Genomic DNA, 56346 nt, shown 5'->3' with positions numbered 1-56346 from the left:
ACCGTCGCTCGCGGCTTGCTGATCGACCACTTTCGCCGCAGCGATCTGGAGCGTATTTATCTGGACGAGCTGGCGCGGCTGCCAGAGAGAGTTCAGCCGAGTCCGGAAGAACAGGCGCTGGCGCTGGAAGCATTGCGCCAGGTGGAGCAGATGCTCGGCCACTTGCCCGGCAAGGCCCGCGCGGCCTTTTTATACAACCGGCTGGATGGACTGGGCCATGCCGAAATCGCCGAGCGCCTCGGCGTGTCGGTGTCGCGGGTGCGCCAGTACCTGGCCCAAGCGCTGCGCCAGTGTTACGTGGCGATTTACGGAGAGCCGCAATGAATGCGGTAACCCATCGGGTATTGGACGAAGCCATCGACTGGCAGCTTTGCCTCGACTCCGGCGACGCCACGGACCAGGAGCGCCAGGCCTTCACCGCTTGGTTGGCTGCCCATCCGGAGCATGCTCGGGCCTGGCAGCAACTGGGCGGCCTTGATCAGCAGCTTGCCGTGGCCGAGCCGGCGCCGGCACGGCGCGCATTGTTGCGCCGCCCCACACGCCGCCGGCTGGGCTCCAGCCTGTTGGTGTTGGTGCTGCTGGGTGGGCTGCTGGGGCTGAGCGCTCAACGCCCGCTGAGCGACTTTCTTGCCGACGAGATAACCGCACGCGGTGAGCAACGCAGCCTGTTATTGCCGGACCAGACCCGCGTGCACCTGAACAGCGCCAGTGCTTTGGATATCGACTTCACCGCGCAGCATCGCCACCTGACTCTGCGCAGCGGCGAGATTCTGGTGGAGACCGCCAAGGGTGACAGCCGCCCGTTGTGGGTGATGACCGAGCATGGGCGGCTGCGGCCGCTTGGCACGCGTTTTCTGGTGCGCCTGGAGGAGGGCGCCACGCGCCTGACTGTGCTGCAGTCGTCCGTCGCGGCCTATGCGCAAACGGCGGGCGAGGAACGCATCATCGAGGCCGGCGAACAGGTCATGATCGGCCTGAACGGGTTGGGTACGTCCCAAGCGGCGTCCTATGCCGCCGATGCCTGGAGCCGCGGCATGCTGGTGGTGGATGACGTACCTTTAGGCGAGTTCATCGCGCGCCTTGGCGAACAGCGGCGTGGGTACCTGGGGCTTGATCCGCGCTTGGCGCAGTTGCGTATCAGCGGCAGCTTTCCGTTACACGACACGGACCTGGCATTGGCCGCCTTGGTGCCCAGCGTGCCGGTGCGTATTCAGCGCTACACCGACTGGTGGGTGAAAGTGGTGCCGCAGTAAGGAGCGCTTGCTCGGTGCAGGGCAGAAAAATATTTTCGTCAGGCCCTGTCACTTTTGTTCTTTGTCACGGCATAGGCATTGAGACTGATTTCCATCTAGGAGCTGTTCGCAATGCACCGCACGTCGACGCTGTTCCAACCTCGTTTGCTGGTTGCCGCTGTGGCACTGGCCTGTTTGCCGCAGCTGGCCCTGGCCGAGCGCTACCAGCTCCCGGCCGGCCCGCTCGCCGGCACACTCAACCGTATTGCCAGCGAAGCCGGCATCGTGTTGAGCATCGACCCCCGTCTCACCGCCGGGCGCAGCTCGCAGCCGGTAGAAGGCGACTACGCGCCCTTGGCCGCACTCAGCGCCGCGCTGCGCGGCAGCGGGTTGCAACTGGTGCAGAGCAGGGCGGGCACCTACAGCCTGGAGCCGATCAAACAGGACGTCATGGTCTTGCCCGAGAGCAGCATCAGCGCCCAAGGGCTGGCTGAAGGCAGCGCCGAGAGCGGCTACCGCAGCGAATCGGTGCGCAATGTGGGTGCCCTGGGTGGCATGGCGCTGCAGGACACGCCGTTTTCCATGAGTGTGGTGTCTCGGGAGTTGCTGGAAAACACCCAAACCACCTCCAGCGACGATGTGTTCAAGCGCAACCCGTTTACCCAATTGTATTCACCCAAAAATGCCGGCTACGCCAGTGCCGTGGCGATTCGTGGCTTCACCGCAGCGGGCAATCTGAGTCTTGCCAACGACGGCCTGCGCTTCAGCAACGGCTATGACGGCGGCAACTTCATCGAAGAAATGGAGCAGCTGGAAATCCTCACCGGCCTCAGCGGCTTTCTCTATGGTCCGGCCAGCCCGGGCGGTCTGGTCAACTATGTGCTCAAACGCCCAACGGCCGCGCGCTACAGCAGCTTGACACTCGGCAATGCCGGGGGTGACAACTATTACCTGCACGGGGATTTTGGCGGGCCGATCGACAGTGCAGGGACCTTCGGGTATCGACTCAATGTGCTGGCGCAGGACGGCGAGACCGAGATCGACCTGCAGAAACGCCGGCGGGAAATGGTCAGCCTGGCGGTGGACTGGAACGTCAGTGATGACCTGCTGGTCCAGTTCGATGCGTCCCACAAGAAAAGCGAAACCCGTGGGCTCAACAGCTATTGGTACTTCTTCGACCAGGGTTTGCGCCCCTCTGCCAAAGACCTCGAGAACGACAGATTGTACAGCCAGCGCTGGGCGTTCGCCGACAGTGAACATGACCGCGTTGGCGGACGCTTCAATTGGCGCCTAAACGATCTCTTCAGCCTGCGCGGCGCCCTGGGCTACACCCAGTACACCGATGAATATGCCTATACCGGCCCCACCGTCGCCAACGCGGGGCTCTACACCCAGCCGCTGTATGCCTTTGCGCCGGTGGATACCGAAGAAACGTCCGGCAACCTGTTCCTCGATGCGGCTTTCGACACCGCCGGCATCGGCCATGCGATGACGTTCGGCTACCAGGGCAATGTCGCGCGGGTGAAGCATTACACCGACTACGTTCCGTTTCCCGGCCCGCAATATGTCTCTGTGACCCCAGAGGTGCCTTTTGACCAACAGCCGCAGGTGGCCAAGCCTGCCTATTCGGTCGGCAATGGTGATCAGCGGGTGGCCACGCGCAACCAGTCAGACAGTGTCTTGGTGGGGGATGTCATCACCTTCAACGAGCAGTGGTCGAGCATCCTTGGCCTGACCCACACCCGGATCAAGACGTTCAGCAGCGACTTCTACTGGATGGAGGCGTTCGGCACGCCGGAGACCCGTACCCATTACGATGAACGCGAAACCTCGCCCAGCGTTTCGCTGATCTACAAGCCACAACCCTGGCTGACCACCTATGCCACCTACATCGAGGGTCTGCAGGCGGGCGGCATCGCCCCTTCCACCGCGCTCAACGCCGGTGAGGCCCTGGCACCGGAAGTCAGCGAGCAGTACGAGCTGGGTCTGAAAGCCACCGTGGGCGAGACCCTGCTGACCCTGGCGCTGTTCGATATCGACAAGCCCAACAGCTACGTCAATGGGGCCAACCTCTATGTTCAGGAGGGTCGCCAACGGAGCCGGGGTGTCGAATTCGGTGTGACCGGCAAGGTCACGCCTGAGTTGACCCTGGTGGGCGGACTCACCGTGCTCGACCCGGAGGTGGACGATTCCGGCGTCGCCGCCAATGACGGCAACCTCCCGACCGACGTTGCCAGCCGGCTGGCCAAGCTGTATGCCGAGTATGACGTCAACGCCGTACCCGGTTTTGCCGTGACCGGCGGCGCCTATCACACCGGCAAGCAATACACCGATGCCGGCAATGCTCACAGTCTGCCGTCATTTACCACGTTCGACCTGGGCGCCCGCTACCGCGTGCGGGTGGCCGAAACCCACATGACCCTGCGTGCCAACCTGAGCAACCTGGCCGACAAGGAGTACTGGCTGAACAGCTATTACCTGGGCGATCCGCGCACGCTGACGTTCTCTGCCCAACTGGAGTTTTGATTCGTTTCCATCGCCAAGGAAGGCTGGCTGCAACCGTTCGATTCCCAGTTTTACATCGAGATGTGCAATGAACGCTTCCACTATCCGTCGCTGGTCCGCCGTGCATACCTGGACCAGCCTGATCTGCACGTTGTTCCTGCTGATGCTGGCGATCACCGGGCTGCCACTGATCTTTCACCATGAGCTGGAGCATTTGCTCGGCGAGGCGCCCGAGTTGCGCCAGATGCCGGCCGAAACACCGCAGCTCGATCTGCAACAGCTGGTGTTGGCCGCCGAGGCCCATCGGCCTGGCGAGGTGGTGCAATACCTAGGCTGGGATGAAGAGGACGCCAATGGCGTGGTGACGATCATGGCCGCCACCGCCGGCACCGAACCCAACAGCTCGCATACCTTCATGCTCGATGCGCGCACCGGCGAGGCCGTGGCCATGCCGGCGGCCAACGGCGGGCTGATGATGTTTTTCCTGCGCATGCATGTGGACATGTTCGCCGGGTTGGCGGGCAAGCTGTTGCTGGCCTTCATGGGGCTGTTGTTCGTGGTGGCGATCATCTCCGGAGCGGTGCTCTATGCGCCGTTCATGCGTCGTTTGCAATTCGGCGAAGTCCGTCGCCAGCGTTCGCCACGCACACGCTGGCTGGACCTGCACAACCTGATCGGCATCGTCATCCTGACCTGGGCGCTGGTGGTGGGCGTGACCGGTGTGATCAGCGCCTGCGCCGACCTGCTGATCAGCGCCTGGCGCACCGAAAGTCTGGCGGCCATGGTGGCGCCGTACCGCGATGTGCCGCCGCTGACTGAGCGGGCCCCGGTCAGCGATGTGCTGACGATTGCCGCCTCCGCTGCGCCGGGCATGCAGCCGGATTTCATTGCGTTCCCCGGTACGCGTTTTTCCAGCGAGCATCATTATTCGGTGTTTATGAAAGGCAGCACGCACCTGACCGCGCACCTGTGGAAGCCCGTGCTGATCGACGCGCGCACTCTGGAGATTACCGCCGTCAGCACGCCGCCCTGGTACATGAGCGCACTGTCGCTGTCGCAGCCGCTGCATTTTGGCGACTACGGCGGCCGGCCCATGCAGATTCTCTGGGCGCTGCTGGATGGGCTGACCATCGTGGTGCTCGGCAGCGGCTTGTATCTGTGGTGGGTGCGACGGCGCAGCGTGGCGCCGGTCAGCCGCGAGGTACGTGTATGACGCGCTGGCGTGATTCGACCTGGGGTATTCCGAGTGTGATTGCGGGGCTGGGTGCGGTCGGACTGTTCGCCGCGCTGCTCGGCGACGGGGTGTGGGACGCTCTCGCCTGGCTGGGGCTCGGTATACCCGGTGTGGTGAGCGTGATGGCGCTCTGGCTGGGGCGCGGTTGATGCCGCTTTGCCTGTTCTTTGGCCCGACTCGTAGACCAGGTTATGCAGCTGGAACGGCTTAAAAATTAATCTCAGCGTTTTAGTCAAGTAATTCAATTTTTGCCCGATAAAAGTCGGATGTGGGTCTGCTTGGCGTTTGACGCCAGAATGCTGCCTGTTTATCAGCTGCCCGAAAGAGGCAGAGACTTGTGTGCGAGAGGTTCGAGAACTGTGAATACAAAGACGTTAAGGGCGCGGCTGTGGCTGTTGGGGATAGCCAGTGTGTTGGGGGTGGCGCTGCTGGCCGCGACAACATTGTGGTACGCGCAGCGCAGCAAGGACCAATTGCAGGAGTTCGTCGAACGCTTCATCACCGTCAATAGCCTCGCCACAAAGTCTTATGCCAACGGCCTGCAAACAGGCCAGGCGTTGCGCAATATCCTGCTCGACCCGGGTAATCAGCGAGGCCATGACAACTACGCCAATGCGGTGAAGGCCTTTGGTGAGCAGGCGGCGGCATTGATTGAGCGAATGCGCCGGCATCCGGTATCGACGCCCAGGGCCGATGAGCTGGAGGTTAAAATCCGTGCCTGGCGTCCCAAGCAGGACAGGGTCATCGAGTTGGTCAAGGCGCAGCGCGTCAGCGAGGCGATGGTGTACCTGAATGCCGAAGAAACGCCCGCTTGGCGTGAAGTGCGCGCCATTCTGATGGCCGTGGTAGCGAACAGTGAAGAGCGGGCCGCGGCCCGGAATACCGATTTGATCGCATCGCTGGAAGCGTCCGAGCGGATGTCGATGATCATCAGTCTGTTGGCGTTATTACTGGTCGCTCTGGCCACGTTCTTCATCGGGCGCGGCGTATTGCGCCAAGTGGGCGGTGAGCCTACCGACGCAGCCCTTGCATTGCGGCGTATCGCCGGAGGCGATCTGACCCAGACGCTGAGCCTGGCGCACGGTGATCGCGACAGTATTCTCGCGGCGGCGGTGGAGATGCAGGCTCAGTTGGGCGACCTGATTGGCGCCATTCACCAGGATGCGCAGGCGGTACTGAGTGCCAGCGAAAAACTCCAGCACAACGCCGGCATCGTGTCGGCGGCAGCGCAGGAACAAAGCGACGCGACGTCCGCCATCGCTGCGGCGACCGAGGAGCTGACGGTGAGCATCGGGGCGATGTCAGATCATGCCGGGGAAGCCCTGAATCTGTCGCAAAACACCGAAAGCCAGGTGCGTCAGGGGCTTGAAGGCATCAGCTTGACGACGTCGACCATCAACAAGGTGGCCCACAGCATGGCCGAGTCGACGGTGACCATGGAGGAGCTGTCGAAAAAGGTTATCAACATCAACGGAATCGCCCGCACCATTCACGAAATCGCCGATCAGACCAACCTGCTGGCGCTCAACGCGGCCATCGAGGCCGCCCGAGCCGGCGAACAGGGACGAGGCTTTGCGGTGGTAGCCGATGAGGTACGCAACCTGGCCGCCCGCACTGCTAGCTCAACGGTCGAGATCAGCGAGATGCTCAGTGATATTCAGAACAGCTCGCAGATGGCCTTGAACACCCTGAGCCAGACCCAGGCGTTGGTGCAGGACAGCGCCGCGTCCACCCAGCAGGTGCAGAGCGCGGTGTCCGGCCTGGACGAGTCGGCAGCTGAACTGCGCAGTGCCATCAACTCGATCCAGCTGGGCCTGCACGAACAGAGCATGGCGGGTACGGATATCGCGCAACGGGTCGAAATGATCGCTCAGGGCATCGCCAATACCAATCAGGCCGCTGCCAGCTCCAGCAGCTACGCCCGGGAGTTGCTGGGTCTGTCGCAGACGTTGCGTACCCAGGTCAGCCGGTTTCGTACGCGTTCTTAAAAAAAACCAGCTCCCGCAACGGCGCCGTCTGGGCAGGGCGACGTTGCTCGTTGCAAGGAACTGAGATCGATCAATAGCTGAACGAGCAGCCCGCCGCGCAGTCGTGGATTCCCACGGTGGGCTGCCCGAACGAAGCGGCATTGCCAGTCCTGCAATGGGGCGCGAGGCCATCCTGCTCATTCGGTCTTTTCATTGGATTTGACGTGCCAGCCGGACAGTCCACTCGCGTCCAGCGCACTCTGTCGCTAGTCGTGAGTCCAACCGGGAGCTGTTTATCGGAGGCTGGCGAGGATGCCCAACAACACGCAAGGTGTGACCCGTGCCCATCTGGGCATGCTGCTCTGGGCCGTTCTGGTGGGGTTGTCTTTCCCGGCGGTGGGGCTGATGAGCGAGGGGCTGCCACCCCTGTTGCTGACGGCGGTGCGTTTTGCCATCGCGGCATTGGCGGTCTGGCCGTTGCTGTTGGGGCAACCGGAACGCTGGCCCAGCCTGCCGGGGTTGCTGCTGTACGCCGTCATGGGCCTGTGCCTGGCCGGCTTTTTCGGCGCAATGTTCTGGGCGGCGCATCGGGCCAGCGCGCTAAGCATGGCCACCTTGTACGTCAGTGTGCCGCTGATGGCCTACGGTCTGGGACGCCGGCTCGGCGTGGAGCAGCCGGCCGGTCGCATGCTGGCCCTGTTGCTACTGGGCGCACTCGGCGCGCTTGGCCTGGCGTGGGCGGAAAGCGGTGGCCAGCAGGGCGAACTGCAGTTGCGCCGCGGCGAACTGTTGTTTTTTCTGGGGTGTGTGGCTTCCGCACTGTTCCCGGTGTTGAGCAAGTGGGGCTTGAAAAACGGCTGGCTGGCACGCCAGGCCGTCCCACGTACGTTCTGGAGCCTGGTCGTCGGCGGCTTGCTGATTGCTGTGCTGGGGCTGTTCTGGGAGGCGCCACAGGCGCTGTCCCGCATGAGCCCATCGGATCTTCTGATCCTGGCTTATCTGGGCATCTTCTCGACGGCGGCCACCTTCTGGCTGCTGCAGCGTGCCACGGCGTTGCTTACCCCAGGGGCGATCACGGCCTACAGCTATCTGGTGCCATTCGTGTCGATGCTGGTGTTGTTTGGCGAACAGCCGCAGCGCATTGGTTGGCAGTGGCTGCCCGGCAGCGTGCTGGTGATCCTGTCGATCGGCTTGTTGCTGCGCCAGGAGAACGGAACGACGACCTGAGGCCGGCAAATGCCTTCGTTTCAACCAAGGAGAGTGAGATGGCGAGCGGACGGATACTGATGGATATCAAAGGGATGCTGCGGCAGCAGATGCGTCTGTTACTGACCATCACTCCCAGCGACCGGTTGTGGCAGATGCCCATCGCCGCAGCACTGGCTTCGGGGCTGCCGTTGTTCGTCGGCGCCTACTTCGGAGAATTGCAATACGGGCTGGTGTCGTCATTGGGTGGGCTGGTCTTTCTGTACCTGCCCAACACACCCATGTCCCACCGCATGGTGATGCTGATGGCCTGTGCCTTCGCGATGATCGCCTGTTATGCGCTGGGGGTGATCAGCCATTTCTTCCCGGTGTTGAAGGTGCCGGTGCTGGTGTTCGCCAGCATTCTGGTCACCATGGTCTGCCGCTTTTACGGGGTGGGCATGCCGGGCAGTCTGTTCTTCATCATGGCTGCGGCCATCGGCGCCTATACGCCGCTGGAGGTGCTCCAGGTGCCCCTGATGGTCGGGTTGATCAGCATGGGCGCGCTGCTGGCGTGCCTGATCGGTTTTTTCTACAGCCTTTATACCCTGCGTTTGCTGCCTCCCCAGCCGGTCTTGCAGCGGCTGCCGCCAACCTTCAATTTCGTCGTGTTCGACTCGGTGATTATTGGCGTGTTCGTAGGTATTTCGCTGCTGTTGGCGCAGGTGCTGCAGCTGGACAAACCCTATTGGGTTCCGGTGACCTGTCTGGCAGTCATCCAGGGTGCGTCGCTGCAGGCCGTCTGGAACAAACAACTGCAACGTGTGCTGGGCACTGTCATCGGTTTGCTGGTGGCCTGGGGAATGCTGTTGCTGCCGTTGAACAACTGGAGCATCGCGCTGACCATGATGCTGCTGTCGTTCGTGATCGAATATTCAGTGGTTCGGCACTATGCCTTCGCTACCATTTTCATCACGCCCTTGACGATTTTGCTCGCCGAAGCCGCGACCCTCGGGCAGGGCTCGCCAAATACGCTGATCGAGGCTCGGTTCTATGACACGGTGCTGGGCTGTTTAGTGGGGCTGGTGGGCGGAATTTGCCTGCACAACCCACGATTTCGCGACGTGATTGGCCGGCCTATGCGCCGTCTGATTCCGGCCCGCTTTGCGGGGTCGGCAAAAGAGTAGGGGATCTCCCGGCGGGTGCCGGGAGGCTGGATTTTAGTCCGTAGGTGGATGTCGTTGTTCCCACCATGGCTCTTTCAACGGGTGGATCGGTGAAGCGTGATCCACCCTACATCCCGATAACCGGGGTTCCCCGGCTGGGGTTTAGTGCTTGGCAACCTGCGGCTGCAGAACCAGATAGTCGAGCAGGATGTGTCCGCTTTCCGCCAGATAGGCATCTTCTTCAGGCGTAGGCTTGTCCGCTGCGGTGAGCAGGGCGTCTTCCTCGTCATCGTCCTTGAGCTTGCTCAGCAGTTCTTCACCCTTGGCCTCGCGGCGAGCATTTTCCAAGGCGAGCTGCTTGGCCTCGATGGCGGCCTGCTGGGCGCGGCGCTTGGTTTCGTTGAGGCTGACGGTGGTTTCGTTCATCAGTGTCTGGGACAGGCTCAGCCGGTCACGGGTGAAGACAAAGTCCGGGTGGGTGGCGGTGCGCTTTTCATGGCGCTTCTGCAGTTCGACGAGGAACGGCTTGAACGGGTCCGAATCGGTACGGATCGCCGGATTGATGCTATCCCACGGCATGGCTTCCGGCAGGGCGCTTTCGCCGATCTGCTGGGTGTCGACCACCGAGGGGTAGGCGATGTCCGGCAGCACGCCCTGGTGCTGGGTGCTCTGTCCGGAAACCCGGTAGAACTTGGCCAGGGTCAGCTTGAGTTCGCCATGATTGAGCGGCTGGATACTCTGCACCGTGCCTTTGCCAAAGGTCTGCCCGCCGAGGATCAGGGCACGGTGATAGTCCTGCATGGCCCCGGCGAAGATTTCCGAGGCGGACGCCGAGAGGCGATTGACCAGCACGGCCATGGGGCCGGAGTAATAAGCGCCAGGGTTTTCATCGGCGAGTACATCGACGCGACCGTCGCTGTTGCGCACCAGCACCGTGGGGCCTTGTTCGATGAACAGACCGGTCAGCTCAGTGGCTTCCTGCAGGGAACCGCCACCGTTGTTGCGCAGATCGATGACGATGCCGTCGACCTTCTCCTTCTGCAATTCGCCGAGCAGTTTCTTGACGTCGCGGGTGGTGCTCTTGTACTCGGGATCGCCGGCCCGGTAGGCCTTGAAATCCAGGTAGAAGGCGGGGATCTCGATGATGCCAAGCTTGTAGTCACGACCATCGTGGGCCAGCTTCAGTACCGATTTTTTCGCGGCCTGTTCTTCCAGCTTGACTGCCTCGCGGGTGATGGTCACCACTTTGCTGGTCTGGTCGTTCGGCGCGTTGCTGGCCGGGATTATTTCCAGGCGTACCTTGGAGCCTTTCGGGCCGCGGATCAGCTTGACCACTTCATCCAGGCGCCAGCCGATCACATCGACCATTTCGTCATTGCCCTGGGCAACGCCAACAATCTTGTCGGCCGGGGCGATCTGCTTGCTCTTCTCGGCGGGACCGGCCGGCACCAGACGCACCACCTTGACGTTTTCGTTATCGCTTTGCAGCACCGCGCCGATGCCTTCCAGCGACAGGCTCATGTTGATGTCGAAGTTTTCCGCATTGTCCGGCGACAGGTAGTTGGTGTGCGGGTCGTACGTCTGCGAAAAGGCGTTGATGTACGCCTGGAAGACGTCTTCAGTGCGGGTCTGCTTGAGGCGTGCGAGCTGGTTCTTGTAACGCTTGGTGAGCAGTTCCTGGATGGCCTTGGGCTCTTTTCCGGCGATCTTCAGGCGCAGCACTTCATCTTTAACGCGCTTGCGCCACAGCTCGTCGAGCTCGGCGCGGTCCTTGGCCCACGGCGCCTCCTCGCGATCGACCAGCAGGTCTTCGTCGAGGGTGAAGTCGATGCTTTCCACCCCCTTATCCAGCAACCCCAGGGTGTAATCCAGGCGCTCCGTCAGGCGTACCAGGTGGCGCTTGTAAATGGCGAAACCCGGTTCCAGATTGCCAGCTTTGAGGAAATCGTCGAACTGGGTGCGCCATTTATCGAATTCAGCGATGTCGGCAGCGGTGAAATAGCTGCGTGACGGATCGAGGAGCTTGAGGTAACCCTCGTAGATTTTCTGCGAGCGGGCATCGTCCAACGGGGGTTTGCTGTAGTGGTGCCGCTTGAGCAATTCGACCACGTTGAGGCTGGCGATCACCTGGTCGCGGTCGGGCTGCAGAGCGGACCAATCGCCCGCATTGGTGGGCTTGGCAGCCACTGGCAGGACGCTCCCGCCGAGGGCCAGGGCCAGGGCAGTGCCGCACAGCAGGCGCTTGATGTTGAGTCGACGCAGGGTCAGGTGATAACGCATAGTAGGCCGTCTGTCTGGGCGCCGGGCTCCGCGAGGGGGTCGGCGGCATAACGCAAAAGCCCGGTCAATCCGGGCTCGATTCAGAAACTCACTATGGAGGCAGCGTGAAGGCATTGCAAGGTATCGAAGGACGTGTGGAGTGGGCAGAACGGAGCCGTGAACTCTGTGACGCTGGCCAGATTCGCATCCAGGTGGCGGCGGCCGGTCTCAACCGCGCCGATCTGCTGCAACGCGCCGGGCATTATCCGCCACCGCCGGGCGTTACCGATGTGCTGGGGCTGGAGTGCGCCGGCGTGGTCAGTGAAGTCGGCCCAGGCAGTACCTGGCAAGTCGGCGACCGAGTGTGCGCGTTGCTGGCGGGCGGTGGCATGGCCGAGGAGGTGGTGGTCGATGCCGGTCACGTGCTGCCGGTGCCGGATGGCCTGAGCCTCGTTGAAGCGGCGGCGCTGCCGGAGGTATACGCCACCGCCTGGCTCAACCTGTTTCAGCTTGCGCGCCTGCAGCCGGGCGAAAAAGTGCTGGTGCATGCCGGTGCCGGCGGGGTTGGCTCGGCGGCGATCCAGTTGTGCAAGGCATTCGGCAATTCGTGCTGGGTCAGTGTCGGTTCCGCCGAGCGCCTGGCCTATTGCGAATCCCTGGGTGCCCGCGGTGGCGTGCTGCGCGGCGAGAATCTGGAAGCGCTGCGCGACCACGCGCCCTTCGATGTCATTCTCGATCCGGTGGGTGCCAGCTATGCGCCGCTCAATCTGGATGTCATGGCCCGTGACGGCCGCTGGGTGATCATCGCCATGATGGGCGGCCGACGCGCTGAGCTCGACCTGGCCAAGCTGCTGGCCAAGCGCGTGCAACTGACCGGCTCGACGCTGCGTAACCGCGACGATGCCTTCAAGTCCGATCTGATCCGTGAGCTGCGCCAGCAGGTGTGGCCGCTGTTTGGCGAGGGCCGCCTGAAACCGCAGCTGGAGCGTACCTTTGCCGCTCAGGATGTCGACGCGGCGTTCGCCGAGCTGGAAAGCAACCAGGTGAACGGCAAGATCGTGCTGGTGATCGACGAAAGCTTGAGCTGAGTTCGCGAGTGAGTGCATGGAATAGCGGCGCACCGTGTCCACACGGCCGCGCCGCTAATCCGCTCCCTGAAGCCTAGATCCGGCGTACAGCGCACCTAGGGCGTCGAAACATCTTCATGGATGCACAGGTAATTGCCTTCCGTATCCTTGAACCAGGCGGCTTTTTCCGAACCGAGCACGCAGATGTGATTGACGGTTTTCAGCCCGGGAAGGTCGTAGTCCTCAAATAGCACACCGGCCTGTTGCAGGTTTTGCAGCGCGCTTTCGAGATTGGCGACCTCGAAGCTGAGTGCCGTGTGGTCGGCCTTGGTGCCGCCTTCCTTGGGGAACAAGGCAATCCGTGTACCGCTGCCGGCGGCGTAGACGAATTTCCCGTCCGGGCGCTGACCCTCGGGCCTGAGGCCCAGCGTGTGTTCATAGAAATCCCTGGCGCGGTGCAAATCGATCACCGGCAACATGAGGGTGACAGGAGCGGTCGAGAGCATGATGAATCACCTGCGCAGTGGATCTACTCTCAGTCTGGCATTCAGAGGCCGCTCTGGCACCTCCACGCAGGTGGCGTTATCAGGCAGGGAAGGGAGGCGTTCGGTCGACAGAACGGCGTCACTGCCAATGCAAAATCGGCCAGCCCGCCTGTTCGGCGAATTCACGCAGGCGTGGGTCAGGATTGATCACGCGCGGATGGGCGACGCGGGTCAGCAGCGGCAGGTCGTTGGCTGAGTCGGAATAGAACGAGGCGCCTTGCAGCGTTTCGCCCTGTTCGACCAGCCAGTCTTCCAGGCGTTGCACCTTGCCCTCGCGGTACGTGAGCACGCCCTGGGTACGGCCACTGAAAAAGCCGTGCTGTTCTTCAACGTCAATGGCCAGCACATCGTCGATGCCCAGCCGTTCGGCAATGGCGCTGACCAGAAATTGTGGCGAGGCGGAGATCACCAGGATGCGCTCGCCGCGAGCGCGGTGTTCGGCCACGCAGCGCATGGCGTCGCTGTAGATCAGCGGCTCGATGATGTTCTCCACGAAGGGCTCGACCACATACTCCACTTCTTCCCGGGTGCGGCCCACCAGCGGCGCCAGGCTGAACGCCATGTAGTCTTCCATGTCCAGACGGCCGAACGCGTATTCGGCCATCAGCGCACTTTCCTGGTGCAGGAAGGATTCGCCATCCACCCACTGCAGACGGGCCATCTCCCGGCTCCACAGGCTGGCACAGTCACCATCGATCAGGGTTTCATCCAGGTCAAAAATGGCCAGGGTCATCAGGTAGCCTCGTTAGGTAAAAGGGGCGGTTGGATCGCAGGTGCGATCACTCCAGGCCGAACTGAAAGGTGCTGACCACCCGCAGGCGCTTACCGATGGTGCGTGAGCTGTCCATGTCGCCGCCGTCGTCACTGTTTACGCTGATCACACCCTGATTGGCATTTTTCAACCCGCCGAGGGTGGCGCCGGCATCGGCGGCGAACTTGGCCGCCTGTTCGCGAGCATTGCGCGTGGCGTCTTCAAGCAGCTGCGGCTTTACATCATTGAAGCCGCGCAACTGATAGCGCGGTCCGCCGTAGCCGTCCTGGTTGTCGAGCTGCACGCCGGCCTGGATCAGCGGATCGCTGGCATTGGCGGCCTTGGCCACCAGGTCGACGCGCGGGGTCTTGACCACCACTTGGCCCAGCCCGGTAAAGCGCAGGGCGACATTGCTGTTGCCCCATTCGCGAGCCAGCAGGTCCTGGACCTGTAAGGGCCGGGTTTCGATTTCATCGGGGTTGAAGCCTTGCGCGGCCAGGAAGGCCACCACCTGCTCACGGTCTGCGCTGAGCTGGCGCTGCACCTCATCGAAGGCATTGCCGCCGCGACGGAACGCCAGGGTCCAGATGGCGAAATCGCTTTTCACATCCATTTCCGCCAGGCCCTTGACCGTTACCGTGCGGTCGGCCATGCGGAAGCGTTCCACCCCTTGACCCACCGACCAGCCGGCGAACGCGAGGGCGGCACCTAGAATGACAGCGGGAAGCAGACCGAGACGGGCAACAGGCATGGGGAATACTCCGAAGAAGGAACTGGCTTGCATTCTAAGCCGGCTAGCATCTTTTGGAACGCGGCGTGGTCTATTGCCGGTGTGTCAGGGAGCCGTTGCGATGAAGCCTGCCTTTTTTATATGGATTGTGAGCTGTTGCCTGGCCATGCCACTGAAGGCTGACGAGCAGACGTTGTTCAGCTTCGTGCGGCCGATCGATGTGGTGCAGGTCAGTACGCGGGATGCTTGGTTTCCCGAGCTGACTGCGGAAACGACGCCCGAGGGGCAGGTGCTGCGCAGGCTCAGCTTCAATGCGGCGCAGCGGCCGCGCATGCGCATGGAACCGCAGTCCGGCAGCTGGGACTGGAGTCAGGCGCAGGCGATCACGCTGCGTATCCAGAATGCCATGGACTGGGATCTGACCCTGAATGTGCGTATCAACAGTGGGGATGCCAAGACACTGGTCACCCAGGTGGCACTGCCGGCCGGGCCAGCGCAAACTTTGGTGGTGCCGCTGCGTGTCGCCTCGTCTCTGCAGCAAGGTATGCGCGCCCCGCCGCCGATGCCATGGATGCGCGATGGCAATCGCCTGCTGCTGGCCACCTCGGTGGACGGCGAGATCGAAGTCGATCAAGTCAAATCGGTAACCCTCTCATTGAATAATCCCGATGTGCCGCAGCATGTGCTGCTCGGCCATTTTGGCGTGACGACGGAAGATCAGCTGCAAGCGGCGTATGAGGGGATCGTCGACGGCTACGGGCAGTTCACTCGGGGCGAGTGGCCGGAAAAGATCGGCAGCGATGAACAACTGCGCGACAGTGTGGCCCAGGATGACCAAGCCCTGGTCCCCTTGCTTGAGCAGTTACCCGAGCAGGATCGCTTTGGCGGCTTGCGGGGTGGCATCAGCTTTCCGGCCACGGGGTTTTTCACCACAGTGAAGGTCGACGGGCGCTGGTACCTGCAAAGTCCCGAAGGCAACCCGTTCTTTTCCCTGGGCGTCAACGCGGTGACGCGTCAGCACAGCCAAACCTATGTGCAGGGGCGCGAGGCGATGTTTCGCGACCTGCCGGAGCCTGACCAGGCCCTGGCGGCCTTTTATGGCGAGTCGGACAACCGCAGCGACATCGGCGCCAACCGCAATCGGCAGTTCGACCATGGCCACTGGTACGACTTCTACAACGCCAATCGCTACCGGGTACGGGCCGAACAGGCCTGTCGGCAAACGGCGGACTGTGCTCCCTGCGACCCGGCTAACGAGGCGGTCAGACTCAACGAGATCACCGCGGAACAGGCACAAGCCTGCATCCTGATGCGCAACCAGGCGGTCGTCGGCCAATGGGCCGAGCAGTCTCTGCAGCGCCTCAAGGCCTGGGGTTTCAACAGCATCGGCAACTGGAGCGACGCGGAGCTGCGTGATCCGCAGCGCATGCCGTATACGCTGCCTTTGCTGATCGGTGGCGACTACGCGACCATCTCCACTGGCCATGACTGGTGGGGCGCCATGCCCGATCCATTCGATCCACGTTTCGCCATGGCCGCCGAGCGCAACATCGCCATTGCCGCGCGCGGCCGGCGGGACGATTCCTGGCTGCTGGGCTTCTTCGCTGACAACGAACTGGCCTGGGCCGCGCCCGGCGAACATCCCCATGCGCGTTATGCGCTGGCCTATGGCACGTTGCGGGCGACGACGGATGTGCCGGCTAAACGAGCCTTCCTCAAGCTGTTGCGCGACAAGTACCGCAACCAGCAAGGGTTGGCCCAGGCGTGGGGGATCGAACTGCCAGCCTGGGAATTGATGGAAGATCCCGGCTTCGAGGCGCCGTTGCCGAGCGCGGAATTTCCCGCCATCGAAGAGGATTTTCAACGCTTTCTGCGCCTGTACGCCGACACCTATTTCAAGACCGTCGCCGATGCGCTGGACTGGCATGCGCCCAATCATCTGTTGCTCGGTGGGCGTTTCGCGGTCAGCACGCCGGAGGCGTTGGCGGCCTGCGCACAGTACTGCGATGTGCTGAGTTTCAATGTCTACACCCGTGCGCCGCAGCAGGGCTATGATTTTGCCGCGTTGCAGGCACTGGACAAGCCGGTGCTGATCAGCGAGTTCAGTTTCGGCTCTCGAGATCGCGGCCCGTTCTGGCCGGGGTTGCTCGAAGTCCCCACCGAAGAAGCACGGGGCTCGGCCTATGCACATTTTCTCGAGCGGGCGACGAAAGAACCGAGCCTGGTGGGCGTTCACTGGTTCCAGTATCTGGACCAGCCCGTGACCGGTCGCTTGCTGGATGGCGAAAATGGCCATTTAGGCCTGGTCGGTATCACCGACCGGCCCTTCGCCAGCTTCGTACAGGCTGTCCGTCGCGCCAACCTGCGCGTGGCGCAGGATTGGTTGCCGGTGGCGGTGGGCGGGGCTGAGGATTCAGAAGGGCAGCCGTAGCGTGTGGAAGGGTGAGACGACAACGGATGGCTAGCGCTGCGCTCAACCGTCCTCCGTGACGGTGCGATGCGGCAGCGAAATGTAGGGTGGATCGCGCTTCACCGATCCACCGGGTGGCGATCCACCGGGTGGCGCTCCACCGAGCGGTATTGGAGGGGTAAAAAGCGACATTCACCCTACGGGCTGGTGCGTAACCGGTAGGGGCGAATTTATTCGCCTGGAGCAGGGCCTTCAGTCCACGCTGATGCCGCGACCAACATAGGATCTCAGCCACATCGCTCGTCGTCGCCCCGCAGTCATCGAAGGGATCGGTGCCAGGCGAATAAATTCGCCCCTACATATTCGGGTCGGTTATTTCCATTTTGGTGTTAGGTAAGCCTGCCGCACGGAATACTCCGCCGGCGGGGTGCTCGCCGAGCATCCGGTTTCCAGCCCTTCCGCCTGCAACGAGCGCCGCCGCCCTATGCCAGCTGCGGCTCCGCTTTGATACTACCGGCGCAACTCCTCTGCCCAGGCCATCACCGGCACGTTTTCTTGCGGGTTCCAGATCCGCTGCCAGAGGGTCAGCAGGCGGGCGGTATCGCTGCGCTGCATGGGGCGTCGCTCCACCCAGGCAATCGGCTGCCATTGATCGTCGCGCCATTCGGCCATGGGGAAGCGAAAAGGGTGGTAGCCGGCCATGCCCATGCGCAAATCGGTTACCACCAGCTGATCGCCAATGCGGTCATAGCGCAGGATGCCGCGGGAAAACCACTCCAGCCGGGCATGCTGAGGCGAGTCACGCAGCGACTCACGCCAGTGGAGCCCGCGCGGCAATGACTGCAACGCGGGCGGCTGGGGGTCGAGCCAACTGACCAGGACTTCGTGGTACCGCTCGCCATCCAGCACGATGACCCGCCAGAGCAGGCTGTTGAACGGTGTCGGGGTGCTGAACATAGCCTCGGCCTGGATACCGTCGCGGGTCAACGCCTGCTGAACCCGATGTTCCGCCATTTGCTGACCGGCTAGGGTGAAGGCGAGGTACAGGCTCGACAGTCCCAGCGCACCGTATTGCCAACGCAGGCCTTTGTTGCCTAACCCAATGACCGCCCCGACCAGCACCGCGCCCAGCAGCGGCAGGGTGTACAGCGGGTCGATGATGAAGATGCTGGCCCAGGCAATCGGCGGCGAGGTCAGTGGCCAGAGCAGCTGGGTGCCGTAACTGGTGAAGGAGTCCAGCAAGGTATGCGTGACCAGTATCAGCCAGATTGTCAGCAGCATGCGCGCGCCGGTATAGCCCGGATTCGGTCGCCAGCGTCGCACCAGCCAGGTCAACAGAAGCGCTGCGCCGCTGAGTACGAACAACGAATGACTGAAGCCGCGGTGATAGGTCATTTGCGCCACGGCATCGCCGTAGTCGATGACCACATCCAGATCCGGCAGCGTGCCGAGCATGGCGCCACACAGCAGAGCCTTGCGTCCCTGCCAACGACCGAGCATCGCGCCTTGAATGCTGGCACCGAGCACAGCCTGGGTGATGGAATCCATGGGGGTACCGGGTAACGGACGGGTGGTTAACTTACCCGAGAGGCGAAAAAGAAACAGTGATTAATCTTGAGCAAATCCTTCAGGGTGGCGATGGCAAGGGATGGCGCATTCGGTAAAACCGAACGCGCCATCGAAACCGGCTATCCGCCGGAGGAGATGGGAATCTGCCGTTGCGTCGGCATGGCTTCCGGCTTTCTCGGCAGGTGAAGGGTCAGCACGCCATTGTTGAAGCGTGCCTCGATTTTCTCGGCGTCCACATCCTGTGGCAGTGAAAAGCTGCGCTGAAAGCTTCCGTAGTAGCGTTCCGAGTAATAGGAATTTTTGTTGTCTTCTTCCGATTGCGCCTTCTTCTCACCTTGAATCGTCAGGTTGCCGTTGGCCAGTGTTATCTGGAGGTCTTTTTCTTCCAGACCCGGTAATTCGGCGGTGATTTCGAAGGCGTCCTGTTTCTCAGAGATATCCACTGCGGGCATCAGGCGATTGGCCGCAGTCTCCGCCCCCCACAAAGGCGACTCGAAAGCACTGCTTCCGAACGGCGACATAGGCGAACCCAGGCCGAAATCCGAGAAGAGGTTGTCGATCTGCCGGCGCAGGCGGCTGATGGGATGCCGCCCGGATTCCTGCATGTTGGAAGAGCGCTCGCGCTGCTGATCGACCTGCATGGATTTGTCAGTGTCATTCATGGCGAAATCCTCCTTATATAAATAGGAGCCTGCATAAATAAACTAGAGCGAGTTGAATGGATCGGTGATGACACTGGTCGGAAAGCAGCTGGCTGGCGTTGGTGGTCAAACCAACGGTGTTCTGCGTTATCCTCACGCCGCCCTGGCTTCTCGGAACTTCCATGTTGCACATTTCCAACAGCGTCGAATTGCCTGACAGCGAAATCGAACTGACCGCCATTCGTGCCCAGGGCGCGGGTGGACAGAACGTCAACAAGGTCTCAAGTGCGCTGCACCTGCGGTTCGATATCCGCGCCTCGTCATTGCCGGCGTTCTACAAGGAGCGGCTGTTGGCCTTGCGCGACAGCCGCATCACCGCCGACGGGGTGATCGTCATCAAGGCGCAGCAGTTCCGTACCCAGGAACAGAACCGCGCCGATGCCTTGGCGCGTTTGGCCGAGCTGATCCGCAGCGCGACCAAGGTGGAGAAGACGCGTCGGCCAACCAAGCCCACCCTCGGCTCGAAGACGCGTCGCCTGGAGGGCAAGAGCAAGCGCGCCACGATCAAGGCCGGGCGCGGTAAGGTGGATTTCTAGCAAGCGCGCGGCCGGTTCCGTTCAGACACCAGGGCGTTCAGCTACCTGATCGGTGCGCGCCGCCATGATGAAGTCGTTGCGGTGCAGTCCACGGATTTTGTGCGTCCACCAAGTGACGGTGACCTTGCCCCATTCGGTGAGCAGCGAAGGGTGATGACCTTCGGCTTCGGCGATTGCGCCGACCGCCTGGGTGAAGGCCAGAGCCTGGCGGAAGTTCTTGAATGTGAAGGTTTTTTCCAGCTGCAGGACGCCCTCGCGGGTTTCCACGCTCCAGTCGGGAATCTGTTTGAGCAGGCTGGCCAGTTCATCCTCGGAGACGTGGGGCGCGTCGGCGCGGCAGGCTTCACAATGGGCTTGGGTCAGATCGGACATGGAGATTCTCCTAACGTGCGTGTTCTTGTTGGTATGACGACTAGGCGGCCTTTGGCGGAAACTTCGGCGCGTGCAATCCCAGCTTCATGGCCTGGTGTACCCAGCCCATGATGTCCTCGTTGCTCAGCTCGAACAAACGCTTGAGGGTCGGCAGCACGAAGTACAGCGGCTGCAGGATATCGATGCGGTAGGGCGTGCGCATGGCTTCAAGTGGGTCGAAAGGCAGGTGTTCAGGCGTCTCGGACAGACAATAGACCGTTTCCTTGGCCGACGAGAGGATGCCGCCGCCGTAGATGCGTCGCCCGGCCTCGGTGTCGACCAGGCCGAACTCCACCGTCATCCAGTACAGGCGGGCGAGAAATACCCGCTCTTCCTTGCTGGCCTGCAAGCCGAGGCGGCCGTAGGTTTGGGTAAAAGCGGCGAACCAAGGGTTGGTCAGCAGCGGACAGTGTCCGAACAGCTCGTGGAAAATGTCCGGTTCCTGCAAGTAATCCAACTCCTCGAAGGTACGGATAAAGGTGGCAACCGGGAAGCGTTTGCTGGCCAGCAGTTCAAAGAACGTCTGGAAGGGGATCAGCGCCGGTACCCGGACTACTTGCCAGCCGGTGGTGTTACCCAGCACCTGGTTGATCTCGTCCAGCTGAGGAATTCGATCACGCGGCAAGGCCAGCTGGTCGATGCCGTCAAGATAGTCCTGGCAAGCGCGCCCTTCGATCAATCGCAACTGGCGCTCGATCAGTATCTGCCAGACCTGATGTTCGGCCTCGGGATAGGCGATGAAACCTTTTTGGTCCGGTTTGCGGGCTTGGTACTGAGTGCTCATGAATGGCCTCCGCCCATGGGCAGTAATGCTTCGAACCTAGCCCAGACGTGCAGGAATGTGCCTGAGAAAACGGCTGCCAAGGGCGAGCAGATTCGCTCCGTCTGTAACGCCAGGCTTACGCCATTCGGCAATTGGCCTGCTCGGCTACGCTGAGCTGGAAAGAGCGTCACGAAAAGCTGACGCAAAAAACGGCACGCTCTCATTTGACTCTCCCTAATGGGCTGAAAAACATGCGCATCAAGATTCATTGCCTGAACCGCCTGGGTATCCTGCGGGACATTCTCGATCGACTGGTGGATTACGGCGTCAATGTGGCGCGTGGCGAGGTGGGCGGCGAGCAGGGCAACGCCATCTATTTGCACTGCCCGAACCTGATCAATCTGCAATTCCATGCCTTGCAGCCGAAGCTGGAAGGAATTGAGGGTGTGTTCGGCGTTAAACGTGTCGGTCTGATGCCCAGCGAGCGACGTCATCTGGAACTCAATGCCCTGCTTGGCGCGCTGGAGTTTCCGGTGCTGTCGGTGGACATGGCTGGCGCAATCGTTGCTGCCAATCGCGCTGCCGCCCATCTGCTCGGCGTGCGCGTGGACGAAGTGCCGGGCATTGCCCTGGCGCGATATGTCGAGGATTTCGATCTGCCCGCCTTGGTGCGCGCCAATAGATCGCGGATCAATGGTTTGCGGATCAAGGTAAAGGGTGATGTGTTTCTGGCCGATATCGCGCCGCTGCAAGTCGAGCACGATGGCAGTGATGCATTGGCCGGCGCGGTCCTCAGCCTGCATCGCGCAGATCGGGTCGGCGAGCGCATCTATCAGGTGCGCAAGCATGAGCTGCGCGGTTTCGACAGTATCTTTCAGAGTTCGAAGCGGATGGCGGCCGTGGTGCGTGAAGCGCGGCGCATGGCGCCGTTGGATGCGCCGCTGCTGATCGAGGGCGAGACCGGCACCGGCAAGGAGCTGCTGGCGCGCGCTTGCCATCTGGCCAGCCCGCGTGGCCAGGCGCCGTTCATGGCGCTGAATTGCGCCGGGCTGCCGGAATCCATGGCCGAGACCGAACTGTTCGGCTATGGCCCCGGCGCCTTCGCCGGGGCACGGCCGGAAGGCAAGCTCGGCCTGCTGGAGCTCACCTCCAGCGGCACGCTGTTTCTCGATGGGGTGGGCGAGATGAGCCCGCGACTGCAGGCCAAGCTGTTGCGTTTTTTGCAGGACGGCGGTTTTCGCCGGGTCGGCAGCGACGAAGAGGTGTACCTGGACGTGCGGGTAATCTGTGCCACTCAGGTGGATTTGTCCGAGCTGTGCGCGCGGGGTGAGTTTCGCGAAGACCTGTATCACCGTCTGAACGTGCTGAGCCTGCATATTCCGCCCCTGCGCGAGTGCCTCGACGGGCTGCCGGCGCTGGCGGAGCATTTTCTCGATCAGGCCAGCCGGCAGATCGGTTGTGCCTTGCCCAGTCTGGCGCCCAAGGCGGTGGAACGGCTGTTGAACTACCACTGGCCGGGCAACGTGCGCCAGTTGGAAAACACCTTGTTCCAGGCGGTGTCGCTGTGCGAGGGCGGGGTGGTCAAGCCCGAGCACATTCGCCTGCCGGATTACGGCGCACCGCACCCGTTGGGCGAATTTTCCACGGAGGGGAGTCTCGACGAGATTCTCGGTCGTTTCGAAAAAGCCGTGCTGGAGCGGCTGCATGGCCAATACCCAAGCAGCCGCCTGCTCGGCAAGCGGCTCGGCGTGTCGCATACCACCATTGCCAACAAGCTGCGCGAATATGGGTTGTCGGGAAATGGAGGGCGGTAAGGCGCCTGTCAACTGCCGCTATAGTTTTTGGCAGACGCCGATGTCGGCGTGGGTCTCGAACCAAGAGGGACTGCCATGAACACTACCTCGGGCCAATCCGCCAATCATGGGGATGAACCGTCGGTCGATCACCTGCGTTTCCATCGACCCCATGCGCACCTGACGCCGACCTTCGGCAACGACCGCTTTGCTTTGCAGGCCGAGGCGTTTGCGCGGTTTTTCGGCACGCCGTTGTTTCTCGGCGTGCAGACGCTGATCGTGCTGGCGTGGATGGCGGCCAATACCCTGGGCGTTGCCCGTTTCGATGTCTACCCGTTCATCCTGCTCAATCTGGCGTTCAGCTTGCAGGCAGCCTATGCCGCGCCGCTGATTCTGCTGGCCCAGACCCGTCAGGCCGCCCGCGACAAGGCCCACGCCGAAGCTGACGCCCGGCATCGTGAAGCCCTGGCACTGGCCAATGAACATCGCCAAGCGCAGGCCGCGCAGAATACGCAGCAATTGTTGAAACTGATGGAACAGAACACCCGGTTGACCGAGACAACCAAGCAACTGAGCGAGCGGATCGAGCAGCTGACTGCCGAGATACATGCCCGCTTTGTTGCGCACAACGAAACGCCGCGCTGACAGGCCGTTGAAAGCTACCTGCGTTGGCAATACTTCGTTAAAAACAGCCTTCGAAAGCCGCTTGCGGCTAGCGCGCTTCAGCGCGGCCCGAAGGGCGAACGAAGTGAGTAATGTTCATTTAGAACACCTAAACTGCGCTTCTTCGGCTGTTTTGACCAACCTTCGGTTGTTACTGCGTTGCGCCTCGTATTGCCTGCTCGCCTACGCTTTTTCAACGGCCTGCTGAAGAGCGCGGCGGTAGCGGTCGGATCAGTGCGCCGGGTAGTCGGCGATGACCTGCTCGGCGCCGGTCTTGCGCAAGCCGATGACCTGATAAGCATCGCGATGGTCACCCATTTCCATGCCCGGCGAACCCATCGGCATGCCTGGTACGGCGAGGCCGGCGAGGTCGGGGCGCTTGCGCAATTCCAGCACCTGGGCGGCAGGCACATGGCCTTCGACGAAGCGCCCGTCAATCACGCCGGTGTGGCACGAAGCCAGACGCGGCGGAACGCCGAGCCGCTGCTTGACGGCGACCATGTCCCGCTCGACATGATCACGCACGGTGAAGCCGTTGCTTTCCAGGTGCTTGATCCAGTCCTTGCAGCAGCCGCAGTTGGCATCGCGGTGCACGTCGATGACCACAGGTTCTGCGGCCTGGCCGACGGCACTGAACAGCAGGGTGCTCAGAGCGGCGATGCGCAAGGTTTTACGAGTGGGGAAATGCATGGTGGTCGCTCCGATGTTCTGGGCTTGGAGATGGGGGCAGCGGGCGGATGCTTGCACATTCCACCCGGTTCGCCAGGGTATGCAGCGTCTGACTAGCCGCAGCAGCCGCCGCAGCACGAAGAGGCTTTTTTGGCCGCGGGGGCATCAACGGTGGCGGGATAACCGGCCTCGTCCAGGGCGGCAATCAGCGCGGCGCTGTCCGCTTCGCCGGCGACGCGGACGCGTCCGGTCACTACATCAATCTGGACGCTTTGCACGCCATTGAGGGGCATCAGGGCTTCGTTGACATGCTTGACGCAGGATTCGCAGCTCATGCCTTCAACGCGGAGTTCGATCGTGTTCATGGTGGTTCCTCGAGCAGTAGGGGCCAGGACCTTGGGGCCATTTTCGACCTTGTCACGAGGGCAAGGTCAAGGGGGGATTCGGGAAGTGAGTCTGCCCTGCACCAGGACGCGAAGGATTGATTTTTATCAAGATCCGCGAATAGCGCAGGGGGTGGTGAAGCATGAGCGCACCCGTAAGGGCGGCCTCGCCTGCAACCCGCCAGCGCGGCATGTCTAAGCACCACTCGGACGCATGTAACATACGCCCGGTCTTATGATCGCTGGCTTATTCACTTACGGATTCCCTGCATGTCCGCTACCCCTGCAGTTCGCCACGCCGATAACGGCTGGTCGGTGTTCAAGGTTTTTCTGCGTCTAGGCCTGACCTCGTTTGGCGGGCCGATTGCGCATCTGGGTTATTTTCGCACCGAGTTCGTCAGCCGCCGCCAGTGGCTGAGCGAGCGCAGCTTTGCCGACCTGGTGGCGCTGTGTCAGTTCCTGCCCGGACCGTCCAGCAGTCAGGTGGGCATCGCGCTGGGTTTGTCACGCGCCGGTTATCGCGGTGCGCTGGCGGCGTGGGCGGGCTTCACCCTGCCGTCGGCGATCCTGCTGATTCTTTTCGCCCTGGGGATCACCCGTTGGGGGGAGCTGTTGCCGTCGGGGCTGTTGCACGGGCTCAAGGTGGTCGCCGTGGCGGTGGTGGCCCAGGCGGTGTGGGGGATGGCCCGCAGCTTCTGTACCGACGTGCCGCGGGTCGCAATCATGGCCCTGGCCACCGGCATCCTGGTGGCCTGGCCCTCGTCGCTGGGCCAGGTTGCCGTGATCATTGGGGCTGGGCTGCTCGGTCTGTTGCTGTTCAAGCCAAGCCGTGACGGTGAGCATGAACCCTTGCCAATCACGGTCGGGCACGGCGCCGGACTGCTGATGCTGGGGCTGTTTTTTGCATTGCTGCTCGGCTTGCCCGTGCTTGCCCAGTTGTGGCCCAGCCAGACACCCCAGCTCATCGATGCATTCTATCGCGCGGGCTCGCTGGTATTCGGCGGTGGCCATGTGGTGTTGCCCTTACTGCAAAGCGAAGTGGTCCACACTGGCTGGGTCAGCAATGAGGCGTTCCTGGCCGGCTATGGTGCGACCCAGGCGGTCCCCGGTCCGCTGTTCACCTTCTCGGCCTTTCTCGGCGCTTCCATGAACAGCGCACCGAGCGGCTGGCTGGGCGGACTGCTGTGTCTGGTGGTGGTGTTTGCGCCTTCTTTTCTGCTGGTCATCGGCGTGCTGCCGTTCTGGGAGCGCCTGCGCGCCAGCCTGCGCACCCAGGCGGCGCTGATCGGCGTGAATGCGGCGGTGGTCGGCCTGCTACTGGCGGCGCTGTATCGGCCGGTGTGGACCAGCGCGATTCTTACCTTCGGTGATTTCGCCCTGGCGCTGCTGGCCCTGGTGGCACTGATGCGCTGGAAGTTGCCGCCCTGGCTGGTGGTGCTGGGGTGCGGGTTGGGTGGCTGGGGCTTGAGCGGCCTCTGAGCCTGTGGGGTGGTGCCGTCTGGTGCGCCCTCCACGCCACGTTTTCCTTATACTCCGCGCGGTGTTGCGGCTTCATCGAGGGGAAACTGAATGATGGCGGACTGGGTGCAGGTGCTGGCCGATGTGGCGCGCTGGACGCTGTGCGGCGGAGTGTGCGTCGCCTTGCTGATGGGCTGCAGGGCGCTGCCGCCCACAGATATTCGACTGGAATCGAAAGCCCTTGAACCTGCCGAGTCTGCCGCAACCCCGCTGGGCCGTGCCCTGGCGCCGGAAATCGAGGCGCATCCGGGACTTTCCGGAATCTTCCCGCTGGCCGATGCCCAGGATGCCTTCGCCGCCCGCGTGCTGCTGGCCCGCGCCGCCGAGCGCACCCTGGACGTGCAGTACTACATTTGGCGCGGCGACATGACCGGCACCTTGTTGTTCGAGGCGCTGCACGAGGCCGCCGACCGCGGGGTGCGGGTGCGTCTGTTGCTTGACGACAACAATACCTCGGGCCTGGACCCCACCCTGCGTGCCCTGGATGCACACCCGCTGATCGAGGTTCGGTTGTTCAATCCCTTCCTTGTACGCAGCCCGCGTGTGTTCGGCTTCCTCAGCGACTTTTCCCGTCTCAACCGGCGCATGCACAACAAATCCTTCACGGCAGACAGCCAGGCGACCATCGTTGGTGGGCGCAATATTGGCGATGAATATTTCGGCGCCGGAGACGGCGTGCTGTTCGCGGATCTGGACGTGATCGCAGTGGGGCCGGTGGTGACGGAAGTGTCGAGCGATTTTGACCGTTACTGGGCCAGCGAATCCAGCTATCCCGTTGGGCTGTTGTTACCAGTGGCCGATCCCGAGCAGCTTACGCGTCTGGCGACATCCGCCTCGCTGGTGGAGCGCAGCCCAGCCGCCGCCAGTTATGTGCAGGCCATTCGTGAATCGAACTTCATCGGCCAGATGCTGGAGGGTTCGCTGACATTTCAGTGGTCGCCCACCCGCCTGGTCAGCGATGACCCGGCCAAAGGGCTGGGGCGGGCCGAACCGGAAGCGCTGTTGCCTTTTCAGCTGCACGAAATCATCGGCGTGCCGCGTAGCGACGTAGAGTTGGTTTCGCCGTATTTCGTTCCGACCCAGGCGGGTGTCGAAGCGTTCGTGGCGTTGGCGCAAATGGGCGTCAAGGTACGCATCCTGACCAATTCGCTGGACGCCACCGATGTGGCAGCGGTGCATTCCGGTTATGCCAAACACCGTAGGGCGCTTCTCGAAGCGGGCATCGAGCTGTATGAAATGCGTCGGCTGAATCCGGAAATGGACAAGCGCAAGCGCACCGGCCCGTTCGGCAGCTCCGGCTCCAGTCTGCACGCCAAAACCTTCGCGGTGGATCGTCAGCGCGTGTTTGTTGGCTCGTTCAACTTCGATCCGCGCTCGGTCAGCCTGAATACCGAGCTGGGCCTGATCATTGACAATCCGGTATTGGCTGGACAAATCGACGATATGTTCAATAGCGGCATCGCCCGCACGGCCTATGAAGTGCGCCTGACGGACGACGGCACGCTGTACTGGATAGAGCAGGTTGGCGGGCAGGACGTGTACCACGCCCGCGAACCCGGAACTACGGTCTGGCAGCGCCTGGGGGTAAGCGTGCTGGCGTTGCTACCGATCGACTGGTTGCTATAACACCGGCTTCGCCTTGCTGGGCACCGGCACTGGCACCCGCGCCGGTGTCCGTACAGCGGGTCGCCGATCGAGAAAGACCGCGCGGAGGCAGTCGGTGATCGGCACTTCCACCCTGCGGTACATGATGATCGCCACCAGGTAGCAAAGCCCGATAGCCAGCGGCGTGGTCAGGTACGCCAGCGCGCTGGGCGTATCGAATACCGGGACAACCTTGCCAAACGCTTTCATCACGTAGGGATGGAACAGGTACAGGGAAAAACTGGCATCGCCGATCAACACCACCGCCGTGGGCAGCCGGATGCTCGACAGGCCATGCACAATCGCCAGAAACCCGAACAGTGCCGGAATGCCCCAGTAGCCGGCTCGCCCGAGCAGAGGGTCCAGCACGTCGCTGAACGGCATGCAGGCCAGGCAGGCCACACCCAGCAGCACCAGCGCCCAGCGCATGCCGGTGGTCAGGCTGGCGCGCCAGGCTGCGGTGCGTGCATACAGGGCATAACAGCCCATGCCGAAGATGAACTCGAGAAGAATCGCGTCGGTATAAAAGGCCGGCACGACTGCGTCGAACTTCATCACGTGGCCCAGCAGCACCAGTACCGCGATCATCAGGGAGCAGATCAGCAGTCGGTGGCGATGATTGATAGCCATGGACAAGGCGAACAGGGCATAAAAGAACATCTCAAAATTCAGCGTCCAGCCCAGAAACAGCAGCGGCTGCACGTACTCGCCTTTTTGGTAGGGGATGAACAGCAGTGACTTGATCAGACCTTCAAGATCCGCCGTGGTGTTGTCCAGCAGACTCGGCAACAGCAGGGCGATGGCGAATACGCCCAAGGTACCCAGCCAGTAAAGAGGGAGCACCCGGATAATCCGTTTGGTGAGGAAATGCCGGGTCGAGTGGGCGGTAACCAGAGCCATGATGAAGCCACTGATGACGAAGAAAATGTCGACGCCCCAGGCGCCGTTGCGAAACAGCGGAATGTGGTAAATGACCACAGCGGAGGCCGCGAGCGCACGCAGTAATTGGATGCTGTCGAGTTTGTCGGGAATAAGCGGGGCGGCGGAAGGCATGCAGAACTCCATTTCTGTCGGGTTACGAGCCACAGCCTGTGGTTGTGCTCTCGAAGGGGCGAGCAGACGGGCATCCTTGCTCCAAACGATTGAGTAAAGCAGCTTGGCGGTGGGCTAAGAACGTACGCCTGGGATTTTTGACAACCGGTCAAAAACGGCTAGACCGAAGACTCGGCCAGGCGGTTTCTCTGGCCGTGCGGGAGCTGGACAGCTTATTTCGCAGGAGCGATTCATGAAAATTCTCGCCGGCCTTGTACTGGTTCTGGCCTGTATGGCCCAGGCCGCATCCGACCGGGTAGTACCGCCCGACTCGGGATATACCAGCGCCCCAAGCGGGCCGAGGGCTCCAGGCGCAATGGAAAAATGGCTGCACGGGCTTCCTTCGATTGTGTGCTGGGGAGACTCGCTGACCAGTGCGTCCTACCCGCGTATTCTCGCCAAGCTCACCGGCCGTCCCGTGACCAGTCGTGGGGTGGGCGGCAACACCAGTGCGCAAATTGCCGCCCGCCAAGGCGGCCGGCCCACCTACATGACGCTCGTGGGCGGACGGATCCCCGCCAGCGGTGCGGTACGAGTGGAGTCGTTCACCGTCACGCCCATGGGCATCTACGGCAAGCAGGTGATTGAAGGCAGTATTGGTGGCGTGGCAGGAGTGCTGCGGCGACTCTCCCAGGAAACCTACGAATTCACCCGCACGACACCGGGGGCCGCCGTCGAGGTACCGGTGGCATTACCGTTCATGCCTGACGTGGGCGAGACCGACTTCGAGATCGCGGTGATCTGGGCGGGGCGCAACAACTATGACGAACCGGCGCAGGTCTTATCCGATGTGCGCGCCATGGTTGAGTTCCTCAAACCCCTCAACAAGCGCTTCGTGGTGCTCTCGCCACCCAATGGCAATTACCGCGACGAGTACATCGGTGCGCCGAACTACCACTACTTCGTCGAGATCCGCGATGGCTTGCGCAACGCCTACCCCAACAACTTCCTCGATGTCTGGCAGTTGCTGGTGCAAAGCTACGATCCGTCAGATCCCCGTGATGTCGCCGATTACCAGAAGGGCATACCGCCGCACTCCTTGCGCGATGACGATATTCATCTGAATGAGGCGGGCAATCGCAAGGTCGCCGCGTGGGTGCGTGACTACTTGATCGGCTTCAAAGGCTATTGAATATCGAACCCCTCGCGGGCGACCGTCACGGTCGGGCGAGGGAACGGCGAGGGCAGGCTTACTGCTGCAGACGCAGCGCGCTCAGGTCGAGATGGCCATTGCTCACCGGCGGGCACCAGTAGTAACCGCCGGTGATGGGACGGCTGAAGCGGAACAGCGCGTCGAGGATGCCATCCTCCAGACCGGCCATGCGGCGCATCTGCATCTCGAAGGCCGTGAAGGAATGACCGAAGGCCAGGAACAGCAGACCGGCCTGCTGGCCATCCGACCAGGGCATGGAGCGGCGCAGCATGAACGCTTCGGGGCTGAAGCTCTCTTGCGCGGTGCGCTTGACATGGGCCGACTCGGGCGCGTCCTCGATCTCTTCGTTATCGCTCTTGCGCCGGCCCATGACATGGTCCTGCTCGAGGGGCGAGAAGCTCGCGAACTGGTCGAGGTCGTGCACCCAGTGCTGGATCGCCGCGAAGCTGCCGCCTTCCATCCCGGCCGGTGCATTGCTGACAAAGGCGGCGTCCAGCGCATCATCACCCTTGGGGTTTTCCGTGCCGTCTTCGTAGCCGGTCAGGTCATGCCCGGTCTTGTAGCGGAACGCGTCGGTGGCCTGCACCAGGCGCAGCGCCGGGGCCAGAGCCGCTTCCACGGCACGGGTGCGCAGCAGCAGCTCACCGCGATCATCACCGCGCAACCAGCACCACAGGGCATGCTGGGTCGAGGGCACATCCACGCCCACGCCACTGATGGCTGGGAAGGCACGTAGCCCGTCGACAGGGGCGGACAGTACCTGAACCAGTGATTCGCCAAAGCCGACCACGGTCGCATCGCCGTTGACAAGCTGGCAAAGGTGATCCAGTGCCGCCGGAAGGGCTTCAGGCTGTTCCAGGGTAAAAAACAGATGTCGGGCCACAAGCGGCACCGGCGAGGCAAGAATCCCTGGCTGGTAATACGACATGACAACTCCTTGGCAACTAAAAAAAATACGCCGGAACGCCGCGCGCTGTACCGCGAACGTCCGAAAGAACCTGATATGAATTTTATCGCGCCGCGATCTCTTGGGGACAGGCGAAAGGCTATGGAAGCCAGAGAGACGGCCTATGTCGATAGCAAACATTAGGGGCAGCCCCGCCGTTGCCTGTGACGCCGCTGGCGGGCTGCCCGTGGTGATATGCCAAGCCAAACTCTTTGGGCGGAGGTCGTCCTAGTCGGCTGACTCAGAACAACTCCTGCTCATCGCGAATCAGCACGCCATGCAGTCCTTGTTCATCTTCCTGGCAGTCGTACAGGTAATACATCACCACCACGCCATTCTCCATCACGGCCACGTAGTCGCCCGGCTCGACGGTGAAGAAGCGCGGTGAGGCCGGGGACTCCATGCATTCGATGTCGGCCGTCACAAACTGCTCGGGGTCTTCCTCGCCGAAGAAGTCGGCGCGTTCGGCCTCGCTCCACGCCTCGGGAGTCTGGAAGGCGCCAGTGAACAGAATGCGCGCATCGCCGAGTTCTTCCTCCTCGGCATCCGGATCATTGTCGTCGGGACGGTACAGCGTGCACTCCAGGGCTGCGCTGCTGTTCAGCACCGTCTGTCGGGCGGCCAGGCGACGGCTCGGGTCGAGTTCTGCGGCGTTGCACATCTGCACCCAGACAGGGTCGAGATCAGCGGTCATGTAATTGATTTCCGTAGGTAGAAAAAGTATGTCCCGTGCTCAGCGCGGATAGAGCGGCGGCAGGGCGGTGTCGGTGGCCTGGGCGCCGCTCCGTTGAGGCTCGGGCAGGTCGCGGATGGCTTTCCATAAGGCTTCGCCATTCCAGGTTTGTTCGGTTTCGCTGTACAGCACGCCATTGAGACCATCCAGGGCATCGGACAGCGGTACGTGGCGCGCGGCCATATCGGCGAGAGTCTCCGGGTGCGCACGGGCCCAGGCGTCCAGTGCGTGCCGGGTGGCCTGCGGATCGTTGGCCAGACAGGCGCGCTTGAGGTCGTCAAGCAGACTGCGTGCGCTGGGACCAGGGAGTGTGGCGCGCTGAATGGCGGGCTGACGCCGGGCATGCCACCACAGGCCGAAGCCGAGCAGGGTGGTGCAGGCCAGCAGGGCGCTGCTCAGTTGCCAAGGCCACAGGGCCTGGTTGGGCACCGACGGGGCTAACGGCGGCAGGGCCAGGTCCAGTTGCGGATTGCTGGCCACGGCAAAGCTGCGCGCCGGCAAGCGGGTGCGTTCCAGGCTGTCGGTTTGGGTGTTCCACCAGACGACTTCCACGGCGGGCACCTGCACCTGACCTGCGCGATTGGGCACCAGCGCTTCGCTTTGCTCGCGGCTGCCGATCAACCCCTGTTCGGTGGTTTCGTTGCTCAGTTTGGGCTGGTCCGGGTAGTGGCGCAGGTCGGCGCTTTGCGTGGCCGGCAGCGGTGGCAGTTGGGTGCTGGACAGGCCTTCGACGCGCAGAACCCGTTGGCGGGTCAGCGAATCACCGACGCTGACCTGTTCTGGCTCGGGGGTCCAGGTTTCGCTCAGGGTCAGGGCGCTGGCGGGCAGCCAGGGGGCATCGCTTGGGTAGTCGGCGGGCTTGGCCTTTACCGTGAGTGGAATGACCGGCGAGGTGACCCGCACGCTGCGGCCCGAACGCGGGCCGAAGGGGTTGAACTGGTCGGGGTTGTTGCGTTCGACCAAGGTGGCGCTGAACACCTGCGCGGGTAGTTCGATGTCACCGCTGCGCAAGGGGAAAATCGCATAGCGGATTTCGATCACGCCATGGCGCACGCCGTTGATCATTTTTTCGTAGGTGATCGGTTTGCCAAGCTGCTCGACGCGCGCTTCGGGTGTCTGCAACGGTGTCAGGGCACTGTCATCGAACAGCGTCACCGAGTGGTAGATGCGCAGGGTCAGCACCACCTGAGCCTGCACGTAGGCGCTGTCCCGGTCGAGGCTGGCGTCGATGAACACCGGGGAGAGCCTGCCGGGTGCGTCTGTGGGCGCCTGGGCCGGGGTGACATGCAGAGTGATTGGCGTGGACCAGACCTCGCCCAGCTTCAGGGGCGGGATGACCACGAAGCCGGTTTGTCGGGGCGCCAGCGTAATGATCCAGCGGGTGATGGTGTGGGCCACGCCGTCGACGGTGACCAGGCGATTGACCTGTTGGCTGTCGAGTACCTTGAACAGCGGGTGCAAGGGCGCGAGGTCCGGTTTGCCAGCCAGGGTTACGCCGGCGACTTCCAGGGTCAGTTGCAGGGTTTCGCCCATGCTGAACTGCTGGCGGTCGACACTGGCGTGCAGCCGGGCCTCGGCGCTGGCCAGGCCGCTGAGCAGGCAAAAAAAGAAAACGCAGAGCAGGCGCATCATCGCTGGGGATTCCTGGTGTGTTGTTCGTACCTGAACTTGCGGCGCAGCAGTTCGGCGGGGTCATCGGGAATCTGGCGCAGCCATTGTTCCAGCGCCTGGCGGCGTTCGTCACCCAGCGCATCGGCCGGTTGCGCGGTGGCATGAGCCGGTTGCTCGCTGTCCGACTCGCTGGCGGTGCCACTGGCCGGGGCGGTCGATGCGTCGTCGGTCTCCAGGGATTCGCCCTCGGGGCTGTTATCCGCGTCGCGCTCCTGGCCTTCCTGACCGGGAGAGCCGGCAGCGGATGGCTCGGGTGTACTGCTGGATGACGGACTGTCATCGTGCTGCTGTTCTTCTTCTCGCTCACGCAGCAGATTTTCGATCAGCGTGCGGTTGTGCAGGGCCTGGGGCAGTTCCGGTTGCAAGACCAAGGCTTGATCGTAGGCCTCCAGCGCAGCCTGCAGATCGCCAGCCTGGGCCAGCGCGTTGCCGCGATTGTAATGATCGGCGGCGCTGTCGCCCTGAGCGAAGCGCTGGGCGGCGGCGGGGTAGTCACCAGCCTGGTACAGGGCATGGCCCTGGCGCAGCGGATCGCTGAAGCGCTGCGCGGCTTCGGCGGGGCGTTGCGCATCGAGCAGGCGCTGGCCTTGCTGGTCGGCGCGCAGCCACAGGTCATCGAAACTCCAGGCATACCCAGGCTGTGGCAAGACCATGAGCAAGGGCAGGCAGAACAACCAGCCGCGCCGTCCCGCGCAGGCGGCGAGCAGCAGCAGGGGCAATAGCAGCCAGTGGCCCTGGTCGAGCCAGTGGGCGAGGCGGACAAATTCACCGTCTTCTTCGCGCAGGTGCTGCGGAGCGTCGAGCAGGTCGAGTGTGCGCAAGTCGCCCTCGTCCAGACGCCAGGGCGCATAGCGGGCGCCGATCTGGTCGGCGAAGCGGCGTAAGCCGGCATCGTCCAGGCGCGACAGGATGATCGCGCCCTGATCATCCAGACGGTAACCGCCCCCTTCCTGAACGATCGGCGCGCCCTGGGAGGTGCCCATGCCCAGCATGAGCAAACGTTCGCCCTGGCGGCCGAGTTGTCGTGCAATGGCACTGCGTTCTGTCTCGCTCAGCGCGCCGGTAATCAACAGCAGCCGTCCTTGATCGCGCGCACCTTGGTGCAGCAGGTCCAGGGCCTTGGCCACGGCCAGATCGGCGCGTTGGCCCGGCTCGGGCATGATCGAGGGCTTGAGCGCGTCGAGCAGATTGTGCGTGGTGGCCGTGTCGTCGGACAACGGCACCAGCACGTGGGCGCTGCCGGCATACACGACGACGGCGGTCTGGGCGTCTCGGCGAGCCTCGAGCAGGTCGAGAATCTTGCGCCGCGCCTGTTCCAGACGATTGGGTGGCGTGTCGCCTGCCAGCATCTGCGGCGTCAGGTCGATGATGATGACCAGCGGATCAGCCGGTTTGCCGACGGTTTGCTCCAACTGCTGCCAACTGGGACCGAGCAAGGCCAAAAGGGCCAGCAGCCAGGCCAGGCCCAGCGCGATCCACGGCAGGCGATTGCCGCGCCCGTTGCTGCGGGTGAGCAGCAGGCTATGAAAGGCGCTGGGCAGGATCTGCTGCCAGCGGCCGGCTCGCCGTTCGCGGTGCCACAGCTGCCAGAGCAGCCAGCCGAGCAGGGGAGCGAGCAACAGCCAGGCGGGGCGCAGCCAATGCGGCAAGAGTAGTTCCATCACCGTGACCTCCGCAGCCAGTAGGGACGCAGGCCCTGCGGCCAGAGTACACGGCCGACCAGCAGCACGCTGAGTACCAGGCCAGCGCCCAGTGGCCAGCTGTACAGCGCAAGAATCTGCCGTGCCTGGGTGGGTTGCTGCGCTACCGGCTCGAGCGTGTCCAGCAGCGCTTCGATGTCTTGCAGCTGTTCACGGGACTGGGCGCGGAAATACTGCCCGCCGGTGAGCGCGGCGATTTCCTGCAACAGGCCTTCGTCCAGGTCCATGCCCGGGGTGAAGGCGAAGACGCCGCGCTGGCCGCCCTGACCCGGCGCGGCGCCGATGCCGATCGGATAAATCGTCACGTTGTGCAAGGCCGCCATGCGCGCAGCGGTGAGCGGGTCCAAGGTGCCGCTGGTGTTGGCACCGTCAGTAACCAGCACCAGTACGCGGCTGTCAGCCGGACGTTCGCGCAGACGCTTGACCGCCAGGCCAATGGCATCGCCGATGGCGGTGTTTTGCCCGGCGATGCCGATCAACGCTTCGTCGAGCCAGGTGCGCACGGTGTGCCGGTCGAAGGTCAGCGGCGATTGCAGGTAGGCCTGGCTGCCGAACAGGATCAGGCCGACGCGGTCGCCGTGGCGCTCCTCGATGAAATCGCCGAGCAGTCGTTTGACCAGGGTGAGGCGGCTGATGGCCTGTTCGTCCCAGCGCATGTCCGGGTAATCCATGGAGCCGGAAACATCCACGGCGAGCAGCAGGTCGCGGCCGCTGGCCGGTATCGGCAGGGGTTCGCCCAGCCAGTGCGGGCGCGCGGCGGCGAGTAACAGGCACAGCCAGAGCAGAGCGAACGGGGCTTGCTGGCGCCACGCCGGCAGATTGGCGCGTGCCTTATGGCCGGCGAGGCTTTCCAGTTCGGCGAGAAAATTCACCTTGAGCGCCGCTTCGCCATTGTCCGCCGGAGGCAGCAGCCAGCGCAGCAGCCAGGGCAGCGGGGCGAGCAAAAAGACCCAGGGCCAGGCGAATTCAAACATGCTTGCGAATCCAGGTTTCGACGGCGCGGTGCAGATCGTCCACGGCCTTGTCGTCGAGCAGACACTGCGGGCGATAGGCACCGTCCACCAGCACCATCCAGCGGGTCAGCCCGGCGGCCGGGCAACGGTTATCGAGAAACGCCAGCCAGGCCCGGCCGCTCAGGGTCTGGCAGTGGCTGTCCGGGTAATGCTGCAGGCACAGGCGCTTGAGCAGGCCATTGAGCTGTTGCAGCCAGGGACCTGCCGGTTGCTGGTAGTAGGGTTTGGCCAGGCTGGCGAGTTCGTCCAGTGCCCGTTGGCGGCGGGGGTCCAGCTCCGGCTCGTGGGCCGGGCGACGGTGCAGGCGAATCGACAGGTACCACAGTGCGCAGAGCAGCAACGGCACGCCGACGGCCAGCAGCCACCAGCCCGGCGCCGGCGGCCACCAGGGCACCGGCGGGGGCGGCAACAGAGGTTGCAGTGCGTCGAGCGTGCTCATCGGCGGGAGTCCGCAGCAGGTTGTTCCAGGTATTCGCGCAATTGCTCGAACATGTCCGTCTGGCTGCTCAGGGGTAGCAGCAGCGCGCGCATCCTTTGCGCAGCGTGCTGCCAGCGCAGGCGCCGTGCTTCGCCCAATTCGCGGTAGGCGCGGCGCAGGTCGCTGTCATAGGTGTCCAGCTCCAGCACTGCCTGCTGTTCGCCAAACCGCAGCAGGCCGGCGGCGGGCAGCGCGTGGTCGAGGGGGTCGGAAATGGGCAACAGGATCAGGTCGATGTGGCGGCCCAGCAGGGCCAGTTGTTGCTCGGCCGCATCGGTGAGCGCGCGTTCGTCGCAAATCACCACCAGCAGGCTGCCGGGACGCAGCACTTCGCGGGCGCGGCGCAATGCGGGGCCGAACGTGCCCTGCGGAGCCTGCATGTCGGCGTGCAGGGCATGGTTGGCGCCCACCAGCCGGTTGAGCAACTGCAACAGGCTTTGCTTGCTGCGTCGCGGGCGCACTTCGTGGTGCTCGCCATCACCAAACACCAGCCCGCCGATGCGGTCGTTGTGTGTCAATGCGGCCCAGCCGAACAGCGCCGCAGCTTGGGCGGCGAGCACGGATTTGAGTTGCACGCCGCTGCCAAAAAACAGCGGGCGACTCTGCTCAACCAGCAGGTACACCGGGCGCTCACGTTCTTCATGGAACAGCTTGGTGTGCGGTTCCTGGGTGCGCGCGGTGACGCGCCAGTCGATGGTGCGCACATCGTCGCCCGGCTGGTAGACGCGCACCTGGTCAAAGTCGATACCGCGTCCGCGCAGCTTGGAACGGTGCAGGCCGATCAATGGACTGCGTCGGCTGGGCGTGGAGAACAGCTGCACCTCGCGCAGGCGATGGCGGATGTCGATCAGTTCGGCCAGGCTCACGCGCACGCCGGGTTGCGACGGCAGGGTGTGCATGGTTCAGCGCTCCGCGTGAGAAACGGGGCGGTCAGCCGGCAGCGGCTTCATCAGGCCACCGCGACCACGTCCAGCACGCGCTGGATCACTTGATCCTGATCGACGCCGGAGGCTTCCGCTTCGAAGGACAGGATGATGCGATGGCGCAGCACGTCGAACAGCACGGCCTGGATGTCCTCGGGGCTGACGAAATCCCGTCCGGCCAGCCAGGCATTGGCCCGCGCGCAGCGGTCCAGGGCAATCGAGCCGCGCGGGCTGGCGCCGTAGCTGAGCCATTCGGCCAGTTCCGCATCGAACTTGGCCGGGAAGCGCGTGGCCATGATCAACTGCACCAGGTATTCCTCCACCGCATCGGCCATGTACAGGCCGAGAATCTGCTTGCGCGCCGCGAAGATGGCCTGCTGGCTGAGGCGTTTTTCCGGGTGGGTTTCGCCGTTCAGCGCTTCGCCGCGGGCCTGCTGGAGAATGCGCCGTTCCACTGAGGCATCCGGGTAGCCGATCTTCACGTGCATGAGGAAACGGTCGAGCTGGGCTTCGGGCAGCGGGTAGGTGCCCTCCTGCTCGATGGGGTTCTGCGTGGCCATCACCAAAAACAGCGGCGACAGCTCATAGGTGCTGCGCCCGATGCTTACCTGGCGCTCGGCCATGGCTTCGAGCAGTGCCGACTGCACCTTGGCCGGGGCGCGGTTGATTTCGTCCGCCAGGACCAGGTTGTGGAAGATCGGCCCTTGCTGGAATACGAAGCTGCCGGTTTCCGGGCGGTAGATCTCGGTGCCGGTAATGTCGGCCGGCAACAGATCGGGGGTGAACTGGATGCGATGGAACTCGGCTTCCACGCCGTCGGCCAGGTCCTTGATCGCCTTGGTCTTGGCCAGGCCGGGCGCGCCTTCCACCAGCAGGTGGCCATCAGCGAGCAGGGCGATCAACAGGCGGTCGATGAGCTTTTCCTGGCCGAGAATCTGGCCAGCAAGAAATTGTCGCAGGGTTAGCAACGCTTCACGGTGTTCCATCATCGGGACTCGGATCGAAACGGGGCGAGGGTCGATATGACGCAGCCTGGTGGCGGCCACTTTAATCGAAGATGGGAAGCTGGGCTAACGTTCTAGGCAGGGTCGCGGTGCATGAATGTCGCAGGGTGCGACCTGTACACCGCCAGATGCGGCGTGCAGCACGGGAATGTGATTGCAGACACGTTCGTGCCAGGCGCGCCTGAAGCAACTACGGATTTCTCTGTTTTGATGGAGTATCGCCATGGTGTTTTTCACTGCGACCGGCAAGGCCGATTTCCAGCAGCAATTGGAGGCGATTCTGGCCTCCCATGTGGAAGCCGGCGTCTTGCCGCAGGTCTGTCGCTTCGCCGAGCAGTTCTTTGCCGTGATCGCGCTCGACGAACTGGTCGAGCGGCGCCTCACCGACCTGGCTGGTTGCACCTTGTCGGCCTGGCGTTTACTGGAAGGCTCCCGTAGCGAAACGGCCCAGGTGCGGGTGTTCAACCCCGACTACGAAAAGCATGGCTGGCAGTCCAGCCACAGTGCAGTGGAAATCCTGCACCCGGACATGCCCTTTCTGGTGGACTCCGCGCGCATGGAGCTGGCGCGCCGTGGGCGTAGCATCCATACCCTGCAGAACACGGTGTTCAGCGTGCGCCGCAACGCCGCCGGCGAGTTGCTCGAGCTGTTGCCCAAGGGCTCCACGGGCGAAGGGGTGCATGCCGAGGCGTTGATGTTCCTGGAAATTGACCGCTGCGCGACGGCCAGCGAGCTGCATGAGTTGCAGCAGGCCTTGCTGGATGTTCTAGACGAGGTGCGCCTGGCGGTCAGCGATTTCCCGGCTATGCAGGCCCGCGCCCGCGAAGCCATCACTCGCTTGGAGCAGTGCCCGGTCGATGTAGACGCCGAGGACGTTGCGGAAATGAAGGTGTTCATCCAGTGGTTGCTGGACGATCACTTCACCTTTCTGGGCTATGAAGAATTTACCTTGGAGGACGAGGCCGAAGGCGGTCGCGTGGCCTATGACGAGGCCTCATTGCTGGGCCTGTCGCGCCGTTTGCGCAAGGGGTTGAGCCGTGAGGACACCCATGTCGAAGCTGCGACCATGGCCTATCTGCGTCAGCCGCTGCTGTTATCGTTCGCCAAGGCCGCGCGGCCCAGCCGGGTGCACCGTCCGGCCTATCCGGATTTCGTCTCGTTGCGCGAACTGGACGATGCCGGCCGGGTGATTCGCGAATACCGTTTCATGGGCCTGTACACCTCAATGGTGTATGCCGAAAGCGTCAAGCGCATTCCCTATATCCGGCGCAAAGTGGACGAAATCGTCACGCGCTCGGGCTTCGATGCGAAGGCGCATCTGGGCAAGGAGCTGCGCCAGGTACTGGAGGTATTGCCGCGCGACGAGCTGTTCCAGACGCCGGTTGATGAGCTGTTCGAGACCGCCATGGCCATCGTGCAGATCCAGGAGCGCAACCGGCTGCGGCTGTTCCTGCGTCGCGACCCCTACGGTCGCTTCATGTACTGCCTGCTGTACGTGCCGCGCGATCTGTACTCCACGGAAATCCGCGTGAAGGTCCAGCGCATCCTCATGGAACGATTGGGCGCCAGCGATTGCGAGTTCTGGACGTACTTTTCCGAGTCCCAGCTGGCGCGGGTGCAGTTGATCCTGCGCATCGATCCCCGCCATCCGCCGCACTTCGACACCCGGCAACTTGAGCAGGAAGTCATTCAGGCCTGCCGGTCCTGGCAGGACGACTATGCCAACCTGATCCTGGAAGGGTTCGGCGAGGCCCGTGGCCGGGAAGTTCTGGCCAATTTTCCGCAGGGGTTTCCGGCCGGCTACCGCGAGCGCTACGAAGCCCATTCGGCGGCGGTGGACATGCAGCACATCCACGAGCTGTCCGAACAGCGTCCTTTGCTGATGAGCTTTTATCTGCCGCTGGGCACGGATGACCGGCAATTGCATTGCAAGGTCTACCACGGCGACACGCCCCTGCCGCTGTCCGATGTGCTGCCGATTCTGGAGAATCTTGGCCTGCGCGTACTCAGCGAGTTTTCCTTTTACCTGCACCAGCGCAGCGGCCGGGCGTTCTGGATCCATGACTTCACCTTCACCTATGCCGAAGGCCTGCAGATCGACATCCAGGAGCTCAACGAAACCTTCCAGGATGCCTTTGTGCATGTCGTCGCCGGCGACGCCGAAAACGATGCCTTCAACCGGCTGGTGCTCAGCGCCGCGCTGCCCTGGCGCGACGTTGCGCTGCTGCGCGCCTATGCGCGTTACCTCAAGCAAATCCGCCTGGGCTTCGACCTGGGCTATATCGCCAACGCGCTGAACAACCATCCGGACATCGCGCGTGAGCTGGTGCGTCTGTTCAAAACCCGCTTCTACCTGGCGCGCAAGCTGGTCGAGGCGGATCTGCAGGACAAGCAGCTTAAGCTGGAACAGGCGATTCTCACCGCGCTGGACAGGGTGGCGGTGCTCAACGAGGACCTTATCCTGCGGCGCTACCTGGCGCTGATCCAGGCCACGCTGCGCAGCAATTTCTACCAGCCGGATGCCCAGGGCGCAGACAAGCCTTACTTCAGTTTCAAGTTCGATCCCGGCGCAATTCCGGGTGTGCCCAAACCGGTACCGCGTTATGAGATTTTCGTTTACTCGCCGCGTTTCGAGGGTGTGCACCTGCGCGGTGGGCCGGTGGCTCGGGGTGGTTTGCGCTGGTCGGACCGCGAGGAGGATTACCGCACCGAAGTGCTCGGCCTGGTCAAGGCTCAGCAGGTGAAGAATGCGGTGATTGTGCCCATGGGTGCCAAGGGCGGCTTCGTGCCGCGGCGCCTGCCGCAAAGCGGCAATCGCGACGAGATCCAGGCCGAGGCGATTGCCTGCTACCGCCTGTTTATCAGCGGCTTGCTGGATATCACCGACAACATCAAGGAAGGCCAGGTGGTGCCGCCGGCCAATGTGGTGCGCCATGACGGCGACGATCCCTATCTGGTCGTGGCGGCCGACAAGGGCACGGCCAGCTTTTCCGACATCGCCAATGCGCTGTCCGCCGACTACGGCTTCTGGCTGGGCGATGCCTTCGCCTCCGGCGGCTCGGCCGGCTACGACCACAAGGCCATGGGCATCACCGCCAAGGGCGCCTGGATTTCGGTGCAGCGCCATTTCCGCGAGCGCGGCATCGATGTGCAGCAGGACAGCATCAGTGTGATCGGCATCGGCGACATGGCCGGTGACGTGTTCGGCAACGGCCTGCTGATGTCCGACCGGGTGCGGCTGCTGGCGGCGTTCAACCATATTCATATCTTCATCGATCCAGCCCCCGATCCAGCGGCCAGCTACGCCGAGCGCCAGCGCTTGTTCGAACTGCCGCGCTCGGCCTGGACCGACTACGATGCCGGGCTGATCTCGGCCGGTGGCGGTGTGTTTGCGCGCAGCGCCAAAAGCATCGAGATCACCCCGCAGATGCAGGCGTGCTTCGCCATCCAGGCCAAGCGACTCAGCCCCAACGAACTGATCAATGCGCTGCTCAAGGCACCGGTGGACCTGATCTGGAACGGCGGCATCGGCACCTACGTCAAAGCCAGTACGGAAAGCCACGTCGACATTGGCGACAAGGCCAACGATGCGCTGCGTGTCAACGGCAATGAGCTGCGCGCCAGGGTGGTGGGCGAGGGCGGCAACCTGGGCATGAGCCAGCGGGGGCGCATCGAATATGGCTTGAATGGCGGGGCGAGCAACACGGATTTCATCGATAACGCCGGCGGGGTGGACTGTTCCGACCATGAGGTGAACATCAAGATCCTGCTCAACGAGGTGGTCACGGGCGGCGACATGACCGGCAAGCAGCGCAACGAGCTGCTGGCCGGCATGACCGAGGCGGTGAGTCGGCTGGTGCTGGCCAACAACTACAAGCAGACCCAGGCCCTGTCGCTGGCCGAGCGGCGGGCCCGGGATCGCGGCGCCGAATACCGTCGGCTGATCACCGACCTGGAAAGCCGCGACAAGCTCGACCGTGCGTTGGAGTTTCTGCCCAGCGACGAGCAGTTGGTCGAGCGCGGCAATAACAGTCAGGGACTGACCCGCCCGGAACTGGCGGTGCTGCTGTCCTACAGCAAGATCGACCTCAAGCAGGCGCTGCTCAAGTCGAAGATACCGGACGACGACTACCTGATTCGCGACATGGAGAGCGCCTTTCCGCAGCTGCTGGCGGAAAAGTTCGGGCCGGCCATGCGCCGTCACCGCCTCAAGCGCGAGATCGTCAGCACGCAGATTGCCAATGATCTGGTCAACCATATGGGCATCACCTTCGTGCAGCGGCTCAAGGAGTCCACGGGCATGAGCGCCTCCCAGGTGGCGGCAGCCTATGTGATCGTGCGCGACATCTTTCATCTGCCGCACTGGTTCAGGCAGATCGAATTGCTCGATCATCAGGTGCTGGCGGAAACTCAGCTGGCGTTGATGGACGAGCTGATGCGTCTGGGGCGGCGCGCTACACGCTGGTTCTTGCGCAGCCGGCGCAACCAGCTGAATGCCGCCCGTGACCTGGCGCATTTCGGTCCGCGTGTCGCGGCGCTGGGGTTGAAGCTAAACGAGCTGCTCGAAGGACCGACACATGAGCTCTGGCAGGCGCGCTATCGCGATTATGTCGAGGCGGGTGTGCCCGAGTTGCTGGCGCGCATGGTGGCTGGCGTCAGCCATTTGTACACGCTGCTGCCGATCCTCGAAGCCGCCGATCAGACGGGCCTGGAACCCGCCGAAGTGGCCCGGGCGTACTTTGCGGTGGGTAGCCGGCTGGAGCTGACCTGGTTCCTGCAACAGATCACCGAGCTGCCAGTAAAGAACAACTGGCAGGCCCTGGCCCGTGAAGCCTTCCGCGACGACCTCGACGGACAGCAGCAGGCGATCACCGTATCGCTGCTGCAAACGCCGGGAAGCGACGATCTGGAAGCACGTCTGCAGGGGTGGATGGAACAGCGCAAGGTGATGGTCAAACGTTGGCGCAACATGCTCGCGGAACTACGCGCCGCCACCGGCAGCGACTATTCCATGTACGCCGTGGCCAGCCGCGAAGTGGCTGACTTGGCGCAAAGCGGAGCGTAGAAGGCATTCACCCGTGCAGCGGTAACGTTGCGCGTGGGTGGTCTCGTTCGTGGGTAGCCCGGGTTACGTTGCGCGTAGGGCGGCCCCGCCCGTGGCAGGGCGGGAGAGTGGGGCGCGGAGTCTTCGGGCAGCCCGCCGTTTTTGGCCTCGATCAAGCTCGGAGTGATGGCGGGGTGCTCGGCCAGTTGCGCATATCCATCTCGGCACCGTGCAACGAGCGACGCCGCCCTACGGCCAGGAGTAACGTTGCGCAGGGTAGTCTCGTTCATGGATGGCCCCGTTGCGCGTAGGGCGGCCTCGCCCGTGGCAGGGAATAAGGATGGAAAACACGGAGCCTCCGGGCAGCCCGCCGTTTTTGGCCTCGATCAGGCTCGGAGTGATGGCGGGGTGCTCGGCCAGCCGCGTGTTTCCATCCCGGCATCGTGCAGCGAGCGACGCCGTCTACGAGCATGCGGCCTACACTGCGGGGTCCTTGTTCTGTCATGGATGACATACATGGCCAACTATCGGCGTGTCTGCTGCCCGGGCGGCACTTATTTCTTTACCCATACCCTGGCGCGTCGCCGCAACAACGATCTGCTGGTAAGCAACGTCGATGCCTTGCGCCAGGCTGTCGCCACGGTGAAACGGCGTCATCCATTTCACATCCATGCCTGGGTGGTGTTGCTCGAACATTTGCATTGCGTCCTGGAACTGCCGAGCGGAGATGTCGATTTCGCGTTGCGTTGGCGGCTGATCAAGCTGATTTTCTCCCGTAGCGTGGCGGCTACCGAACGCAGCTCCATGACCCGCTTGGTGCGCGGTGAGCGGGGGATCTGGCAGCGTCGTTATTGGGAGCACCTGATACGCGATGAACAGGACCTGCTGCGGCATCTGGATTATGTCCACATCAACCCGCTGAAGCATGTCGAGCGGGTATGCGACTGGCCGTATTCGACGTTTCATCGTCTGGTGGAACAGGGTGTGTACCCAGCCGATTGGGCCGGTGGCCCGGAAACGGAACATGCAAGCATCCAAGGCGATCCTTAGTTGGTGTAGGGCGGTCTCGCCCATTTGCGAGAAGTGGGTGGAGAAGCGGAGTCTTCGTGCAACCCGGTGATTTGTGGCCCCGATCGACTCGGAGTGATGGCGGGGTGCTCGGCGAGCCGCGTGTTTTCATTCCGGCATCGCGCAGCGAGCGACGCCGCCCTACGGCCTGGGTGACGTTGCGCGTCGGGTGGTTTCGTTTGTGGGTAGCGCGGGTGACGTTGCTCGCGGGTGGTAGGGTAGCCCGGGTGACGTTTTGCGTAGGGCGGCCTCGCCCGTTGCAGGGATAAGGATGGAAAACACGGAGTCTTCGGGCAGCCCGCCGTTTTTGGCCCCGACAGCCCGGAGTGATGGCGGGGTACTCGGCGAGCCGCGTGTTTTCATTCCGGCATCGCGCAGCGAGCGACGCCGCCCTACGGCCTGGGTGACGTTTTGCGTAGGGCGGCCTCGCCCGTGGCAGGAGATAAGGATGGAAAACACGGAGCCTTCGGGCAGCCCGCCGTTTTTTGGCTCGGCTCAGGCCCGGAGTGATGACGGGGTGTTCGACTAGCCGCGTGTTTCCATTCCGGCATCGAGCAGTGAGCGACGCCGCCCGTCATGTGCCGGCTTGCCCGTGATTACGACGTGCCTGGGCGGCCGATGCGCAGGCCGGTTTTCTTCAGGATGCGGCTGCTGACCAGCATTTCATCGGCGCGGCAGGCGGGGCCGAGCAAGTGGCGGATGTCGGCGCGGTAGGCGTCGATTTCCTCGGCGCTGCGGCCATGCACCATGGCGAACAGGTTGTAGTGCCAGCCCTCGCGGCGCGGGCGGCGGTAGCAGTGGCTGATGTAGGGCTGAGCACCGAGCAGTGGGCCGAGGCGGTCCATTTCGGCATCGTCCACGTCCCACACCGTCATGCCGTTGTGCTGGTAGCCGAGTCGGTAGTGGTTGGGCACGGCGGCGATCCGGCGGATGGCGCCGTCGTCCTGCAGGTGCTGCAACAGGTTCAGGGTGGCGGTAACGCTCAACTGAAGCCGTTCGGCCAGCCAGGCCCAAGGGTCGTCCACCAGCGGCAGGCCGGCTTCGGTGAGTTCGATCAGTTGCCTGACCACCTGCGGTTCATACTGGGAAATGCAAGCCGACATGGTAGGTCTGCTCCTTGGGCAGGTTGAGGACCGGCAGGCCGGTCTGCGCTTCGATGTGCGCGATGCTCTCGGCGATGCCTTCGGGTGTGGCGCAGCCGAGTACGAACCACATGTTCCAGGCGTGTTCGCGGCGGTAGTTGTGGGCGACTTCAGGCAGGGCGGCGAGGATCTCGGCCACCGCGTCGAAGCGTTCTTCCGGTACGGCCAGGGCCGCCAGGGTAAAGGCGCCGCCAAGGCGCTCGATGTCGAACATCGGCCCAAAGCGGGTCAGGGTGCCGTCATCCAGCAGCGCCTGGGTACGCGCGCGCAGCTCGGCGGACGAGCTGTCCAGTTCCAGCGCCAGGGCCTCCCACGGGCGCGGCACCAAGGGCAGGCCCTGTTGCAGGCGGTTGATCAATTTGCGGTCAAGTTCATCCATGGCACAGCTCCCGTGGGGCGGGCGGGGCATAGCGGCCACCGCGCTGTTTGAACGCACGGGTGCTGAACAGCACGTGATGCGGAACGTCGCTCAAGCCATGCTCGGCCAGCAGCGTTGCGATGTGTGCGCGCACCTGCTCGCGTTCGCGGCCGTGCACCATGCAGAACAGGTTGTAGGGCCAGTGCGGCAGGCGACGTGGGCGTTGGTAGCAAAGATTGATGCCCGGCGCCTGGCCAAGCCTCTGGCCAACCTCATCGACGTGGTCGTCGGGAATATCCAGCACCAGCATGGCGTTGGCACGAAAACCCAGGGCGCGATGCTGCAGAACCAGGCCGACGCGGCGGAACAGGCCATCCTCGTTCCAGTGCTGCATTTGTGCGAGCACGGCGTGTTCGTCGGCGCCGATCTGTTCGGCGAGGGTCTGATAGGGCCGGCTGGCCAGCGGCAGGCCTGCTTCCAGCAGGCGGCGCAACTCCAAGCGTTGTTCGCTATTCAGGGCGCTGCACATGGGCTGTGCTCCAGGGAAAAGCCGAGATCGATGCGGTAGGCGCGCTGCATGGGCAGGTCGAGTGGGGCGAGGCCGGTGTCGACCTCAATCTCATCGAGCACCTGGTCCAGGTGGGCACGGTCCGGTCCGGTAAGCACAAACCACAGGTTGTAGGCGTGTTCGCGCAGGTAGTTGTGATTGACCTCGGGGTAACGGTTGATCCGCTCGGCGATCTGCTCCAGGCGCTCATGGGGCACGGCCAGGGCCACCAGCGTGCTGGCGCCGGCGCGGCTGTGCTCGAACACCGGGCCGATGCGCGACAGGCCACCGTTCTGCTCAAGGCGAGCGAGGCAATCGAGCACCTCGGTCTCGCTGCACTCAAGGACGTCGGCCATGGCCTGGTAGGGCTCGGCACACAGCGGCATACCGTGCTGGAAACGTTCGATCAGGCGACGGCTGAGCGGATCGAGGTCGTGCATGTCAGAGCCCCGTTTCATGCGCGCGGCTGGTGAAGAAGATGCCGCTCGGGCTGTCGGCCGGCAGGCGCTTGATCAGCTCCAGGCGATAGGGGTCCCACACCTGTACTTCGCCGCTGTCGCGCACCGACAGCCAGAGCTGGTCGCCACGGGCGGTGAACTCCATGTGCAGCACGGCCGGACCGGGTTCCAGAGTGGCCAGGATGGCGTGGCTTTCGCTGTCGATCACTTGGACCTTGTGGTTGTCCGGGTGGGCGAAGTTGACCCAGATCTGCCGCGCATCCGGGCGGGCCATGACAAACACCGGCTGGCCGGCGACGTCGATGGCGGCGGTCTGTTGCCAGTTCTCGCTGTTCATGACCAGCACGCGGTGCTGGCCGATGGCAGGCACGAACGTCTGGTTGCCGGCCACGGTCCAGCCTTCCAGGTGCGGCATCTTGTAGACCGGCAGCGGCTGCTGGCCACGGCCGTAGCCGTCGAGGATGCGCTCAACGCCGCGCTCGGGGTGCCAGAGGTCGAGCTTGGCCATGCCGTCCTCGCCAAACAGGCCGGCGATGTAATAGCGGCCTTCCGGGGTAAGCAGGGCATCGTAGGGTTGCTTGCCGATATTCTCGAAACGGCTGATGACCGGCGTGTTGCCTTGGCTGAAGTCCAGCAGCCAGGTTTCGCCGGTGTCGAACAGGCTGTAGATGAAACCCTGGTTGGGCACGTCGGTGACCCCGACCACCCGCGAGTTGCGGCTGCCGTCGGGCAGCGGGGTGGCGGGGATGTCGGCCACTAATTCCAGGGTCACGGCGTCGAAGACTTTCACGCCGCCCGGTTCGTAGTTGCCCACGGCGATCAGGCGACCGTCCTGGCTGATGGCGCCGCCGATGCTGTTGCCGGCCTGGATGATGCGCTTGTCGACGCGCTGCTTGAGCAGGTCGACTTTGGTCAGCCCGCCGTCGCGTCCAAAGACATAGGCGAAGCGCTGGTCGCGGGAAAACACCACCGAGGCATGGGACAGGTCGCCCAGCCCTTCGATGCGCGCCAGGCGGGTCTGGCTGCTGCTTTCGATCAATTGCAGGCTGCCGGTGGCGCGTTCGATCACCACGCCCAGGTCTCCGGTGCCGCGCAACGGTTGTTGGGCACAGGCGCTGAGCAACAGGCCGGCGGCCAGTAGCAGGGACGGGCGGATCATGGCGAGGGGTATCCTTCAAGCAAGACGTCGACCAGCCAGGCCACATCCTGCTCATCGAGCAGGGCTTTCCAGCCGGGCATGGCAGTGCCGGGGCGACCGTGGGTCACGGTGGCGATCAGAAATTCGCGGGGTTTGCCAGCGAGAGCGTCAAGAGTCAACGCGGGGCCGAGGCCGCCGGTCATGCGCAGGCCGTGGCACGAGCCACAATCCTGCAGGAGCAGGTGCTCCAATTGGGCCTGCCGTTCGACACTGGGTGTCGCGTGCAGTACCTGGGGAAAAGAGAGGAGGGACGCCACAGCCAGTCCCAAACGAAAGTGCGCGGCTCGTGTGACCATCATGGCGTCCCTCCTGGACGTGCTTACTTCAGAGACAGGACCCACTCGGCGAGGATCTTGGCTTCTTCTTCGCTTACCGCGTTTGGCGGCATCGGGATCGGGCCCCACTTGCCACTGCTGCCGTTCTTGATGCTGGCGGCCAGGGTAGCGGCTGCGCCTTCAACACCGGCATTCTTGGCGGCGACTTCGTTCAGTGCCGGGCCGACCATTTTCATGGACACGTTGTGGCAAGCAGCGCAAGGCTTGCTCTTGAACAGGGCCTCGCCGTCAGCGGCTATCGCCGGCTGCAAGCTCAGTGCACCGCCCAGAGCGAGCAGTGGGATCAGCAGTTTTTTCATGGGTACTTCCTTCAAGGCTAAGGGGACGGGCCTTGCAGCCCGTCCTGGAGAAACTCAGTAAACGTCGTACTGAGTGTTATGCACGTTAAATTTACCGGTGGGAGTAATCAACCTCTTGTCCCGGATCACTTTTTTCAGCTTTAGGGTCTTGTCGTCGACCACCACGATGGCCGATTCCTCGTCCTGTCCGCTCCATACCGAGAACCAGACTTCGTCGCCGGCCTTATTGTACTCAGGCTGCACAACGCGCTTGGCGCCTTCCTTGATACCGGACCAGTCGCCGATAGGCAAAACGGTGTAACCGGCGTTCATGTTGGTGATGTCGAAAACGGCCACCGACTGGCTGATTTTTGCTTCTGGATGGAAGGTGGTATCCAGGTACAGGTGCTTCGATTTCGGATGGGTCTTGATAAATAGCGACCCGCCGCCCTGTCCCTTGAGTGTTTCTACAACTTTCCAGGCATATTGCGGGTATTTGTCGGGATCGGTCCCGATCAGGGAGATGGTTTCGTCGCCCAGGTGGCTGGTGGCCCAGACCGGACCGAACTGCGGGTGCACGAAGTTGGCACCGCGACCGGGGTGCGGGATTTTACCTACATCCACCAGGGCTGCCATCTTGCGCTCCTTGGAGTCGATCACGGCGACCTGGTTGGAGTTATTGGCAGCGGTCATGAAGTAGCGATGGCTGACGTCCCAGCCGCCGTCGTGCAGGAAGGGCGCGGCGTCGATGCTGGTAGTGGTCAGGTTGTCGATGTCCTCGTAGTTAACCAGCAGGACCTTGCCGGTTTCCTTGACGTTGACGATGAACTCCGGATGTTCGTGGGAGGCAATGATTGCTGCCACGCGGGGCTCCGGGTGATATTCCTGGGTGCCGACGGTCATGCCCCGGGTGGAGACGATGCGCAGCGGCTCCAGGGTCTCGCCATTCATGATGGTGAACTGCGGCGGCCAGTAGTCGCCGGCGATCACGTACTTGTCTTCGTAACCTTCGAACTTGGAGGTTTCCACCGAGCGGGCTTCGATGCCCACCTTGATTTCCGCGACCTTGATCGGCTCCTTGGCCCACAGGTCGATCATGTCGATCTTGGCGTCGCGGCCGATCACCAGCAGGTAACGGCCGGAGGCGGACATGCGCGAAATGTGCACGGCGTAACCGGTGTCGATGGTCTTGACGATCTTCTTGGTGTTGCCGTCGATCAACGCAATCTTGCCGTCGTCACGCAGGGTGACGGAGAACAGGTTGGGCAGGTCCAGCTTGTTCAGCTGCTTCTTGGGACGGTCTTCAGGCTTGACCAGGACTTTCCAGGAATTCTTCATCTCGGCCAGACCCCACTCCGGCGGCGTCGGCGGGGTGTGCTGGATGTACTTGGCCATCAATGTGATTTCGGCCGAGGTGAGGCCGCCCGAGGTGCCCCAGTTCGGCATGCCGCCCGGTGAGCCGTAGGTGATCAGCGCTTCAAGGAAGGCCTGACCACGTTGCTGGGTGATGTCCGGAGTCAATGGTTTGCCGGTGGCGCCCTTGCGCAGCACGCCGTGACAGCCGGCGCAGCGCTGGAAGTAGATTTCTTTGGCCTGTTCGAACTCGGCGGCGGAGAGGTCCGGCGCGCCGGGGGTATGAACCACCTGAGCGCTGGCCGGATCGATCACGGAGGCTTGTCCGGCATAGGCGGCGCTGGCGCTTTCCGGATTGGTGTTGGCCTGGGCTATCGCTAAACCGAGCAGCGACAAGCCGGCAATAAACCCTGTCAGTAGCGGTTTGCCAACATAACTCATTGTGTAACTCCTTAGGGCCGGCGGGTTGGAGGCCGGACCGACAACATGGTGCGGGCGTTGTACCTCGGGGGTACGTTGTTTATCTGGGTGTTCACTACGTGGTTTTTCAGGTTCTTGTTGACTGCCTTGCCAGTGGAAAACGCTGTTCAGCCGATGCCCCGCACCGGTTGTGATTGAGGCAGAGGATCGCCGGGACGCGCCGTTGCGTCCTTGACGGTAATCAATCGAATCGGCGGCAAGGGAAACGCTGAGGAAAAAATCTGAAACGAAGGGATGGTCTCGTCCCTGCGCAGGCGGCGCAGACAAAACGGGCCCACCTCCCGCGATACGGGGGGTGGGCTCAAAGGGCGTGGATGGGTTGTTGTTATTGTTTGGCCGCGGTGATGTCCGCAGCCGCGTCGATGCCCAACTGATAACCGAGCGAGACGTGGTGATAGCGGCCGCTGGCGCTGTCGTCGTGGATGGCGAAGCCGAAGTTGTAGGTGTGCCCCGGTTCGAGGGCGACGTCGCCTGCGCCGCCGGTGAATTTACGGGTGAAATCCACTGTCCAGGTATCGCCGTTGCGTGTGCCGACCGCGCTGATCAGTGCCTGACCGCCGTCCATGACGCGCGTATCGGCGATATGGCCGTCAAAGGCTTTGTTTTCGCCGCTACGCCATTGGTTGAGGTCGTAGAACAGCCCACCGGCCAGCGAACCGCCGCTGACGTACTTGGTCTTGTTCTCGTCCGCACTGGGCATGCTGCGGGCATCGCCGTGACAGCTGGCCCAGCAGCCGCCGCGATCGGCCAGTTCCACCTTGGAGCCGGCTTCGAGCATGTAGGCGATTTTGACCGGGTTCTTGTCGTCCATCTTCGCCGCACCGGAAGCCGCGGGCTGGGTCCAGGAGAAGCGCAGGTAAAGGTGCTCGCCGTCGTGTGCGGCCTGCACCTGGGTATTGATGAAGGGCGCCTTGCCGGCAATGGGTGCGGGTTCGAGCGTGGCGCCGCTGACAATTTTCTTGCCCATGTCGGCGGTTTCTTCCGAGTGGCAGCCGGCGCAAGTTTCGCCTTTTTTCAGCGCCCGGGCGCCGCCGTGTTCGGTGCCCTTGGTGATCCATTCCAGCGGCGAGACGCCCGGATAGAACAGAGTGATATCCGTGGCCGGCACCTTGCTCCAGTCGGCGGGAGGCGCGGCCTGAGCCTGGGTGGCGGCGAGGGCCAGGGCCGCAGTGATGGCGCTGGCGATTAAGGTTTTGTTCATGGTCGATTCCTCTTCATGGCTCTGGCCAGTCCCTATTCTTCGTCTTCTTCAGTCATGCCCGCGGGTTTGTGGTGGGCAATCCCTTTGTGGCAATCAATGCAGGTCATGTTGTCGCGAATCGCCATTTCATGCTGCTTGCGGGCCCGCTGCTTCTGCGTCTCGGTGTTCATGCTTTCGAGGCTGTGGCAGTTGCGGCACTCACGAGAATCGGAAGCTTTCATGCGCTTCCATTCGCTGCGCGCCAGGGTCAGGCGCTTGGCTTCGAATTTCTCCGGTGTGTCGATGGTGCCGACCAGCTTGCCCCACAGTTCCCGTGAGGCTTGGGCCTTGCGCACCATCTTGTAGGTCCATTCCCTGGGAACGTGGCAATCCGGGCAGGTGGCGCGCACGCCGGTGCGGTTGCTGTAATGAATGGTCTCCTTGTATTCGGGGTACACGTTGTCGCGCATCTCATGGCAGGAAATGCAGAAGCTTTCGGTGTTGGTGACTTCCAGCGCGGTGTTGAAGCCGCCCCAGAACAGGATGCCCAGCACAATGCCGGCCAGCAGGAGCGTGCCGAGCGAGTACTGCAGACTCGGGCGCCGCAGCGTGGCGAGGATTCGGCGGAACCATCCGCCAGGTTGTTGCTTGTGATCTGTCATGGAGGTGTCCTTGACTACCCCCGTGCCGGAGCACGGGGGCATTCAGCAAGCGATCGGGAACGATCAGTAGACGTCGAACATGGTGTTGTAAACGTTGAACTTGCCGGTCGGCGTGACCATCTGCGGATCGGTGATTACACGCTTCACCTTCAGGGTCTTGTCGTCGTACACGACGATGGCGGACTGGTCGGTCTTGCCACCCCACAGGGAGATCCAGACTTCGTCGCCCGTCACGTTGTACTCGGGCTGTACCGCGCGGCGGATCGCCTGGCTCATCGGCAGGCCGGAGTCCTTGGCCACGTTCAGCTGCTTGGGCGGCTGGTTGAGGTCGTTCATATCGAACACGTACACCGACTCGGCCACGTCACGCTCGGGGTTCATCGGCGCGTCGGCCCAGAAGTGCTTGGACTTCGGGTGCGTCTTGACGAACAGGTTGCCGGCGCCGGGCATCTTCAGTTCCTGCACCACTTTCCAGTTGTGCGCCTTGTGCTTGGCGTGCTTTCGCTCCTCGGAGGGTGTGGAGATCAGCGAGACCACATCGTCGCCCAGGTGACCGGTGGCCCAGACGGGACCGAACTCCTTGTGCACGAAGTTGGCGCCACGGCCCGGGTGCGGGATCTTGGCGGTCTCCACCAGAGCCGCGAGCTTGCCGGTCTTGGTATCCACGGCCGCGACCTTGTTGGACGCGTTGGCGGCGACCAGGAAGTAGCGATGCGAGGCATCCCAGCCGCCGTCATGCAGGAACTTGGCGGATTCGATGGTGGTGGTCTTGAGGTTCTTGATGTCGGTGTAGTCGACCAGCAGGATCTGCCCGGTCTCCTTCACGTTCACCACCCATTCGGGCTTGATGTGCGAGGCGACGATGGACGCCACGCGTGGCTCCGGGTGGTACTCGCCATCGACGGTCTGGCCACGGGTGGAAACGACCTTGATTGGCTCCAGGGTCTCGCCGTCCATGATCGAGTACTGCGGCGGCCAGTAGGTGCCACCAATCAGGTATTTGTCTTCGAAGCCCTTGAACTTCGACACGTCCACCGAGCGGGCATCCGAACCCAGGCGTACCGTGGCGACGGTGGTCGGCTCTTCGAACCACATGTCGATGATAGTGGTCAGGCCGTCGCGGCCCACGGTGTAGACATAACGGCCCGAGGCGGAGAGCCGGGAGATATGCACGGCATACCCGGTTTCGAGGATCTTCCAGATCTTGTGCGTATCGCCATCCACCAGGGCCAGCTTGCCGGCGTCACGCAGGGTGATGGCGAAGACGTTTTTCAGGTTGATAGTGTTCATCTGCTTGGTGGGGCGTTCGGACACCGGCACGATCAGTTTCCAGCTGTCCTTCATGTCCTGCAGCGAGAACTCCGGCGGCACGTCCGGGGTGTGCTGGATGTAGCGCGCCATGAGATTGATTTCATCCTTGGTGAGGATGTCGTCGTAGTTGACCATGCCGCCTTCAGTACCGAAGGCAATGATGTTCTCCAGGCGCTTGGTGCCCAGTTTGAGGGTGCCGCCCTCCAGCTTGCTGCCGTTGGCCTGCACCTGTTCCCAGTGCGGCTCCAGGTTCTTGCCGGTGGCGCCCTTGCGCAGCACACCGTGGCAGCCGGCGCAGCGTTCGAAATAGATCTGCTTGGCCGTTTCCTTTTCCGCAGCGGTCATCGCCGGCGCGTTGGCCTGGGCGATCGAGAAGCCGAGTAGAGAAACGCTGGCCAGCAGTCCTGCCAGTAGCGGTTTGGCGTACTTCATTGTGTATCTCCCCTAGATGAAGTCATCGGTGACTCCGTGTTGGTACTTCGGTGTGGCAATACCCGGGTACTTCTTTTTGTGTACGGCGCCGATGCTAGAGAGACGAATTGCCGATGCGCTTGATTGCGATCAAGAGAGGTCCCCATACCCCTTGAACGTGACGCCATGTCGCGGGTAGCGTGGCTTTAACCAACTGCTTTCGTGAGGTATTGCCGGTGAGTGCACTTGAGAAACTGAGGGGGACGGGCGTGCCGGACGTACCTTTCTACCAATCCCTGGGCAATGAAGAGGTAATGTTCGAACAGGCCTGGCGGCATGGCATGCCGGTGCTGATCAAGGGCCCGACCGGCTGCGGCAAGACCCGTTTCGTGCAGTACATGGCGCACCGCCTCGGTCTGCCGCTGTACACGGTGGCCTGCCATGACGATTTGTCCGCCACCGACCTGGTGGGTCGCCACCTGATCGGCGCCGACGGCACCTGGTGGCAGGACGGCCCGCTGACCCGCGCTGTGCGCGAGGGCGGCATCTGTTACCTGGACGAGGTGGTCGAAGCGCGCCAGGACACCGCCGTGGTGCTGCACCCGCTGGCAGATGATCGCCGCGAGCTGTTCATCGAGCGCACCGGCGAGCAGTTGCAGGCTCCGCCCGGCTTCATGCTGGTGGTGTCCTACAACCCCGGCTACCAGAATCTGCTCAAGGGCATGAAACCCAGTACGCGCCAGCGTTTCGTCGCCTTACGCTTCGATTACCCGCCCGCTGACGAAGAAACGCGCATTGTCGCCAATGAGGCTGGCGTGGATCACGCGTTGGCGGCCCAGGTGGTCAAGCTCGGCCAGGCGCTGCGTCGGCTGGAACAGCACGACCTGGAAGAGGTGGCCTCGACCCGCTTGCTGATTTTTACCGCACGGATGATCCGCGCCGGCATGAGTCCCCGCGAAGCGTGCCTGGCCTGCCTGGCCGAGCCGCTGTCGGACGATGTGCAGACCGTGGCGGCGCTGATGGATGTGGTTGATGTCCACTTCGAGTGAGACGTTTGCCAGGGTCGAACGGCGCGTGCCGGGCGATCTGGCGATGTGGATCTTCATCTTTGCCGAACTGGCGGTGTTCGGCATTTTGATTCTCGCCTTCGCGACCACCCAGGCGCTGAATCCCGAGCTTTTCGCGCAGAGCCGTCAGGCGCTGGACAACTCCACCGGCTTGGCGCTGACCCTGAGCCTGCTCACCTCCGGCCTGCTCGCCGCACTGGCGGTGGAGCAGGTACGGGGCGGTGAGCAGGGGCGGGGAGGCTGGTTGCTGCTGGCGGCTCTGGTCTCGGCCTGCGTCTACGTGGTGCTCAAGCTGGGCGAGTACGGCCATTTGGCCGGCCTTGGCCTGGACCTGGAGTACAACACCTTCTTCACCCTGTACTGGATTCTGACCGGGTTTCATTTCCTGCACGTGCTGCTGGGCATGCTGATACTCGGCTACATGGCCAACCGCTGCCGGCTGCGCGCCTATGGGCCGGGCGCGTGCAGCGGGCTGGAATCGGGCGTGCTGTATTGGCACATGGTCGATCTGGTCTGGGTGCTGCTGTTCCCGCTGGTTTACGTGCTGGGCTGAGGAGGCTGTGATGTCCGCATCGATCACCCTGATCCTGTGTTGGATAGGGCTGGCTGTACTCTCGGTGGGCACCGTGGTGCTCGGCAACGCGGGCATGTCGCTGACGCTGGCCGGCGCGGTGCTGGCGGTGGCCTTCGGCAAGGCTTGGCTGATCACCGACGGCTTCATGGAGCTGCGTCACGCACCTTTGCGCTGGCGGGGATTGCTGCTCAGCTGGCCGCTGGTGATGGTCGTCGGTGTGCTGCTGGCGCTGGTGCTTTAAGCGGGCGGGAAACGCGGTGGACGAGCAAAGCGTCGTCCACCTTGCCGCTGTATTTACGGCGGGGAAACCAGGCTGGTAACGTCGATGCGCAGGTGTTGCTGGATACGTGCTTCGTCCAGTGCATACAACTCATCGATAAAGGCCACCGCGAACGAGCCCGGCGCCGCGTGACGTTCGGCGGCGAGTTTGCCGGCGATGGCGAAGCTGGCGTGGGCGGCAACGGTG

General features: G+C 63.0%; 51 protein-coding genes and 1 pseudogene (2 of these 52 only partly in view). 21 read left to right on the top strand and 31 right to left on the bottom strand.

The annotated features are described in order from the left end of the window. The 8 genes and pseudogenes from H9642_RS10615 to H9642_RS10580 all read left to right on the top strand — a co-directional run. Positions 1-324 carry the 3' portion of an RNA polymerase sigma factor gene (locus H9642_RS10615; protein WP_251836411.1) on the top strand. It extends 195 nt beyond the left edge of the window, so 324 of the gene's 519 nt are visible here — the last part of the coding sequence; its start codon lies off the left edge, out of view; it ends in the stop codon at positions 322-324. Then, positions 321-1253, top strand: a complete 933-nt coding sequence (locus H9642_RS10610) for a FecR family protein (protein WP_251836410.1) — start codon at positions 321-323, stop codon at positions 1251-1253. Before H9642_RS10615 ends, H9642_RS10610 begins: the two co-directional genes overlap by 4 nt. Before the next feature lie 111 nt (positions 1254-1364). After that, the gene (locus H9642_RS10605; protein WP_251836409.1) at positions 1365-3758 is read left to right on the top strand and encodes a TonB-dependent receptor; all 2394 of its coding nucleotides are present in this window, start codon (positions 1365-1367) and stop codon (positions 3756-3758) included. A gap of 67 nt (positions 3759-3825) precedes the next feature. Next, on the top strand, positions 3826-4950 hold the full coding sequence (locus H9642_RS10600; protein ID WP_251836408.1) for a PepSY-associated TM helix domain-containing protein: 1125 nt from the start codon (positions 3826-3828) through the stop codon (positions 4948-4950). Then, positions 4947-5120, top strand: coding sequence for a hypothetical protein (locus H9642_RS10595; RefSeq protein ID WP_251836407.1), 174 nt, complete (start codon positions 4947-4949; stop codon positions 5118-5120). Before H9642_RS10600 ends, H9642_RS10595 begins: the two co-directional genes overlap by 4 nt. A 1305-nt stretch (positions 5121-6425) precedes the next feature. Beyond that, positions 6426-6959 (top strand): annotated as a pseudogene (locus H9642_RS18470) (methyl-accepting chemotaxis protein); the annotation flags it as partial. 291 nt (positions 6960-7250) lie between these two features. Further along, positions 7251-8165, top strand: a complete 915-nt coding sequence (locus H9642_RS10585) for a DMT family transporter (protein WP_251836405.1) — start codon at positions 7251-7253, stop codon at positions 8163-8165. A 38-nt stretch (positions 8166-8203) separates the two neighbouring features. After that, positions 8204-9310, top strand: a complete 1107-nt coding sequence (locus H9642_RS10580) for an FUSC family protein (protein WP_251836404.1) — start codon at positions 8204-8206, stop codon at positions 9308-9310. A gap of 141 nt (positions 9311-9451) precedes the next feature. On the opposite strand, the gene H9642_RS10575 is transcribed toward H9642_RS10580, so the two are convergent. Continuing rightward, complete coding sequence (locus H9642_RS10575; RefSeq protein ID WP_251836433.1) at positions 9452-11536, bottom strand: carboxy terminal-processing peptidase; 2085 nt, start codon at positions 11534-11536, stop codon at positions 9452-9454. A 137-nt stretch (positions 11537-11673) separates the two neighbouring features. Here H9642_RS10575 and H9642_RS10570 point away from each other — a divergent pair, with 137 nt between their 5' ends. Beyond that, positions 11674-12636 (top strand): zinc-binding dehydrogenase, encoded by a 963-nt coding sequence (locus tag H9642_RS10570; protein WP_251836403.1) that lies wholly within the window; start codon positions 11674-11676, stop codon positions 12634-12636. Positions 12637-12731: 95 nt separating this feature from the next. Here H9642_RS10570 and H9642_RS10565 read toward each other — a convergent pair whose 3' ends face one another. The 3 genes from H9642_RS10565 to H9642_RS10555 all read right to left on the bottom strand — a co-directional run bounded on the left by H9642_RS10565 (position 12732) and on the right by H9642_RS10555 (position 14662). Next, positions 12732-13121, bottom strand: coding sequence for a VOC family protein (locus H9642_RS10565; RefSeq protein WP_251836402.1), 390 nt, complete (start codon positions 13119-13121; stop codon positions 12732-12734). 118 nt (positions 13122-13239) lie between these two features. After that, positions 13240-13893 (bottom strand): HAD family hydrolase, encoded by a 654-nt coding sequence (locus H9642_RS10560; RefSeq protein ID WP_251836401.1) that lies wholly within the window; start codon positions 13891-13893, stop codon positions 13240-13242. 46 nt (positions 13894-13939) lie between these two features. Next, positions 13940-14662, bottom strand: coding sequence for an SIMPL domain-containing protein (locus H9642_RS10555; protein WP_251836400.1), 723 nt, complete (start codon positions 14660-14662; stop codon positions 13940-13942). A 145-nt stretch (positions 14663-14807) separates the two neighbouring features. Here H9642_RS10555 and H9642_RS10550 point away from each other — a divergent pair, with 145 nt between their 5' ends. Continuing rightward, positions 14808-17072 (top strand): beta-agarase, encoded by a 2265-nt coding sequence (locus H9642_RS10550; RefSeq protein WP_251836399.1) that lies wholly within the window; start codon positions 14808-14810, stop codon positions 17070-17072. A gap of 489 nt (positions 17073-17561) precedes the next feature. On the opposite strand, the gene H9642_RS10545 is transcribed toward H9642_RS10550, so the two are convergent. Beyond that, the gene (locus H9642_RS10545) at positions 17562-18599 is read right to left on the bottom strand and encodes a metal-dependent hydrolase (protein ID WP_251836398.1); all 1038 of its coding nucleotides are present in this window, start codon (positions 18597-18599) and stop codon (positions 17562-17564) included. Between the two features lie 140 nt (positions 18600-18739). Beyond that, positions 18740-19261, bottom strand: coding sequence for an Hsp20/alpha crystallin family protein (locus tag H9642_RS10540; protein WP_251836397.1), 522 nt, complete (start codon positions 19259-19261; stop codon positions 18740-18742). A 182-nt stretch (positions 19262-19443) separates the two neighbouring features. On the opposite strand from H9642_RS10540, the gene arfB reads away from it, so the two are divergent. Further along, on the top strand, positions 19444-19857 hold the full coding sequence (arfB, locus tag H9642_RS10535) for an alternative ribosome rescue aminoacyl-tRNA hydrolase ArfB (RefSeq protein WP_251836396.1): 414 nt from the start codon (positions 19444-19446) through the stop codon (positions 19855-19857). Positions 19858-19878: 21 nt separating this feature from the next. Here arfB and H9642_RS10530 read toward each other — a convergent pair whose 3' ends face one another. Next, positions 19879-20229: a 4a-hydroxytetrahydrobiopterin dehydratase gene (locus tag H9642_RS10530; RefSeq protein ID WP_251836395.1), complete on the bottom strand. Its 351-nt coding sequence runs from the start codon at positions 20227-20229 to the stop codon at positions 19879-19881. Positions 20230-20269: 40 nt separating this feature from the next. Beyond that, positions 20270-21052 carry a phenylalanine 4-monooxygenase gene (phhA, locus tag H9642_RS10525; protein WP_251836394.1) on the bottom strand — a complete coding sequence of 261 codons (783 nt, stop codon included), beginning with the start codon at positions 21050-21052 and terminating at the stop codon, positions 20270-20272. Positions 21053-21282: 230 nt separating this feature from the next. On the opposite strand from phhA, the gene H9642_RS10520 reads away from it, so the two are divergent. Continuing rightward, positions 21283-22845 carry a sigma-54-dependent transcriptional regulator gene (locus H9642_RS10520; protein ID WP_251836393.1) on the top strand — a complete coding sequence of 521 codons (1563 nt, stop codon included), beginning with the start codon at positions 21283-21285 and terminating at the stop codon, positions 22843-22845. A 75-nt stretch (positions 22846-22920) separates the two neighbouring features. Beyond that, a complete protein-coding gene (locus H9642_RS10515; protein WP_251836392.1) occupies positions 22921-23469 on the top strand; it encodes a DUF1003 domain-containing protein in 549 nt (182 codons plus the stop codon). A gap of 249 nt (positions 23470-23718) precedes the next feature. On the opposite strand, the gene H9642_RS10510 is transcribed toward H9642_RS10515, so the two are convergent. Both H9642_RS10510 and H9642_RS10505 read right to left on the bottom strand, forming a co-directional pair. Then, positions 23719-24177 (bottom strand): DUF411 domain-containing protein, encoded by a 459-nt coding sequence (locus H9642_RS10510; RefSeq protein ID WP_251836391.1) that lies wholly within the window; start codon positions 24175-24177, stop codon positions 23719-23721. Positions 24178-24269: 92 nt separating this feature from the next. Beyond that, positions 24270-24521 carry a heavy-metal-associated domain-containing protein gene (locus H9642_RS10505; protein WP_251836390.1) on the bottom strand — a complete coding sequence of 84 codons (252 nt, stop codon included), beginning with the start codon at positions 24519-24521 and terminating at the stop codon, positions 24270-24272. A 288-nt stretch (positions 24522-24809) separates the two neighbouring features. Here H9642_RS10505 and chrA point away from each other — a divergent pair, with 288 nt between their 5' ends. Then, positions 24810-26018, top strand: coding sequence for a chromate efflux transporter (gene chrA / locus H9642_RS10500; protein WP_251836389.1), 1209 nt, complete (start codon positions 24810-24812; stop codon positions 26016-26018). Between the two features lie 90 nt (positions 26019-26108). Next, positions 26109-27683, top strand: a complete 1575-nt coding sequence (locus H9642_RS10495) for a phospholipase D family protein (protein WP_433962692.1) — start codon at positions 26109-26111, stop codon at positions 27681-27683. Here H9642_RS10495 and H9642_RS10490 read toward each other — a convergent pair. After that, on the bottom strand, positions 27678-28754 hold the full coding sequence (locus H9642_RS10490) for an acyltransferase family protein (protein WP_251836388.1): 1077 nt from the start codon (positions 28752-28754) through the stop codon (positions 27678-27680). The genes H9642_RS10495 and H9642_RS10490 overlap by 6 nt on opposite strands. A 232-nt stretch (positions 28755-28986) precedes the next feature. Between H9642_RS10490 and H9642_RS10485 the strand changes: the two genes are divergently transcribed. Further along, a complete protein-coding gene (locus H9642_RS10485) occupies positions 28987-29925 on the top strand; it encodes an SGNH/GDSL hydrolase family protein (RefSeq protein ID WP_251836387.1) in 939 nt (312 codons plus the stop codon). Positions 29926-29983: 58 nt separating this feature from the next. Here the strand turns inward: H9642_RS10485 and H9642_RS10480 are convergent, their stop codons facing one another. The 8 genes from H9642_RS10480 to H9642_RS10445 form a co-directional block, all read right to left on the bottom strand. Beyond that, positions 29984-30874 (bottom strand): Dyp-type peroxidase, encoded by an 891-nt coding sequence (locus tag H9642_RS10480; protein ID WP_251836386.1) that lies wholly within the window; start codon positions 30872-30874, stop codon positions 29984-29986. 259 nt (positions 30875-31133) lie between these two features. After that, on the bottom strand, positions 31134-31553 hold the full coding sequence (locus H9642_RS10475) for a hypothetical protein (protein ID WP_251836431.1): 420 nt from the start codon (positions 31551-31553) through the stop codon (positions 31134-31136). Between the two features lie 72 nt (positions 31554-31625). Next, complete coding sequence (locus tag H9642_RS10470) at positions 31626-33257, bottom strand: protein BatD (RefSeq protein WP_251836385.1); 1632 nt, start codon at positions 33255-33257, stop codon at positions 31626-31628. Continuing rightward, a complete protein-coding gene (locus tag H9642_RS10465) occupies positions 33254-34957 on the bottom strand; it encodes a VWA domain-containing protein (RefSeq protein ID WP_251836384.1) in 1704 nt (567 codons plus the stop codon). Before H9642_RS10465 ends, H9642_RS10470 begins: the two co-directional genes overlap by 4 nt. Then, a complete protein-coding gene (locus tag H9642_RS10460; protein WP_251836383.1) occupies positions 34957-35970 on the bottom strand; it encodes a vWA domain-containing protein in 1014 nt (337 codons plus the stop codon). Before H9642_RS10460 ends, H9642_RS10465 begins: the two co-directional genes overlap by 1 nt. Beyond that, positions 35963-36448, bottom strand: coding sequence for a DUF4381 domain-containing protein (locus H9642_RS10455; RefSeq protein WP_251836382.1), 486 nt, complete (start codon positions 36446-36448; stop codon positions 35963-35965). Before H9642_RS10455 ends, H9642_RS10460 begins: the two co-directional genes overlap by 8 nt. After that, positions 36445-37386, bottom strand: coding sequence for a DUF58 domain-containing protein (locus H9642_RS10450; RefSeq protein WP_251836381.1), 942 nt, complete (start codon positions 37384-37386; stop codon positions 36445-36447). The genes H9642_RS10455 and H9642_RS10450 overlap by 4 nt, the downstream gene beginning before the upstream one ends. Positions 37387-37436: 50 nt before the next feature. After that, positions 37437-38396: an AAA family ATPase gene (locus H9642_RS10445; RefSeq protein WP_251836430.1), complete on the bottom strand. Its 960-nt coding sequence runs from the start codon at positions 38394-38396 to the stop codon at positions 37437-37439. A gap of 241 nt (positions 38397-38637) precedes the next feature. Between H9642_RS10445 and H9642_RS10440 the strand changes: the two genes are divergently transcribed. Then, positions 38638-43479: an NAD-glutamate dehydrogenase gene (locus H9642_RS10440; protein WP_251836380.1), complete on the top strand. Its 4842-nt coding sequence runs from the start codon at positions 38638-38640 to the stop codon at positions 43477-43479. Between the two features lie 495 nt (positions 43480-43974). Further along, positions 43975-44508 carry an REP-associated tyrosine transposase gene (locus tag H9642_RS10435; RefSeq protein WP_251836379.1) on the top strand — a complete coding sequence of 178 codons (534 nt, stop codon included), beginning with the start codon at positions 43975-43977 and terminating at the stop codon, positions 44506-44508. A 614-nt stretch (positions 44509-45122) separates the two neighbouring features. Here H9642_RS10435 and ahbB (H9642_RS10430) read toward each other — a convergent pair. From ahbB (H9642_RS10430) to H9642_RS10380, 11 genes are all read right to left on the bottom strand, one after another. Next, the gene (ahbB, locus tag H9642_RS10430) at positions 45123-45629 is read right to left on the bottom strand and encodes a siroheme decarboxylase subunit beta (protein WP_251836378.1); all 507 of its coding nucleotides are present in this window, start codon (positions 45627-45629) and stop codon (positions 45123-45125) included. Next, positions 45604-46047 (bottom strand): Lrp/AsnC family transcriptional regulator, encoded by a 444-nt coding sequence (locus H9642_RS10425; protein WP_251836377.1) that lies wholly within the window; start codon positions 46045-46047, stop codon positions 45604-45606. Before H9642_RS10425 ends, ahbB (H9642_RS10430) begins: the two co-directional genes overlap by 26 nt. Continuing rightward, complete coding sequence (ahbB, locus tag H9642_RS10420; RefSeq protein WP_251836376.1) at positions 46040-46555, bottom strand: siroheme decarboxylase subunit beta; 516 nt, start codon at positions 46553-46555, stop codon at positions 46040-46042. Before ahbB (H9642_RS10420) ends, H9642_RS10425 begins: the two co-directional genes overlap by 8 nt. After that, positions 46540-47013 (bottom strand): Lrp/AsnC family transcriptional regulator, encoded by a 474-nt coding sequence (locus H9642_RS10415; RefSeq protein WP_251836375.1) that lies wholly within the window; start codon positions 47011-47013, stop codon positions 46540-46542. The genes ahbB (H9642_RS10420) and H9642_RS10415 overlap by 16 nt, the downstream gene beginning before the upstream one ends. 1 nt (position 47014) lies before the next feature. Next, positions 47015-48190, bottom strand: coding sequence for a cytochrome D1 domain-containing protein (locus H9642_RS10410; RefSeq protein ID WP_251836374.1), 1176 nt, complete (start codon positions 48188-48190; stop codon positions 47015-47017). Further along, the gene (locus tag H9642_RS10405; RefSeq protein WP_251836373.1) at positions 48187-48528 is read right to left on the bottom strand and encodes a c-type cytochrome; all 342 of its coding nucleotides are present in this window, start codon (positions 48526-48528) and stop codon (positions 48187-48189) included. The genes H9642_RS10410 and H9642_RS10405 overlap by 4 nt, the downstream gene beginning before the upstream one ends. A gap of 20 nt (positions 48529-48548) precedes the next feature. Next, positions 48549-48863, bottom strand: a complete 315-nt coding sequence (locus H9642_RS10400; RefSeq protein ID WP_251836372.1) for a c-type cytochrome — start codon at positions 48861-48863, stop codon at positions 48549-48551. A 54-nt stretch (positions 48864-48917) separates the two neighbouring features. After that, complete coding sequence (locus H9642_RS10395; RefSeq protein WP_251836371.1) at positions 48918-50636, bottom strand: nitrite reductase; 1719 nt, start codon at positions 50634-50636, stop codon at positions 48918-48920. A gap of 364 nt (positions 50637-51000) precedes the next feature. Next, positions 51001-51876, bottom strand: coding sequence for an ethylbenzene dehydrogenase-related protein (locus tag H9642_RS10390; RefSeq protein WP_251836370.1), 876 nt, complete (start codon positions 51874-51876; stop codon positions 51001-51003). 32 nt (positions 51877-51908) lie between these two features. Then, positions 51909-52517, bottom strand: a complete 609-nt coding sequence (locus H9642_RS10385) for a NapC/NirT family cytochrome c (protein WP_251836369.1) — start codon at positions 52515-52517, stop codon at positions 51909-51911. A 63-nt stretch (positions 52518-52580) separates the two neighbouring features. Next, positions 52581-54260, bottom strand: coding sequence for a nitrite reductase (locus H9642_RS10380; RefSeq protein ID WP_251836368.1), 1680 nt, complete (start codon positions 54258-54260; stop codon positions 52581-52583). A 293-nt stretch (positions 54261-54553) separates the two neighbouring features. On the opposite strand from H9642_RS10380, the gene H9642_RS10375 reads away from it, so the two are divergent. The 3 genes from H9642_RS10375 to H9642_RS10365 are packed head-to-tail and all read left to right on the top strand — an operon-like array spanning position 54554 to position 56121. After that, a complete protein-coding gene (locus H9642_RS10375) occupies positions 54554-55288 on the top strand; it encodes a CbbQ/NirQ/NorQ/GpvN family protein (protein ID WP_251836429.1) in 735 nt (244 codons plus the stop codon). Continuing rightward, positions 55272-55859: a cytochrome c oxidase subunit 3 family protein gene (locus tag H9642_RS10370; RefSeq protein ID WP_251836367.1), complete on the top strand. Its 588-nt coding sequence runs from the start codon at positions 55272-55274 to the stop codon at positions 55857-55859. The genes H9642_RS10375 and H9642_RS10370 overlap by 17 nt, the downstream gene beginning before the upstream one ends. Before the next feature lie 10 nt (positions 55860-55869). Further along, positions 55870-56121, top strand: coding sequence for a cytochrome C oxidase subunit IV family protein (locus H9642_RS10365; RefSeq protein ID WP_251836366.1), 252 nt, complete (start codon positions 55870-55872; stop codon positions 56119-56121). A 53-nt stretch (positions 56122-56174) separates the two neighbouring features. On the opposite strand, the gene thiM is transcribed toward H9642_RS10365, so the two are convergent. Further along, positions 56175-56346 carry the final stretch of a hydroxyethylthiazole kinase gene (gene thiM / locus H9642_RS10360; RefSeq protein ID WP_251836365.1) on the bottom strand. It continues 680 nt past the right edge of the window, so 172 of the gene's 852 nt are visible here — the last part of the coding sequence; the start codon falls outside the window, past its right edge; the stop codon is at positions 56175-56177.

This window comes from Serpens gallinarum, from assembly GCF_014836765.1.
In the GTDB taxonomy this organism is placed as follows: Bacteria; Pseudomonadota; Gammaproteobacteria; order Pseudomonadales; family Pseudomonadaceae; genus Serpens; species Serpens gallinarum.
This window is presented reverse-complemented; position numbering and strand designations above follow the sequence as displayed.

Excerpts from the sequence above, each read along its gene's own strand:
- H9642_RS10385 (WP_251836369.1), bottom strand. The coding sequence starts at position 52,517 with ATGACAGATCACAAGCAACAACCTGGCGGATGGTTCCGCCGAATCCTC.
- ahbB (WP_251836378.1), bottom strand. The coding sequence starts at position 45,629 with ATGTCGGCTTGCATTTCCCAGTATGAACCGCAGGTGGTCAGGCAACTG.
- H9642_RS10460 (WP_251836383.1), bottom strand. The coding sequence starts at position 35,970 with ATGTTTGAATTCGCCTGGCCCTGGGTCTTTTTGCTCGCCCCGCTGCCC.
- H9642_RS10580 (WP_251836404.1), top strand. The coding sequence starts at position 8,204 with ATGGCGAGCGGACGGATACTGATGGATATCAAAGGGATGCTGCGGCAG.
- H9642_RS10445 (WP_251836430.1), bottom strand. The coding sequence starts at position 38,396 with ATGGAACACCGTGAAGCGTTGCTAACCCTGCGACAATTTCTTGCTGGC.
- H9642_RS10465 (WP_251836384.1), bottom strand. The coding sequence starts at position 34,957 with ATGGAACTACTCTTGCCGCATTGGCTGCGCCCCGCCTGGCTGTTGCTC.
- H9642_RS10395 (WP_251836371.1), bottom strand. The coding sequence starts at position 50,636 with ATGAGTTATGTTGGCAAACCGCTACTGACAGGGTTTATTGCCGGCTTG.
- H9642_RS10370 (WP_251836367.1), top strand. The coding sequence starts at position 55,272 with ATGTCCACTTCGAGTGAGACGTTTGCCAGGGTCGAACGGCGCGTGCCG.
- H9642_RS10490 (WP_251836388.1), bottom strand. The coding sequence starts at position 28,754 with ATGCCTTCCGCCGCCCCGCTTATTCCCGACAAACTCGACAGCATCCAA.
- H9642_RS10545 (WP_251836398.1), bottom strand. The coding sequence starts at position 18,599 with ATGGATTCCATCACCCAGGCTGTGCTCGGTGCCAGCATTCAAGGCGCG.
- H9642_RS10530 (WP_251836395.1), bottom strand. The coding sequence starts at position 20,229 with ATGTCCGATCTGACCCAAGCCCATTGTGAAGCCTGCCGCGCCGACGCG.
- H9642_RS10520 (WP_251836393.1), top strand. The coding sequence starts at position 21,283 with ATGCGCATCAAGATTCATTGCCTGAACCGCCTGGGTATCCTGCGGGAC.
- H9642_RS10560 (WP_251836401.1), bottom strand. The coding sequence starts at position 13,893 with ATGACCCTGGCCATTTTTGACCTGGATGAAACCCTGATCGATGGTGAC.
- H9642_RS10550 (WP_251836399.1), top strand. The coding sequence starts at position 14,808 with ATGCCACTGAAGGCTGACGAGCAGACGTTGTTCAGCTTCGTGCGGCCG.
- H9642_RS10555 (WP_251836400.1), bottom strand. The coding sequence starts at position 14,662 with ATGCCTGTTGCCCGTCTCGGTCTGCTTCCCGCTGTCATTCTAGGTGCC.
- chrA (WP_251836389.1), top strand. The coding sequence starts at position 24,810 with ATGTCCGCTACCCCTGCAGTTCGCCACGCCGATAACGGCTGGTCGGTG.
- H9642_RS10455 (WP_251836382.1), bottom strand. The coding sequence starts at position 36,448 with ATGAGCACGCTCGACGCACTGCAACCTCTGTTGCCGCCCCCGCCGGTG.
- H9642_RS10415 (WP_251836375.1), bottom strand. The coding sequence starts at position 47,013 with ATGCACGACCTCGATCCGCTCAGCCGTCGCCTGATCGAACGTTTCCAG.
- H9642_RS10470 (WP_251836385.1), bottom strand. The coding sequence starts at position 33,257 with ATGATGCGCCTGCTCTGCGTTTTCTTTTTTTGCCTGCTCAGCGGCCTG.
- H9642_RS10585 (WP_251836405.1), top strand. The coding sequence starts at position 7,251 with ATGCCCAACAACACGCAAGGTGTGACCCGTGCCCATCTGGGCATGCTG.
- H9642_RS10425 (WP_251836377.1), bottom strand. The coding sequence starts at position 46,047 with ATGGATGAACTTGACCGCAAATTGATCAACCGCCTGCAACAGGGCCTG.
- H9642_RS10450 (WP_251836381.1), bottom strand. The coding sequence starts at position 37,386 with ATGCACACCCTGCCGTCGCAACCCGGCGTGCGCGTGAGCCTGGCCGAA.
- phhA (WP_251836394.1), bottom strand. The coding sequence starts at position 21,052 with ATGAGCACTCAGTACCAAGCCCGCAAACCGGACCAAAAAGGTTTCATC.
- H9642_RS10410 (WP_251836374.1), bottom strand. The coding sequence starts at position 48,190 with ATGATCCGCCCGTCCCTGCTACTGGCCGCCGGCCTGTTGCTCAGCGCC.
- H9642_RS10400 (WP_251836372.1), bottom strand. The coding sequence starts at position 48,863 with ATGAAAAAACTGCTGATCCCACTGCTCGCTCTGGGCGGTGCACTGAGC.
- arfB (WP_251836396.1), top strand. The coding sequence starts at position 19,444 with ATGTTGCACATTTCCAACAGCGTCGAATTGCCTGACAGCGAAATCGAA.
- H9642_RS10505 (WP_251836390.1), bottom strand. The coding sequence starts at position 24,521 with ATGAACACGATCGAACTCCGCGTTGAAGGCATGAGCTGCGAATCCTGC.
- H9642_RS10595 (WP_251836407.1), top strand. The coding sequence starts at position 4,947 with ATGACGCGCTGGCGTGATTCGACCTGGGGTATTCCGAGTGTGATTGCG.
- H9642_RS10605 (WP_251836409.1), top strand. The coding sequence starts at position 1,365 with ATGCACCGCACGTCGACGCTGTTCCAACCTCGTTTGCTGGTTGCCGCT.
- H9642_RS10475 (WP_251836431.1), bottom strand. The coding sequence starts at position 31,553 with ATGTGCAACGCCGCAGAACTCGACCCGAGCCGTCGCCTGGCCGCCCGA.
- H9642_RS10565 (WP_251836402.1), bottom strand. The coding sequence starts at position 13,121 with ATGCTCTCGACCGCTCCTGTCACCCTCATGTTGCCGGTGATCGATTTG.
- H9642_RS10600 (WP_251836408.1), top strand. The coding sequence starts at position 3,826 with ATGAACGCTTCCACTATCCGTCGCTGGTCCGCCGTGCATACCTGGACC.
- ahbB (WP_251836376.1), bottom strand. The coding sequence starts at position 46,555 with ATGTGCAGCGCCCTGAATAGCGAACAACGCTTGGAGTTGCGCCGCCTG.
- H9642_RS10375 (WP_251836429.1), top strand. The coding sequence starts at position 54,554 with ATGTTCGAACAGGCCTGGCGGCATGGCATGCCGGTGCTGATCAAGGGC.
- H9642_RS10390 (WP_251836370.1), bottom strand. The coding sequence starts at position 51,876 with ATGAACAAAACCTTAATCGCCAGCGCCATCACTGCGGCCCTGGCCCTC.
- H9642_RS10495 (WP_433962692.1), top strand. The coding sequence starts at position 26,109 with ATGATGGCGGACTGGGTGCAGGTGCTGGCCGATGTGGCGCGCTGGACG.
- H9642_RS10440 (WP_251836380.1), top strand. The coding sequence starts at position 38,638 with ATGGTGTTTTTCACTGCGACCGGCAAGGCCGATTTCCAGCAGCAATTG.
- H9642_RS10515 (WP_251836392.1), top strand. The coding sequence starts at position 22,921 with ATGAACACTACCTCGGGCCAATCCGCCAATCATGGGGATGAACCGTCG.
- H9642_RS10610 (WP_251836410.1), top strand. The coding sequence starts at position 321 with ATGAATGCGGTAACCCATCGGGTATTGGACGAAGCCATCGACTGGCAG.
- H9642_RS10480 (WP_251836386.1), bottom strand. The coding sequence starts at position 30,874 with ATGTCGTATTACCAGCCAGGGATTCTTGCCTCGCCGGTGCCGCTTGTG.
- H9642_RS10485 (WP_251836387.1), top strand. The coding sequence starts at position 28,987 with ATGAAAATTCTCGCCGGCCTTGTACTGGTTCTGGCCTGTATGGCCCAG.
- H9642_RS10405 (WP_251836373.1), bottom strand. The coding sequence starts at position 48,528 with ATGATGGTCACACGAGCCGCGCACTTTCGTTTGGGACTGGCTGTGGCG.
- H9642_RS10435 (WP_251836379.1), top strand. The coding sequence starts at position 43,975 with ATGGCCAACTATCGGCGTGTCTGCTGCCCGGGCGGCACTTATTTCTTT.
- H9642_RS10380 (WP_251836368.1), bottom strand. The coding sequence starts at position 54,260 with ATGAAGTACGCCAAACCGCTACTGGCAGGACTGCTGGCCAGCGTTTCT.
- H9642_RS10365 (WP_251836366.1), top strand. The coding sequence starts at position 55,870 with ATGTCCGCATCGATCACCCTGATCCTGTGTTGGATAGGGCTGGCTGTA.
- H9642_RS10540 (WP_251836397.1), bottom strand. The coding sequence starts at position 19,261 with ATGCAGGTCGATCAGCAGCGCGAGCGCTCTTCCAACATGCAGGAATCC.
- H9642_RS10510 (WP_251836391.1), bottom strand. The coding sequence starts at position 24,177 with ATGCATTTCCCCACTCGTAAAACCTTGCGCATCGCCGCTCTGAGCACC.